The 56,159-nt window shown below is 71.2% G+C and carries 57 protein-coding genes and 4 tRNA genes (1 of these 61 cut by a window edge); 45 read left to right on the plus strand and 16 right to left on the minus strand.

Annotated elements, in window-relative coordinates:
* Positions 1–12 precede the first annotated feature (12 nt).
* Positions 13–1,056: a glucose 1-dehydrogenase gene (locus KJS59_RS12895; protein ID WP_213453094.1), complete on the minus strand. Its 1,044-nt coding sequence runs from the start codon at positions 1,054–1,056 to the stop codon at positions 13–15.
* Positions 1,057–1,148: 92 nt separating this feature from the next.
* Here KJS59_RS12895 and KJS59_RS12900 point away from each other — a divergent pair, with 92 nt between their 5' ends.
* From KJS59_RS12900 to htpX, 10 genes are all read left to right on the plus strand, one after another.
* Positions 1,149–2,060: a bifunctional helix-turn-helix transcriptional regulator/GNAT family N-acetyltransferase gene (locus KJS59_RS12900; protein WP_213453095.1), complete on the plus strand. Its 912-nt coding sequence runs from the start codon at positions 1,149–1,151 to the stop codon at positions 2,058–2,060.
* A gap of 88 nt (positions 2,061–2,148) precedes the next feature.
* Positions 2,149–2,733: an NADH-quinone oxidoreductase subunit C gene (locus KJS59_RS12905; RefSeq protein ID WP_213453096.1), complete on the plus strand. Its 585-nt coding sequence runs from the start codon at positions 2,149–2,151 to the stop codon at positions 2,731–2,733.
* Entirely contained in the window at positions 2,717–3,679 is a 963-nt protein-coding gene (gene nuoH / locus KJS59_RS12910; RefSeq protein WP_213453097.1) for an NADH-quinone oxidoreductase subunit NuoH, read from the plus strand. Before KJS59_RS12905 ends, nuoH begins: the two co-directional genes overlap by 17 nt.
* 70 nt (positions 3,680–3,749) lie before the next feature.
* Complete coding sequence (locus KJS59_RS12915) at positions 3,750–4,268, plus strand: NuoI/complex I 23 kDa subunit family protein (RefSeq protein ID WP_213453098.1); 519 nt, start codon at positions 3,750–3,752, stop codon at positions 4,266–4,268.
* Positions 4,265–4,771: an NADH-quinone oxidoreductase subunit J family protein gene (locus KJS59_RS12920; RefSeq protein WP_213453099.1), complete on the plus strand. Its 507-nt coding sequence runs from the start codon at positions 4,265–4,267 to the stop codon at positions 4,769–4,771. The genes KJS59_RS12915 and KJS59_RS12920 overlap by 4 nt, the downstream gene beginning before the upstream one ends.
* Positions 4,772–5,140: an NADH-quinone oxidoreductase subunit NuoK gene (nuoK, locus tag KJS59_RS12925; RefSeq protein WP_213453100.1), complete on the plus strand. Its 369-nt coding sequence runs from the start codon at positions 4,772–4,774 to the stop codon at positions 5,138–5,140.
* A gap of 1 nt (position 5,141) precedes the next feature.
* The gene (locus tag KJS59_RS12930; RefSeq protein WP_213453101.1) at positions 5,142–6,965 is read left to right on the plus strand and encodes an NADH-quinone oxidoreductase subunit 5 family protein; all 1,824 of its coding nucleotides are present in this window, start codon (positions 5,142–5,144) and stop codon (positions 6,963–6,965) included.
* A 174-nt stretch (positions 6,966–7,139) separates the two neighbouring features.
* Positions 7,140–8,627 carry a complex I subunit 4 family protein gene (locus KJS59_RS12935; protein ID WP_283775775.1) on the plus strand — a complete coding sequence of 496 codons (1,488 nt, stop codon included), beginning with the start codon at positions 7,140–7,142 and terminating at the stop codon, positions 8,625–8,627.
* Positions 8,624–10,153, plus strand: a complete 1,530-nt coding sequence (locus KJS59_RS12940; protein WP_213453102.1) for an NADH-quinone oxidoreductase subunit N — start codon at positions 8,624–8,626, stop codon at positions 10,151–10,153. Before KJS59_RS12935 ends, KJS59_RS12940 begins: the two co-directional genes overlap by 4 nt.
* 104 nt (positions 10,154–10,257) lie before the next feature.
* On the plus strand, positions 10,258–11,133 hold the full coding sequence (gene htpX, locus KJS59_RS12945) for a zinc metalloprotease HtpX (RefSeq protein ID WP_213453103.1): 876 nt from the start codon (positions 10,258–10,260) through the stop codon (positions 11,131–11,133).
* Between the two features lie 58 nt (positions 11,134–11,191).
* Here htpX and KJS59_RS12950 read toward each other — a convergent pair whose 3' ends face one another.
* A complete protein-coding gene (locus KJS59_RS12950) occupies positions 11,192–11,686 on the minus strand; it encodes a YajQ family cyclic di-GMP-binding protein (RefSeq protein ID WP_213453104.1) in 495 nt (164 codons plus the stop codon).
* Positions 11,687–11,815: 129 nt separating this feature from the next.
* Here KJS59_RS12950 and KJS59_RS12955 point away from each other — a divergent pair.
* Positions 11,816–11,899, plus strand: a tRNA-Tyr gene (locus tag KJS59_RS12955).
* 63 nt (positions 11,900–11,962) lie between these two features.
* On the opposite strand, the gene KJS59_RS12960 is transcribed toward KJS59_RS12955, so the two are convergent.
* The 14 genes from KJS59_RS12960 to KJS59_RS13025 all read right to left on the minus strand — a co-directional run bounded on the left by KJS59_RS12960 (position 11,963) and on the right by KJS59_RS13025 (position 22,346).
* On the minus strand, positions 11,963–13,408 hold the full coding sequence (locus tag KJS59_RS12960) for a tyrosine-type recombinase/integrase (protein WP_213453105.1): 1,446 nt from the start codon (positions 13,406–13,408) through the stop codon (positions 11,963–11,965).
* Complete coding sequence (locus KJS59_RS12965; RefSeq protein ID WP_213453106.1) at positions 13,405–13,608, minus strand: helix-turn-helix transcriptional regulator; 204 nt, start codon at positions 13,606–13,608, stop codon at positions 13,405–13,407. Before KJS59_RS12965 ends, KJS59_RS12960 begins: the two co-directional genes overlap by 4 nt.
* Positions 13,605–13,802: a hypothetical protein gene (locus KJS59_RS12970; RefSeq protein WP_213453179.1), complete on the minus strand. Its 198-nt coding sequence runs from the start codon at positions 13,800–13,802 to the stop codon at positions 13,605–13,607. The genes KJS59_RS12965 and KJS59_RS12970 overlap by 4 nt, the downstream gene beginning before the upstream one ends.
* 352 nt (positions 13,803–14,154) lie before the next feature.
* Positions 14,155–15,738 carry a YfjI family protein gene (locus KJS59_RS12975; protein WP_213453107.1) on the minus strand — a complete coding sequence of 528 codons (1,584 nt, stop codon included), beginning with the start codon at positions 15,736–15,738 and terminating at the stop codon, positions 14,155–14,157.
* A complete protein-coding gene (locus KJS59_RS12980; protein WP_213453108.1) occupies positions 15,735–16,637 on the minus strand; it encodes a bifunctional DNA primase/polymerase in 903 nt (300 codons plus the stop codon). The genes KJS59_RS12975 and KJS59_RS12980 overlap by 4 nt, the downstream gene beginning before the upstream one ends.
* A gap of 15 nt (positions 16,638–16,652) precedes the next feature.
* On the minus strand, positions 16,653–16,901 hold the full coding sequence (locus KJS59_RS12985) for a hypothetical protein (protein ID WP_376771162.1): 249 nt from the start codon (positions 16,899–16,901) through the stop codon (positions 16,653–16,655).
* Positions 16,902–16,954: 53 nt separating this feature from the next.
* Positions 16,955–17,254 carry a hypothetical protein gene (locus KJS59_RS12990; RefSeq protein WP_213453110.1) on the minus strand — a complete coding sequence of 100 codons (300 nt, stop codon included), beginning with the start codon at positions 17,252–17,254 and terminating at the stop codon, positions 16,955–16,957.
* On the minus strand, positions 17,251–17,526 hold the full coding sequence (locus KJS59_RS12995) for a hypothetical protein (RefSeq protein WP_249714084.1): 276 nt from the start codon (positions 17,524–17,526) through the stop codon (positions 17,251–17,253). Before KJS59_RS12995 ends, KJS59_RS12990 begins: the two co-directional genes overlap by 4 nt.
* A 136-nt stretch (positions 17,527–17,662) precedes the next feature.
* The gene (locus KJS59_RS13000) at positions 17,663–19,831 is read right to left on the minus strand and encodes a cell division protein FtsK (protein ID WP_213453111.1); all 2,169 of its coding nucleotides are present in this window, start codon (positions 19,829–19,831) and stop codon (positions 17,663–17,665) included.
* A 95-nt stretch (positions 19,832–19,926) separates the two neighbouring features.
* A complete protein-coding gene (locus KJS59_RS13005; RefSeq protein ID WP_213453112.1) occupies positions 19,927–20,133 on the minus strand; it encodes a hypothetical protein in 207 nt (68 codons plus the stop codon).
* Positions 20,134–20,271: 138 nt separating this feature from the next.
* On the minus strand, positions 20,272–21,054 hold the full coding sequence (locus KJS59_RS13010) for a hypothetical protein (protein ID WP_213453113.1): 783 nt from the start codon (positions 21,052–21,054) through the stop codon (positions 20,272–20,274).
* 16 nt (positions 21,055–21,070) lie between these two features.
* Positions 21,071–21,733 (minus strand): NUDIX domain-containing protein, encoded by a 663-nt coding sequence (locus KJS59_RS13015; RefSeq protein ID WP_213453114.1) that lies wholly within the window; start codon positions 21,731–21,733, stop codon positions 21,071–21,073.
* Positions 21,730–22,098: an RRQRL motif-containing zinc-binding protein gene (locus KJS59_RS13020; protein WP_213453115.1), complete on the minus strand. Its 369-nt coding sequence runs from the start codon at positions 22,096–22,098 to the stop codon at positions 21,730–21,732. The genes KJS59_RS13015 and KJS59_RS13020 overlap by 4 nt, the downstream gene beginning before the upstream one ends.
* Entirely contained in the window at positions 22,098–22,346 is a 249-nt protein-coding gene (locus KJS59_RS13025) for a DUF6284 family protein (protein ID WP_213453116.1), read from the minus strand. Before KJS59_RS13025 ends, KJS59_RS13020 begins: the two co-directional genes overlap by 1 nt.
* A 410-nt stretch (positions 22,347–22,756) precedes the next feature.
* Here KJS59_RS13025 and KJS59_RS13030 point away from each other — a divergent pair, with 410 nt between their 5' ends.
* From KJS59_RS13030 to rplB, 34 genes are all read left to right on the plus strand, one after another.
* Entirely contained in the window at positions 22,757–23,623 is an 867-nt protein-coding gene (locus KJS59_RS13030) for a GntR family transcriptional regulator (RefSeq protein WP_213453117.1), read from the plus strand.
* The gene (locus tag KJS59_RS13035) at positions 23,620–24,315 is read left to right on the plus strand and encodes an HAD family hydrolase (protein WP_213453118.1); all 696 of its coding nucleotides are present in this window, start codon (positions 23,620–23,622) and stop codon (positions 24,313–24,315) included. Before KJS59_RS13030 ends, KJS59_RS13035 begins: the two co-directional genes overlap by 4 nt.
* A 337-nt stretch (positions 24,316–24,652) precedes the next feature.
* Positions 24,653–25,174, plus strand: coding sequence for a hypothetical protein (locus tag KJS59_RS13040; protein WP_213453119.1), 522 nt, complete (start codon positions 24,653–24,655; stop codon positions 25,172–25,174).
* Positions 25,175–26,052: 878 nt separating this feature from the next.
* The gene (locus tag KJS59_RS13045) at positions 26,053–26,559 is read left to right on the plus strand and encodes a DUF892 family protein (RefSeq protein WP_213453120.1); all 507 of its coding nucleotides are present in this window, start codon (positions 26,053–26,055) and stop codon (positions 26,557–26,559) included.
* A gap of 153 nt (positions 26,560–26,712) precedes the next feature.
* Positions 26,713–27,312 (plus strand): DUF4232 domain-containing protein, encoded by a 600-nt coding sequence (locus KJS59_RS13050; RefSeq protein WP_213453121.1) that lies wholly within the window; start codon positions 26,713–26,715, stop codon positions 27,310–27,312.
* A gap of 503 nt (positions 27,313–27,815) precedes the next feature.
* Entirely contained in the window at positions 27,816–30,341 is a 2,526-nt protein-coding gene (locus KJS59_RS13055; protein ID WP_213453122.1) for a putative bifunctional diguanylate cyclase/phosphodiesterase, read from the plus strand.
* 96 nt (positions 30,342–30,437) lie between these two features.
* Positions 30,438–30,510 (plus strand) — tRNA-Thr (locus tag KJS59_RS13060).
* A gap of 22 nt (positions 30,511–30,532) precedes the next feature.
* A tRNA-Met gene (locus KJS59_RS13065) sits at positions 30,533–30,608 on the plus strand.
* 90 nt (positions 30,609–30,698) lie between these two features.
* Positions 30,699–30,866: a 50S ribosomal protein L33 gene (rpmG, locus tag KJS59_RS13070; RefSeq protein WP_213453123.1), complete on the plus strand. Its 168-nt coding sequence runs from the start codon at positions 30,699–30,701 to the stop codon at positions 30,864–30,866.
* A 113-nt stretch (positions 30,867–30,979) separates the two neighbouring features.
* A complete protein-coding gene (locus KJS59_RS13075) occupies positions 30,980–31,426 on the plus strand; it encodes a MaoC family dehydratase N-terminal domain-containing protein (RefSeq protein WP_213453124.1) in 447 nt (148 codons plus the stop codon).
* A 1-nt stretch (position 31,427) separates the two neighbouring features.
* Positions 31,428–31,847 carry a MaoC family dehydratase gene (locus KJS59_RS13080; protein WP_213453125.1) on the plus strand — a complete coding sequence of 140 codons (420 nt, stop codon included), beginning with the start codon at positions 31,428–31,430 and terminating at the stop codon, positions 31,845–31,847.
* A gap of 74 nt (positions 31,848–31,921) precedes the next feature.
* Positions 31,922–31,994 (plus strand) — tRNA-Trp (locus KJS59_RS13085).
* A 146-nt stretch (positions 31,995–32,140) separates the two neighbouring features.
* Positions 32,141–32,536, plus strand: coding sequence for a preprotein translocase subunit SecE (secE, locus tag KJS59_RS13090; protein WP_213453126.1), 396 nt, complete (start codon positions 32,141–32,143; stop codon positions 32,534–32,536).
* A 47-nt stretch (positions 32,537–32,583) separates the two neighbouring features.
* The gene (gene nusG / locus KJS59_RS13095; RefSeq protein WP_213453127.1) at positions 32,584–33,315 is read left to right on the plus strand and encodes a transcription termination/antitermination protein NusG; all 732 of its coding nucleotides are present in this window, start codon (positions 32,584–32,586) and stop codon (positions 33,313–33,315) included.
* 132 nt (positions 33,316–33,447) lie between these two features.
* Positions 33,448–33,879, plus strand: coding sequence for a 50S ribosomal protein L11 (gene rplK / locus KJS59_RS13100; RefSeq protein WP_213453128.1), 432 nt, complete (start codon positions 33,448–33,450; stop codon positions 33,877–33,879).
* A gap of 67 nt (positions 33,880–33,946) precedes the next feature.
* Positions 33,947–34,663 (plus strand): 50S ribosomal protein L1, encoded by a 717-nt coding sequence (rplA, locus tag KJS59_RS13105; RefSeq protein ID WP_213453129.1) that lies wholly within the window; start codon positions 33,947–33,949, stop codon positions 34,661–34,663.
* 76 nt (positions 34,664–34,739) lie between these two features.
* Positions 34,740–35,456: an ATP-binding cassette domain-containing protein gene (locus KJS59_RS13110; RefSeq protein ID WP_249714085.1), complete on the plus strand. Its 717-nt coding sequence runs from the start codon at positions 34,740–34,742 to the stop codon at positions 35,454–35,456.
* Positions 35,453–36,127, plus strand: a complete 675-nt coding sequence (locus tag KJS59_RS13115; RefSeq protein ID WP_213453130.1) for a hypothetical protein — start codon at positions 35,453–35,455, stop codon at positions 36,125–36,127. Before KJS59_RS13110 ends, KJS59_RS13115 begins: the two co-directional genes overlap by 4 nt.
* Positions 36,128–36,402: 275 nt before the next feature.
* Positions 36,403–36,948 (plus strand): 50S ribosomal protein L10, encoded by a 546-nt coding sequence (rplJ, locus tag KJS59_RS13120; RefSeq protein WP_213453131.1) that lies wholly within the window; start codon positions 36,403–36,405, stop codon positions 36,946–36,948.
* Positions 36,949–36,996: 48 nt separating this feature from the next.
* Positions 36,997–37,386 carry a 50S ribosomal protein L7/L12 gene (gene rplL / locus KJS59_RS13125; RefSeq protein WP_213453132.1) on the plus strand — a complete coding sequence of 130 codons (390 nt, stop codon included), beginning with the start codon at positions 36,997–36,999 and terminating at the stop codon, positions 37,384–37,386.
* A 578-nt stretch (positions 37,387–37,964) separates the two neighbouring features.
* Positions 37,965–41,405, plus strand: a complete 3,441-nt coding sequence (gene rpoB, locus KJS59_RS13130; RefSeq protein ID WP_213453133.1) for a DNA-directed RNA polymerase subunit beta — start codon at positions 37,965–37,967, stop codon at positions 41,403–41,405.
* 85 nt (positions 41,406–41,490) lie between these two features.
* Positions 41,491–45,378 (plus strand): DNA-directed RNA polymerase subunit beta', encoded by a 3,888-nt coding sequence (locus KJS59_RS13135; RefSeq protein WP_213453134.1) that lies wholly within the window; start codon positions 41,491–41,493, stop codon positions 45,376–45,378.
* A gap of 563 nt (positions 45,379–45,941) precedes the next feature.
* Positions 45,942–47,024, plus strand: a complete 1,083-nt coding sequence (locus tag KJS59_RS13140) for an MFS transporter (protein ID WP_213453135.1) — start codon at positions 45,942–45,944, stop codon at positions 47,022–47,024.
* Between the two features lie 7 nt (positions 47,025–47,031).
* Positions 47,032–47,397, plus strand: a complete 366-nt coding sequence (locus KJS59_RS13145; protein WP_213453136.1) for a hypothetical protein — start codon at positions 47,032–47,034, stop codon at positions 47,395–47,397.
* A 1,229-nt stretch (positions 47,398–48,626) separates the two neighbouring features.
* A complete protein-coding gene (locus KJS59_RS13150; RefSeq protein WP_213453137.1) occupies positions 48,627–48,986 on the plus strand; it encodes a hypothetical protein in 360 nt (119 codons plus the stop codon).
* 409 nt (positions 48,987–49,395) lie between these two features.
* On the plus strand, positions 49,396–49,770 hold the full coding sequence (gene rpsL, locus KJS59_RS13155; protein ID WP_213453138.1) for a 30S ribosomal protein S12: 375 nt from the start codon (positions 49,396–49,398) through the stop codon (positions 49,768–49,770).
* Position 49,771: 1 nt separating this feature from the next.
* Positions 49,772–50,242, plus strand: a complete 471-nt coding sequence (gene rpsG / locus KJS59_RS13160; RefSeq protein WP_213453139.1) for a 30S ribosomal protein S7 — start codon at positions 49,772–49,774, stop codon at positions 50,240–50,242.
* Between the two features lie 36 nt (positions 50,243–50,278).
* Positions 50,279–52,372, plus strand: coding sequence for an elongation factor G (fusA, locus tag KJS59_RS13165; protein ID WP_213453140.1), 2,094 nt, complete (start codon positions 50,279–50,281; stop codon positions 52,370–52,372).
* A gap of 99 nt (positions 52,373–52,471) precedes the next feature.
* Positions 52,472–53,665 (plus strand): elongation factor Tu, encoded by a 1,194-nt coding sequence (gene tuf / locus KJS59_RS13170; RefSeq protein WP_213453141.1) that lies wholly within the window; start codon positions 52,472–52,474, stop codon positions 53,663–53,665.
* Positions 53,666–53,978: 313 nt separating this feature from the next.
* Positions 53,979–54,287, plus strand: a complete 309-nt coding sequence (rpsJ, locus tag KJS59_RS13175; protein WP_007073037.1) for a 30S ribosomal protein S10 — start codon at positions 53,979–53,981, stop codon at positions 54,285–54,287.
* A gap of 13 nt (positions 54,288–54,300) precedes the next feature.
* The gene (gene rplC, locus KJS59_RS13180; protein WP_213453142.1) at positions 54,301–54,954 is read left to right on the plus strand and encodes a 50S ribosomal protein L3; all 654 of its coding nucleotides are present in this window, start codon (positions 54,301–54,303) and stop codon (positions 54,952–54,954) included.
* Complete coding sequence (rplD, locus tag KJS59_RS13185; RefSeq protein WP_213453143.1) at positions 54,951–55,598, plus strand: 50S ribosomal protein L4; 648 nt, start codon at positions 54,951–54,953, stop codon at positions 55,596–55,598. Before rplC ends, rplD begins: the two co-directional genes overlap by 4 nt.
* Complete coding sequence (gene rplW / locus KJS59_RS13190; protein ID WP_213453144.1) at positions 55,595–55,897, plus strand: 50S ribosomal protein L23; 303 nt, start codon at positions 55,595–55,597, stop codon at positions 55,895–55,897. Before rplD ends, rplW begins: the two co-directional genes overlap by 4 nt.
* Before the next feature lie 12 nt (positions 55,898–55,909).
* Positions 55,910–56,159: the beginning of a 50S ribosomal protein L2 gene (gene rplB / locus KJS59_RS13195; RefSeq protein ID WP_213453145.1), read on the plus strand. The gene runs 590 nt beyond the window's last position; only the first 250 of its 840 coding nucleotides appear in the window; its start codon is at positions 55,910–55,912; its stop codon lies off the right edge, out of view.

The following is a 56,159-nucleotide window of genomic DNA, read 5'->3' on the forward strand; positions in this document are numbered from 1 at the left end:
GCGGGCCGCCGGTCAGCCGAACTCGAGGACGGCCTTCACGTCGTTGCCGGGGGAGGTGTAGGCGTCGGGGTACCGGTCGAGGGGGACCCGGCGGGTGATCAGGTCATCGAGCCAGCGGATGTCCGCCTGGAGCAGGGCGTCGGCCGCCTGCCGCCAGTGCCGGCGGTTCGCGTTGACCGTGCCGAAGATGACGTTGTTCTCCAGCACCAGTTGGCGGTTCAGGTGGCCGGCGTCCAGGGCGATCCGGCGCCCGCCGGAGGAGACGCCGGTCAGGCAGGCGATGCCGTTCGGGCCGATCTTCTCCATCACGTCCAGCACGACGGTGGGCGCGCCGGTGCACTCCAGCGCCACGTCCGGCTCGAGGTCCAGGTCGGGGACGCCGCGGTGGTGGTAGACGGCGCCGAGGCGGGCGGCCAGGGCGGGCTTCGGGCCCGCGGTGGCCCGGTCGAGGACGTGGACCTCCAGGCCGCGCTGCACGCCGAGCAGGGCGGCGAGCAGGCCGATCGGTCCGGCGCCGGTGACCAGGGCGGTCCGCGGGGTCCAGCGGGCGCGTTCGCCGATGCGTTCGATGTGCTCCCACGCCTTGGCGACGACGCTGGTGGGTTCCAGGAGCACGCCCACGGCGTCCAGGGTGGGGGCCAGGCGGATCGCGTGGTCGGGTTGGACCCGCCAGCGGTCGCGGGCGAAGCCGTGGCGGGCCTTGATGCCGTGTTCGGTGAAGCGGCCGTTGCGGCACATGTCCCACTCGCCGGCGGCGCAGTTGGGGCACGGCACGGGGTCCGGGTGGCGGACGATGCCGGCGACCAGGTCGCCGGGGGCGAACGTGCGGGTGGGGTCCTCGAGCACCCGGCCCAGCGACTCGTGGCCCAGGATCAGTCGCTTCGCGCCGGGTGGCGCCTCGCCGTACTCGCCGGCGATGACCTCGCGGTCCGTGCCGCAGATGCCGACGGCGATCGCCTCGACGAGCACCGGGCCCTCGTCGGGGTCCGGCTCGGGGGCGTTGGTATCGAGGTACAGGGAGTTCTCCTGGCCGGGGATCACGCTGACGGCCCGCATGCGCCCTAGTGTCCCCAGGCGCCCTTGACTTAACCCGCAATCGTCCATAATCCTTGCCTCAGTCAACTAATCCTTTGAGATGGGCAAAGAGCATGGGTGATCGGGTCGCCGCCGTCCGGGCGTTCAACCGCTTCTACACCCGCACCATCGGCGTGCTCGGCGAGGGCGTGCAGAAGACGCGGTACTCGCTGACCGAGGCGCGGGTCTTCTTCGAACTCGCGCACACCGACGCCGTCGAGGTGGTGGACCTGCGCCGGGCGCTGGACCTGGACGCCGGCTACCTCAGCCGCATCCTCGCCCGGTTCGAGCGGGACGGGTACGTGGTCCGGGAGAAGTCCCCGACCGACGCGCGCAAGCAGGTCATCCGGCTGACCGCGGCCGGGCGCCGGGTGTTCGCGATGCTGGACGAGCGGTCCAACGCGGACATGCGGACCCTGCTGGACCGGCTGGGCGAGGCGGAGCAGCGGCGGCTGCTCGGGGCGATGGCCAGCATCCGGGAACTGCTGGGCGACGCCGAGCCGCACCCGGCGTACGTCCTGCGCCCGCCGCTGCCCGGCGACCTGGGCTGGGTGGTGCAGCGGCACGGCGCGATCTACGCCCGCGAGTACGACTGGGACGAGGGCTTCGAGGCGATGGTCGCCCGGATCGTGGCCGACTACGTGGCCGGCCGCGACCCGCACCGCGAGGCCGCCTGGATCGCCGAGGTGGACGGGCGCCCCGCCGGGTCGGTCTTCTGCGTCCGCAAGGACGACGAGACCGCCCAGCTGCGGCTGCTGCTGGTCGAGCCGGAGGCGCGGGGGATGGGCATCGGCGGCCGGCTGGTCGACGAGTGCGTCCGGTACGCGCGCCGCGCCGGGTACCGGCGGATGATCCTGTGGACGAACGCCGCCCTGGCCGACGCGCGCCGCCTCTACCAGCGGGCCGGCTTCCGCCTCACCGAGCAGGAGAAGGGCCGCGACTTCGGCCACGACCAGGTCTTCCAGTACTGGGAGCGCGAGCTGTAAGCCGCGCCGGGCGCCGGGATGTCGACGGCGGGCAATCCCGTTCGCGGTGGCGCTCGTGGATGGCATGCCGCCGCCATAGGATCTGGCCATGACGCCTGAGGAGGTCGGCGCCCGGCTCGTGGCCGCGCTGCCCGACGCCGCCGCCGGCGTGTCCGGCGGTGGCGCCTACGCCCGCGCCACCGTGGACGTCCCGCCGGCCGCATGGGCCACCGCCGCGGCCACCGCCCGCGACGACACCGACCTGCGCTGCGACTTCTTCGACTGGTTGTCCGCCGTGGACGAACTGGCCGAGGGCTTCACGATGGTCGCCCACGTGTGGTCCACCGCCCTCCGGCACGGGGTGCTGCTGCGCACCCGCGTCCCGCGGGAGGGTGCCCAGGTGCCCACGCTCGTCCCCGTCTACCCGGGCGCCGCCTGGCACGAGCGGGAGACGCACGAGATGTTCGGCATCGGCTTCGCCGGCCACGCCGACCTCAAACCGCTGCTGCTGCCGCCCGAGTTCGAGGGGCACCCGCTGCGCAAGGAATTCGTGCTCGCCGCCCGGGTCGCCAAGGCGTGGCCCGGCGCCAAGGAACCCGGCGAGTCCCACGAGTCCACCGGCCGCCGCCAGCCGATGCGCCCGCCCGGCGTGCCGGACCCGAACCAGTGGGGGCCGAATGCCGGACTGGCTTGAGACCCTGATCCGGGTGCTGGCGGTCGTCGCCGCCTTCCTCACCCTGCCGCTGCTGGTCGGCCAGGCCGAACACAAGGTCATGGCGCACATGCAGGGCCGCCTCGGGCCGATGTACGCGGGCGCCTTCCACGGCTGGGCCCAACTCGTCGCGGACGGGGTCAAGTTCGTCCAGAAGGAGGACATCACCCCCCGCGACGCGGACCGCCCGGTGTTCCGCCTCGCCCCGGTGATCGCCCTGCTGCCGTACCTGCTGGCCCTGCTGGTGATCCCGCTCGGCCCCGGCGACCTGGTCGGCCAGCCGCTGGACGTGGGGCTGTTCTTCGTCCTCGCCGTGGTGGGCATCGGCGTCGTCGCGGTCCTGATGTCGGCCTGGGCGTCCGCCAACAAGTACAGCCTGCTCGGCGGGCTGCGCGGCGCGGCCCAGCTGCTGGGGTACGAGCTACCGCTCGTGCTGGCCGCGGCGAGCGTCGCCATGGCGGCCGGCACCCTCTCCCTGACCGGCATCGTGGAGGCGTGGCGCCCCTGGTGGCTGCTCTGGCAGGCCCCCGCCGCGGTGGTGTTCTTCGTCGCCGGGCTCGCCGAGATCCGCCGGCCCCCGTTCGACATGCCGATCGCCGACTCCGAGCTCGTCTTCGGCTACCTGACCGAGTACACCGGGCTGCGCTTCGCGTTCTTCCTGCTCGCCGAGTACGTGGGCATCGTGGTGATCGCCGCACTGACCACGGTGCTGTTCCTCGGCGGCTGGAAAGGACCGTTCGGCGACGCGCACCTCGGCTGGCTGTGGACCCTGCTCAAGGTGTTCGCGGTGTCCTTCGTGGTCATCTGGCTGCGGGTCGCGTACCCGCGCCTGCGCGAGGACCAGCTCCAGCGCCTGTGCTGGCTGGTCCTGGTCCCCCTGGCCCTGGCGCAGTTGGTGCTGACGGCGGCCGTCCGCGTCGCCTTCTGACCCGCGCGCCCGCCGTGTGGCAGCAGCCGGCGCATTCGGGTGCTCGCGCCGGGGAGCGGGAAGGGGCAGGATGTGCGGCATGGGCGTTCCGGGTGAGGGACTGGCGAAGGGGCTGGCGGTCACCCTCAAGACGATGACCCGCCGGTCGCACACCCAGCAGTATCCGGACGTGCAGCCGGAGTTGCCGCCGCGCTCCCGGGGCGTGATCGCCCTGCTGGAGGAGAACTGCACGGTCTGCATGCTGTGCGCGCGGGAGTGCCCGGACTGGTGCATCTACATCGACTCGCACAAGGAGGAGGTCGTGGTGCCGGGGGCGGCGCGGGCGCGGCAGCGCAACGTGCTGGACCGGTTCGACATCGACTTCTCGCTGTGCATGTACTGCGGGATCTGCGTCGAGGTGTGCCCGTTCGACGCCCTGTACTGGTCGCCCGAGTTCGAGTACGCCGAGCACGACATCCGGGACCTGCTGCACGGCCGGCAGCGGCTGGGCGAGTGGATGGCGACGGTGCCGCCGCCGCCGGCGCACGACCCGCGGGGCGAGCCGGCCAAGGAGGAGACGGCGGCCCGCAAGAGGGCGGGCTCGGCATGACGGTGGCGGACGCGCTGCTGCTGGGGCTGGGCGCGGTCGCCGTCGGGGCGGGCGCGCTGGTGGTGACGACCGCGCACCTGGTCCGCGCCGGGCTGTACCTGGTGGTGTGCCTGGGCGCGGTGGCCGGGCTGTACCTGGTGCTGACCGCCGAACTGGTCGCCTGGGTGCAGGTGCTGATCTACGTCGGCGCGGTGGTGGTGCTGCTGCTGTTCGCGGTGATGCTGACCCGCGCCCCGATCGGCGCCTCGGCGGATCTGGACCGCCCCGGCCTGCCCGCCCTGCTGGTGGGCGGCGGCGCGAGCCTGGGCCTGGCCGCGCTGCTGGTGGACGCGTACCGCTGGTCCAGCGTGCCGGCGCCGGCCCCGGGCACCGCCGAGGTGCTCGGCGCCCAGTTGTTCCGCTCCTGGGTGCTGCCGTTCGAGGTGCTCTCCGTGCTGCTGCTGGCGGCCCTGGTCGGCGCGATCATCGTGTCCCGGCCGGACATCGGCGGGGGTGGCCGCTAGATGCACCCGGTGATCCCCTACGTGACCGCGGCCTTCCTGTTCGGGCTGGGCGGGTACGGCGTGCTGCGCCGCCGGAACGCGATCCTGCTGCTGATGGCCGTGGAGTTGATGCTCAACGCGGTGAACCTGGTGCTGGTCACCGCGGACAGCACGGTCCGGGCGGCGCTGCCGCCGGCCGCCGAGGCGTACACGGGGCAGGTCTTCGTCCTGTTCGTCATCGTGCTGGCCGCCGCCGAGGTCGGCGTCGGCCTGGCGATCATCCTCCAGCTGTACCGGGTGCGGGCCACCGTCGCCGTCGACGAGGTGCCGCTGGAGCGCGACGTGCCGCCGGGGCGGCCGGCGGAGCCCGACCGGGCCGAGGTGGTGTGACGTGGACGCGGGTTGGGGGTTGGCGCTGCCCGCGGTGCCGTTCGCCTGCGCGCTGGCGGCGTTCTTCGTCAACCGCCGGGTGGCCGCCGCGCTGGGCATCGCCGGCGCCGCCGTCTCGCTGGCCCTGGCGATCGCGCTGGCCGCCACGGTCGACACCACCGCCGAACGCTCGTGGCAGTGGGTCGACCTGGGCGGGCTGAACGTCACCCTGGGCACCCGGCTGGAGCCGACCACGACGCTGGTCGCGGTGGCGGTCGGCGTGGTCGCGCTGGCCGTGCAGGTGTACTCGGTCCCCTACCTGGCCGGCGACGACCGCTACCCGCCGTACGCGGCGCAGGTGAGCCTGTTCACGGCGGCGATGCTGCTGGTCGTGGTCGCCGGCGACCTGATCCTGCTGCTGGTCGGCTGGGAGGTCATGGGCATCTGCTCGTACCTGCTGATCGGGCACGACCGGCGGCTGCCGGCGGCGCCGGCCGCCGCGGTGAAGGCGTTCCTGGTGACCCGGGTCGGCGACGTCGGCTTCCTGCTGGGCATCGCGCTGCTGGGCACGGCCGCGGGCAGTTTCCGGATCTCGGACGTGCTGGCGGCGGCGGCGACCGGGCCGGGCAACGGGCCCGCCGGCATCGGCGGGGGCACCCTGACCGCCGCCGCCGTGCTGCTGCTCGCCGGGGTGGCCGGCAAGAGCGCCCAGTTCCCGCTGCACACCTGGCTGCCGGACGCGATGGCCGGCCCGACGCCCATCTCCGCGCTGATCCACGCGGCCACCATGGTCGCCGCCGGCGTGTACGTGGTCGCCCGGCTGTTCCCCGTGTTCCAGGGCGGCGACGCGCTGCCCGTCCTGGGGGTCATGGCGGCGGTCACCATGCTGCTGGGCGCCCTGGCCGCGACCGCGCAGGACGACATCAAGCGGGTGCTCGCCTGGTCCACGGTCAGCCAGCTCGGGTACATGACCGGCGCCCTGGCGGTGGGCGCGCCCGGGGTGGCCCTGTTCCACCTGCTGACCCACGCCGCGTTCAAGGCGCTGCTGTTCCTCGCCGCCGGGTCGGTGATCCACGCGGTGGGCACCAACTCGATGGCGGCGATGGGTGGGCTGCGCCACCGGATGCCGGTCACCTTCTGGTGCCTGACGATCGGGCTGGGCGCCCTGGTCGGGCTGCCGCCGCTGGCCGGGTTCTGGAGCAAGGACGCGATCCTCGCCGCGGCCGGCGAGTCCGGGTGGCTGCTGTTCTCGGTCGGCCTGCTGACCGTGGCGGGCACCGCCTGGTACGCGGTCCGCCTGTGGCTCCTGGTGTTCTTCGGCCGTCCCCGCACCGAGGTGCACCCGCACGAGCCGCCGGCCGCCATGGGCGTGCCCGTGCTGGTGCTCGCGGTGCCCAGCGCGGGGCTCGGCCTGGCCGTGTTCATCCCGGCCTTCCGGGAGCGGTTCGGCATCGGTGCGGTCCACATCGACGCCGCCGTGCTGCCGCCGCTCGCCGCGCTCGCGGTCGGCGCGCTCACCGTCTGGGCGCTCTGGCGCCGAGCGCCGCGCACCGACCCCGCGTTCTCCCTGGGTCCGCTGCGGGCCGCCTTCGCCAATGCCTTCTGGGTGGACGCGGTGCAGCACGCCCTCGTGGTGCGGCCGGTCCGGGCGCTCGCCGGCGCCGTCCGGGCCGCGGACGAGTCCGTTGTGGACGGTGCGGTGGAGGCCACCGGCAGGGGAGCCCGGGCCCTGGGCGGCTCCCTCGCCACGGCCCACCGCTCGGGCCTGCCCCGCGCCGCGACCGCCGTGCTGGCCGGCGCCGTGCTGGCAGCGCTGGCCGCCACAGTCCTGGGGATTGCCCTGTGAGCGCGAGGAGCGCCCGGAGCGCGCTGGGCCGCAGGACTGGCGGTTGCGGAGGAAGCACCGCAGTCGCGAGCGAAAGGCTGGCTCTGTGAGCGCGAGGAGCGCCCGGAGCGCGCTGGGCCGCAGGACTGGCGGTTGCGGAGGAAGCACCGCAGTCGCGAACGAAAGGCTGGCTCTGTGAGCGCGCTTTTGGTGGTGGTGCTTGCCCTGCCGGCGGCGGGGGCGATGGTCGCGGCTCTCCTGCCCGGCGAGCGGGCCGGCCGGGTCGCCGGGACGGTCGCCGCCGCGCTGGCGTTTGTCGCCAGCCTGCTGCTGTGGTTCGACAGGTCGGCCGGGGGCACCGGGGTCATCCGCCCCTGGCACGAGGTGGACGTCGCCTGGGCACCCGCCCTGGACCTGCGTTTCCATCTGGGTGTCGACGGCATCTCGTACCCGCTGGTCGTGTTGACGACGCTGCTGACGCTGCTGTGCTGCGCGTACACGGTGGGCCACGTGCCGGCGGGTGGTCGGGGCAGCGCGCTGGTGGCGCTGCTGCTCGTCGTCGAGGTCGGCATGCTCGGTACGTTCCTCGCCCTGGACCTGGTCCTGTTCTTCGTGTTCTTCGAGGTCGTGCTGCTGCCGATGTACGCGGTGATCGCGGGCTGGGGTGGCGCGGGGCGACGCGCGGCGGCCCGCAAGTTCGCGCTGTACACGCTGTTCGGCTCGGTGCTGCTGCTGGTCGGCGTGTTCACGGTGGTGGCCTCGGCCGGCACGGCGGACATCGTGGCGCTCACCGGCGGCGCGGCGCTCCCACGCGGCACGCAGCACGCCGCGTTCGCGCTGTTCGCGGTGGCGTTCGCGGTCAAGAGCCCGCTCTGGCCGCTGCACACCTGGCTGCCGGCGGCGCACACCCAGGCGCCGACCGTCGGCAGCGTGATCCTCGCCGGGGTGCTGCTCAAGATGGGTACGTACGGGCTGATCCGGGTGGCGGTCGGCGTCGCCCCGGAGGGGGCCCGCTGGGCGGCTCCGGTGCTCGGCACGCTCGCCGTCGCGGCGATCATCGTGGGCGCCCTGGTCTGCCTGGCCCAGTCCGAGATCAAGCGGCTCATCGCGTACTCGAGCGTCGGGCACATGGGCTTCGTGCTGCTCGGCGTGGCGACCCTGACCGCCACCGGCATCCAGGCGGCGCTGATCGGCAACGTGGCGCACGGCATCCTCACCGGCCTGCTGTTCTTCCTGGCCGGCGCGGTCAAGGACCGGTTCGGCACCGGCGACCTGGCGGCGCTGGGCGGGCTGCGGGAGCGGATGCCCGGCCTGTCCGGCCTGCTCGGGTACGCGGCGATCGGCTCGCTGGGCCTGCCCGGCCTGGCCGGCTTCTGGGGGGAGGCGTTCGCGGTGATCGCCGCCGTGCGGCGGGGCGGGCCGCTGTGGCTGACCCTCGGCGTGATCGCGGCCGTGGGTGGGGCGCTGACCGCCGCGTACTTCCTGCGGCTGCTGCGCCGGGTCACGCACGGCCCCGCGTCCCCGGTGGTGGCCGGCGCCGTCTGCGGCCCGATCGCCCGCCTGGAGGTCGCCGCCTGGTCGCCCCTGGTGGTCCTGGCGCTTGCCGTGGGGCTGGTACCGGCGCTGGTGCTGGGGATGGCCAGCGAGCCCGTCCGGGCGGTCGCGGAGTGGGTGGCCCGATGATCGATCACGTCGCCCTGCTCCCGGCGTACCTGGCCGGCGCCACGGCGGTGCTCGTCCTGCTGGTGGAGTTGCTGCTGGCCCGCCCGGGCGCGGTTCTGCTCTCGGGCGTGCTGGGTGCGGCGGCCACCGCCGTCGCGGCGGCGCTGGCCGCACGCGGTCCCGCTCGGGGCACCTTCTGCGGCGCGGGCGGCTGCTCGTACGTCCTCGACGACCGGGCGGCCCTGGTCGCGGCCCTGTTCGCGCTGCTGGCGCTCGGCGTGCTCGGGCTCTCCGCCGGTCACCTGCGCGCCGGGGCGGTACCGCCGGGCGAGTACTGCTTCCTGCTCGCCTGCTCGATGACGGGCGGCGTCGCGCTGGCCGGCGCGCGGGACCTGATCCTGCTGATCGTGGCGCTGGAGACGCTGACCCTGCCGCTGTACATCCTGGTGGGGCTGCGCCGCCGCACGGCGGCCGGTGCCATGGCTCCCAGTGCCGACGCCGCCGTCACGTTCTTCGTGGTCAGCGTCGTGGCGACCAGCGTGACCCTGCTCGGTGCGGCCCTGCTCTACGCCGGCACCGGGGCGGTCCGGTTCGCTCCGCTCGCCGCCACCCTCGCCGACGGCCCGCCCGCCCCGCTGCTCCCGCTGACCCGGGTCGGCGTGGTGCTGGTGCTGGCGGGGCTGGCGTTCAAGGTCGCGGCGGTGCCGTTCCACGCCTGGGCGCCCGCCACCTACGACGGTGCCCCGCTGCCCGTCGCCGCGTACCTGTCCACCGCCTCCAAGGTGGGCGGCGTGGTCGCCATCCTGGCCGTGGTGACCGGCGCGTTCCGCCCCGCGCTGGACGTGGCCGGCCCGGTGCTCGCCGCCCTCGCGGTCCTGACCATGACCGTCGGCAACCTGGTGGCCCTGCGCCAGCGCCGGATGGTGCGGCTGCTCGCCTGGTCCTCGGTCGCCCAGGCCGGCTACATCCTCGCCCCGTTCGGCGCCTTCGCCGCCGCGGCGGGCCGCACCGGTGACGCCCTCGCCGCGGCGGTCGCGGCGGCCATCGCGTACACCGTCTTCTACGTGGTGATGGAGTTGGGCGCGTTCGCGGCGGTGACCGCGCTGCGCCCGCCGGACGCCGACGGCGGCGACCTGGCCGACTACCGCGCCGCCGCCCGCAGGTCCCCGTGGGTCGGTGCCGCGCTGGTGCTGGCCCTGGTCGGTCTCGCCGGCCTGCCGCCGGGGCTGGCCGGGCTGTTCGCCAAGGTGGCGGTGGTCCGCGCCCTGCTCGCCGGCGGCGCCGGCTGGCTGGCCGTGATCGTGGCCCTGAACGCGGTGATCGGCCTGGCGTACTACGTCCGCGTGGCCGCTCTCCTCTACGCGCCCGCCGACCCGCGCCCCGCCGCCCTGCCCGCCACCGCCCCGAGCCCCGCCGAGCCGCACGCCGTCGAGCCGCCGTCCACCCGGCCGGCCTGGCCGGTCGCCGCGGCGGTCGGCACCACCGCCCTTCTGGCCGTGCTTGTCGGCTTTGCCCCGCAAATCGTGCTCGCGTTTGCCGGGCGCTAGCGCATTTACAGCAAACTCTCAGCCTTTGGTCGGATGAGCATGGGGTAACACCACGTTGACACGGTTACGGGAATCGACTGATTTTCCCCGCCGAAGGAGTCGACGTGCACAGCCATCGAAACGGTCTCAAGACGGCGGCCCTGTTGGGGCTGCTCACCGCGCTCATCCTCGCGGTCGGTTACTGGTTCGGCGGCAGCTCCGGACTGGTCATCGCCGTGATCCTCTCGCTGGTCATGAACGCGACCAGCTACTTCTGGTCCGACAAGCTCGCCCTGCGGTCGATGGCCGCCCAGCCGGTCAGCGAGGCGCAGTTCCCCGAGCTGCACCGGATGGTCCGAGAACTGGCGACCCAGGCCGGGCAGCCCATGCCCCGGCTCTACGTCAGCCCCACCATGCAACCGAACGCGTTTGCCACCGGCCGCAACCCGCAGCACGCCGCGGTCGCCGTGACCCAGGGCATCGTCCAGGTCCTCGACTACCGCGAACTGCGCGCCGTCATCGGCCACGAACTGTCCCACGTCTACAACCGGGACATCCTCATCTCCAGCGTGGCCGCCGCCCTCGCCGGCATCATCACCATGCTGGCGAACCTGGCGTGGTTCATCCCGCTCGGCAGCAACGACGAGGACGGCCCCAACATGGGCGCCATCCTGCTCATGCTGATCCTTGGCCCGCTGGCCGCCACCATCATCCAGCTGGCCATCAGCCGCAGCCGCGAGTACCAGGCCGACCAGTCCGGCGCCCAGCTCACCAACGACCCGCTGGCGCTGGCCAGCGCGCTGCGGAAGATCAGCGCCGGCACCCGCATGCACCCGCTGCCCGCCGACGGCACCCTCGCCAGCAGCGCCCACCTGATGATCGCCAACCCGCTGCGCCCCAGCGGCATCGCCGCCCTCTTCTCCACCCACCCCCCGATGGAGCAGCGCATCGCGCGGCTGGAGCGGATGGCGATGAACGCCGGGCCGATCCAGTACCGCTGAACCCCTGCACACCAAGGGCCGCGCCGGTTCACCCGGCGCGGCCCCCACCGTCCCCGGCTCAGCGGTAGTTCGTGAACTGGAGGGCCACCCCGAAGTCCTCCTGCTTCAGCAGCGCTATCACCGCCTGCAGGTCGTCCTTCTTCTTCCCGGTGACCCGAAGTTGGTCGCCCTGGATCTGCGCCTGGACGCCCTTGGGCCCCTCGTCGCGGATCTTCTTGCTGATCGCCTTCGCCTTCTCCGAGTCGATCCCCTGGATGACCGTCGCGTCGACCTTGTAGCCCTTCCCGGACTGCTGCGGCTCCCCGGCATCCAGCGACTTCAGCGAAATCTGCCGCTTGACCAGCTTCTCCTTGAACACGTCCAGGGCCGCTCGCACCCGGTCCTCAGTCTCCGCCCGCACCGTCACCCCGGTCTCGCCCGACCAGGCGATCTCCGCCCCGGTCCCCCGGAAGTCGAACCGCGTCGACAGCTCCTTCTCGGTCTGCCGCAGGGCGTTGTCCACCTCCTGCCGGTCCACCTTGCTGACGATGTCGAACGAAGGATTGGCGGCCATGCTCGAACTCCCGGCGCTTCGTGTGTGGTCTGTGGTCCCTAACAACATGCCGACGGTACCCGGTTGCACCCGGACCCCCTCATGCCGCTATCCTTGCTTCCGCTGCTGCGTACGCGCGGCGGTATCCCAGGCGGGTTGCCCGAGCGGCCAATGGGAGCGGACTGTAAATCCGTCGCGAAAGCTACAGAGGTTCGAATCCTCTACCCGCCACCAGGTGCACAAAGAGGCCCCTGACCAGCGAGAACGCCGGTCAGGGGCCTCTTTCGTGAGTCTCGCTCAGTCCCGCTCTGGCTCGTTCGATCTCGCCGGTCGCGTCGTATTCGCGTCGGCGTTTTCCGCACCTCCTAGCGCGGCCTCGATCCGGCGGCGGGCGGCTTCCTCCTGGCCGTAGACGCACTTCGCGTAGACCCGCATGAGGACGTTCACGCTGTGCCCGGCCCACTCGGCGACCTGGGTAGCCGGTACTCCGGCGTTGAGCCAGAGCGACACGGCCGCGTGGCGCAGGTCGTAGGGACGGCGGGCCAGCGGCGAGCGCTGCTGAGCCGCCGTGAGCACCTTTGTCCGTGCGTCCCGCCATGCCTTCCCGTAGGTGTTGTTCGGGATGGGCTGGCCGGCGGTGGGCACGTATCGCCCACCGGGGCCGCGCCGGGTCACGAACAGCTTGCCGTTCGATCCGGGCGGGTACTCCTTGACGTGGTGGTCGAGCAGCCGCACGAGCGGCGGCGGCACCGGAACGTCCCTCGTGGCCGCCTTGGCGCGGTGCTTCAACTCTCGATCTTCGGTGGTGTCGTCTCCGTCGCCCCAATCGCGGCCGACGGCCACCGTCGAGCCGGTGAGGTGCAGTACGCCCCACCCCCCACGTCGAGCGGGCCGCTCGTACTCGTCTTCCCGCAGGTGAAGCACCTCTTCGGGGCGCAGAGCGGCGTAGTACATGCAACCGAAGAACGCTTCCAACTCGGGCACGGAGCGCCCCACCTCGGCGAGCAGCGCTCGCGCCTGATCGGGATTAACCACCGCCCCCCGGTCGACCTCATCGGCCGTCTTCGGCGCGGTCCAGCTCACCAGAGACATCGGGTGCGCGTCGAGTAGCCGCAGCTCAACGGCGTACTTCAACGCCCCGGAGAAGACGGCCCGCTTGCGGGCGATCGTGCTGGCCGACGCGGCGGCACCGTCCATCCGCAGGGCAAGCGTGTCGAGCGCCTTCCGCACCAACGCGGCGTCGGCGAGCGCGGCCAGGTCGACGGTGTTGGCCATGAGCCAGCGCACGGCGGCGGCGTGGTCGGGAGGTGGCTCCCCAGCGTCGCGGCGGGCCTTGTTGAACACCCACCCGTAGAGCGCGGCACGTAGCGCCTTGTCGCTGGGCACGCCCCGGTCGGTCGCGAGCAGTGCCGGGGTGACGGTCGCCAACGTCTCGGCGATCCCCTTGCGGTGCTTTGCCGACGCGCGGGGCCACTTCATGTCGACGTAGGCAACGGCGTGCTCGTACCACGACCGGGTGTTGAGCGCTCGCGCCATCGGCTCGGGCAGGCCGCTGACCTCATCGAACGCAACGCCTTCCCGCTGCGCAACGATCAGCTTGGCACGGAAGCTTTCGGCGAGCGCCCGCGTCGCGTAGGTCTTCCGGAACGGCTTCTTCGCGACGAACCAGCGAACGGAGTAGCTGGCCTTTTTCTGGCTGCGGTTTGGGAGGATGCTCCACACCCGTACGTCGTAGCTGCTCATGCTGCCTCTTCATGGTCGTCGATCCAGTTGTCCAGGTCACGGCGGCGGACGTACAGGCTGCCGTTGGGGTACTTGATGGTTCGGGGGGCGCGGCCGGTGGCCTTCCAGCGGAAGAATGTCGACCGGGGCACGCGGAGTTCGTCCAGGACTTCGGCGAGGGTGAGCAGGTTCCCGGTCGGGGTGCGGCGGGCGGCGGTCATGGGCGGGTGTCCTCCCTCGGGGCGGCGTCGAGGTAGATGCGCTGGAACATCGGGGATCGGCGGTCGGGGGAGGGCCGGGAGACGGAGCGGATGTGCAGCACTTGGGCGATGGCGGCGAGCGCTGCGGCTGTTTCAGCGGGTGTGCCGTGCAGCCTGATTCGCATCGTGGGTGCCTTCCGGTGGGTGCTGGTCACTTGTGGAGGGTGGGGTAGGCGGTGCGGCAGAACGGCTTAGAGCGGCCCTCTGAGAGCCACGGAGACGCAAGATCCGGGCAGGGTTGGGGTAAGGCATAGGGCCGAACTGTCTGTGCGGCTCTCAGCGGGCCGTTTCTGGGTGTCGGCTGGCGGTCGGTGGTCCGGACGCGGTCGGGAAGGGGCCGGGAGGCGGTGACACGGTGACAGTCGGGTGGTCGGACGGGTGTTCGTGCTGGTCAGCCGGGGTTTTGTGTTGTCACCGGGTGGTGGTGACAGGTGGTGACAGCGGTGACAGCCGTCCGGGGGTGTCACCGCTGTCACCGGCCTGTCACCGGGGGGTGGTGACAGCGGTTCAGGTGGTGTGAGCTGCGGAAACGTGGCCGGCGGGCGGAGTTGTCACCGTGTCACCGCTGTCACCGCCCTCGGCGGTGAGGTCGGCGGCGCGGGGGTGGACTTCGTACCCGCCGGTCTCGGTGGCCCTGACCCAGCCGTGGGCGGTGAGGACGTCCAGCACGTTCGCCACGTCGGCGGCGCGGGGCAGTTGCCGGTGACAGCGGCGGTGCAGTTCCCGGCGGGTGAAGGCGCTCATGCCCTTGGCGGTGACGATGGCCAGGACACGGCGCGCGGTTTCGGTGGCGGCGTCGGCGGTGATGGTGGCCATGGCGGCGCGGTAGTGGGCGGCGAAGAACTCCGCCAGCCTCACGGCGTCGGCCATCCGGTCGGCGTCGATCGGGCGACGCCACGCGTCGGCGGGGTGGTGGGCGACGTGCAACAGGCCGGCCAGCCGCAGCGTGGCACCGGACAGCTTGTTGCCCCATTCCCGCATGTCGTGCAGGCTCCCGCCGGGCCGTAGCTCGGCTTCCACCTGCTCGGCGGCGGCCCGCCGCACCGTGCCGGCTTCCTCGGTGAGCACGACCACCGCCGGGTCTTCCCACTCGGCGAACGTGGCGGCCAGGTCGTGTATCCGGTGCCGGTAGCCGGCGGCCACCTGCTCGGGCACCGGCAGCGTGTCGACGGCCCGGTAGCCGGCCATCGACACCGGGAGCGCGAACAGGAACCGTGCCGGCAGGCCACGGCCGGCGAGCCCGGCGTTTCCGCCGAACTGGCGCAGCACGACCGGTTGCGCCATCACGCACACGGTCAGCGCAGGCTTGTCGATGGAGGCACCTTCACGGGTGGTCCGTTCGTTGCTCATCGGCTGCCCCGCGTGGCCTTTCAGGTAGGGGTCAAGGTTCGGGGCACCGGAGTAGCGGCCGGCGAGGGTGTCGAAGATCCCGCCTTCATCCGAGATGATCGCCATGCGTCCACCGTTGGCGGCCATGAGGCTGATGAGCGCTTCCGGGGTGGCGTCGTCCGTGATGAGTTTCGGCAGGCCGGGCACGGTGATGGCCTCGGCGGCGATGGCGGCGGCCACCGCCTCGGCCGCTGCATCGTCGCGCTTGCCGGGGTCGGTGGCCTTCGCCGCTTGGGCTTTGGCCTGCTCGGCTTGCCGGTCGGCGATGTCCCGTAGGGCGGCGGCTTCGGCGATCCTCGGCCGCATGGCGTCGGCGAGCGTCGACTGTGCCGCGAACAGGGGCGCGGTCATGGCTCGGTGGACTGGGCTCTTGCGTTCGCCGGGGCCGGCGATGACGGCGGCGAACACGTTCACCGGCTCCCGCCACCCGGCTACCGGCTCGACTTCCAGCCGGCCGCCCGCGCACGCCGAGAGGCTGGCCACGGCGAGGGTGCCGGCCATGGCCGGGTCGGTCTGGGTGAACCGGGCCACGCCGGTCACCATGTCGCCGAGCCAGCGGGGGAACACGTCGACCGGGAACGGCGGCGGCGCGGCGGTGGGGCCGGTCAAGGGCACTGGAACATCCCACAGCGGGCCGCCCGGGGTTTCCTCTCCGGTGGCTGCCTGGTGGTCGGTGACCAGGTGCAGACGGGCGGCGCTCATGCGGCCACCTGCCTCGGTCGACGGGCACCAGCAGCGAGGCCGGATCGGACGGTGCGGAATGCCTCGGTGGTGCGCAGCCCGGCGTCAACGCCTGCCTGTTCCAGCAGGGCTTGGGCGTCGTCCTCGGTGAGCGCGCCACCGGCCACCAACTGGCCGAGCGCCACAGCGGCGATGTAGAGCGTGCGGTTGCGCTCGCCCGAGGCGGCGGTGACCACCCGTGCCACCTCGCGGTCGATGGCGGCCCGCACGTACGCCCCGCTGCGGTTGGCGGGCAGGTCGACCACCACCCGCTGCTGCGGTGGCAGCGGCGCGGGGGTGAGCGGCCCGGCCAGCCACCGGGGCAGCGGGGCCGGGTCGGTGTCCAGGTCGACCACGTACGGCCGTCCGGCAACGGTTGAGCCGGCGGCGACGACGTAGCCGCCGTGAGCGCGGGTGTCGACCATCGGCCCAAGCGTCCCGGCCGTGTTGCGCAGGTCGGGGCCGGTGGCCGGGTGCTGGTAGTAGAGGTGAGTGCCACCCCGCCCGGTGCTCACGGTGTAGGTCGGCTCGATGCCGGCCCCGTGCCGGCCGGCCAGGTCGGTGAGGGTGTCCAGCCCGGTCGGGCCGTTGGTGTCGTCCTTGGGGACGTCCAGGTCGACCACCACCAGCAGCGACGGGCCGCACGCGATGCCGATGCCGTAGGGCCGGGCCGACCATGCCCGGCGGATGCGGTCGGGATCGGTGGTGGCGCGGGCTTCCCACCCGAGGTGCCGGCCAGCGGCCCGGCAGCGGGGGTCGCGGCCGGTGCACTGGTCAGTGGGGTGGTCGGGGAACGCGGGTCGCTTGTCGTCGGGTCGGAGCGGGAAGACGTGCCAGCCGTGTTCGGCGTGGGTGAGTGCGATGGTGAGCAGGTCAGACACGGTGTTGTCTCCTGTTCAGGCGGTGCGACGGGCGCGGGCGGCGGCCAGGTCGATCAGCGCGCCTCCGGCATCAGTGGTGTCGGCGGCCGGGCGGGGCCGGTCGGCGGTGGTGGCGACGTTGAGCCGCAGGTACAGCCGGTGCCGGCCGGTGTCGGCACCGGTCAGCGGCCGGCGGGTGCCGCGTTGGGTGAGGTGACCGACAGCGGCCAGAGCAGCGGCAGCGGCGTCCAGCTCGGCCGGCGTGCCGGTCAGCCAGATCTCCAAGCCGGACAGACGCGGGTCACGGGGCGATGCCCCGTCGCGTCGCGCGGCGGGCATCAGGCGGCCCGCCCGGGTCGGGGCCGGGCGGCGATGGCGGCGCGGGTGACGGTGTGCCGCAGGTCGCCGAGCAGTCCGACCAACTGCCGGCGGGCGGCCAGCTCGGTCGGGGCCAGGGCGACCCTGACGCGCACCTCGGCGTGCTCCCGGCCGGCGGCGGTGCGGACACGAACGAGGACGGCGCGGGCGCGGCCGGCGATGTCGACCACGATTTCCTCGGATCGGTGTTCGCCGAGGTTGCAGCGGTGGTCCCGGCCGCACCAGTCGGTGTGACCGGCGCGGCCGGTGCGGCGGTTCATCGGGGGGTTCCCTTGTCGTGGAGTTCGCGGAGGTAGTTGATGGCGACGCGGCCGGTTCGGAGGTGTTCTCCGTGGCCGTCGCAGCGGCGGCAGGTGCGGCCGGCGCGCAGGATCAGGGAGCGGCGGCTGCCGGTGCCGTTGCAGCGGCGGCACCGCCGGAACGGCCTGATCATGCACGCGGTGAGGTAACCGAGTGTGACGATGGTGAGGATCAGGATGATCATGCCGGCAGCGCTGCCGGCTTGGGTTGCGGTCGCGGCGAGGGTGGGCACGGTGGGGCCTCCCGAGGCGTTTTCCGGGCTAAAGGCGAGGTTGGGGCGACCCGCGACCGGCCAATGTCTGTCCTGACCAGGCCGGTCGCGGGTCGGGTCGCGTGGACGCGACCGGTCGCGGGCGGGCCGCGACCGGCTACGCGGCCTTGCGGCGGGCGATCGCGGCGTCGATGGCGTCGGCCTTGGCTCCCTTGAGTGCCCTGCCGGAGCGCTTGACATCAACGCTGGGTACACCGAACGCGCGGACCTGAGCGGAGATCGATTCGGCGGTCACGTCCGCGTACGCCTCGGGCAGCCGGGCGGCGAGGCGGGCCGCGATCTCTTCCCACTGCGCGCCGGTCTCGCCGCGCTCGATCACGCTGCGAACGTCGGCGAGCACGTCCCGCGAGACGCGGGCGATGTCCTCCCCGGCCGCCATCCCGGTCAGGGTGCCGGCCTGCTCGCGCAGCTTCCGCGCGGCCAAGAGGATCTTCTCCGCGTCGTCGGCGTCGGCGAGGTACGTCCGCACGGTCGGGGTGGCATCCGATGCGCCGCGCAGGATGCCGACGCCCTTGTAGCTGGGCAGCAGCGTGGACGAGTCGTAGCCCTCGGAGTTCGCGCCGGCCCCCAACACGAGGTCGGACACGTTCCACGAGCCGGTGCGCAGGGAGAACCGCACCTGGTGGTTGTCGCGGAAGCTGATGAACTGGGTGGCGACCTGCCCGCCGCCCACGCCCGAGGGGCGTTGGGTGGCGTCAACGAACATCACCCCGGCCGCCGGGGCGACCTTGACCAGGTAGACCAGCAGGGACGCGATTTCCTTGCTGATCTCGCCGAGGTCGAAATACTCCTGGAACTCGTCCAGGAACACGGCCCGCACCGGCATCCCGTACTTCGGGTCACGGGCGATCTCGCGGGTCAGCTTGCCTTCCGGGCAGACATCCACGGGCAGCTTCGACAGCCGCTCGTAGCGGTCCTGCACGTCGGCCTTGATCTCCCGCAACGCTTCCAACACGATCTCGGCCGGGTCGCCGTCGCGGGTCATCGCCAGCCCGAACGCGTACCGGTCGGCGACCAGGGAGAACTTGCGCCAGTCCGGCTTGCCGCCGCCGTCCAGGACGGTCAGCTTCACGTACGGGTCCAGAGCGGCGTACAACGCGAGGGAGCGGGCGGCGAACGTCTTGCCCTGCCGGGGCTGCGCACCGATCAGGATGCTGTTCCACATCAGGTCAACGGCGACCTTGTTGCCGCGCTCGTCCAGCCCGAACGGGGCCGGCTGCCAAATGTCGGTCGGCTTGCAGCGCAGCAGCGGCGTGCGGCCCGCCCCCACCGCGAGCGGGTCACGGTCGGCGACCCACAGCGTGTGCCGGCGGTGCGAGCTGGGATCGCGGGTGATGAACACCTGCGACACCGCCACGTCCAGACCCGAGGCGATCGAACCGCGGGCTTTCACCGCGTCGTCGAACGTCTTGCCGTACGGCAGGTCAATCGACACCTGCGACCCGGTGCCGGAGACGTCGCGGGCCATCGTGGAGCCGAACTCCACCCGCTGGTGGGGCTTGTCCGGGTGGCCGAGGCCGGCGGCGTAGTAGGCGCGCAGGATGATGTCCGGGTTGACCCGCCGGAACCGCCCCGCCACCGTCGCCGGAGTGATGATCGGCCGGTCATCCGGCCGCCCGACGTGCGCCAGGTACGCCACCGCCGTGCCGGCGCCGGCCGCGAGCGCCCACCACGGGGCGGTCGCCCACGCGATCGGAGCACCGACCGCCAGGGTTACGGCCTCGGCGGTCAGGACCAGGCCGCGCCACGCGCGGGTGGCCTTCACCTCGCGGTGAAGCTTGTGCCACATCGCCGGGTCGTTCGCGTCGGCGGCGGCCTGCCGCAACCCGGTCTGCTCGGCCACCCACCACCACCGCAACTGGCGGCCGGTCAGCCGGAACGCCCCGACCGTCGCCCAGAACGCGCCCTGCGTCGCGTACCAGGGGGCGCGTACCGCGTGGAAACCGGCGCGGTAGGCGGCCAGCTCGGCGGCCTGCCGCGCGCTGTGCTTGATGTTCTGCCACCCCGACCAGCCGGACGGGATGATCGACCGCCGCCCGTTCGGCGCGGCCGGCGGCGGGTCGACCAGCATCCCGCCCGTCTGCGCCGTCTCATCCAGCGGCATATCGAAGTGGGTGCCACCGGCCGGCGGACGCGGCCGGGGTGCCCGGCGGGCGCGGGCATCGTCCAGATCCACCACCTCGGCATCCGGGCCGGCGGTGGAGTCGGTCAGGTCACGCTCGGCGGCGTGCCAGTCGAAACGGTCATCGTCTCGGGGGGACGTCATGATGGGGGTTCCTCCAACGGTCGGGAGATCGGCAGGGGGCCGGCGGCGCGGCGCAGGTTGGTCGCCAGGGGCCGCGCCGCCGGGCATGGGCAGGGTCAGAAGCGGATGTGAATCGGGCCGGTCACGGTGTCGGCCTGGATGCCGACGCGGGCGTTGCCGGTGACGGTGTTCTCGACCCGGGCCGGCTTGTCGTCGGCCGGCGGGGTGTCCTTGGCGGGCTTGCTGGTGTCGCGGCGGCCGGTGATCTGGCCGGCTTGCACGACGACCCGGTCGTTGCCGGATGCGCGGTTGGTGCGGCCCACAGTGGGGCTCCCTTCGGGTTGTGGGTGGGGTGGGTGGTCGGGGGATGATGGGTGCTCCCCCGGTGGGTCCTTGCGGCTGATCGGAGGGCCGGCGGCACGGCGCAGGTTGCGAGCCGGTAGCCGTGCCGCCGGGCGGGGCTAGGCGGCGGCGGGAAGCTCGGCCAGGGTGTCGGCGGTGCGGCGGGCGGCGGTCTTTGCGGCGGCGGCGCGGACCTCGTTCACCCGGTCGCGGCCCCACCGCTCGGACATGTCGAACTGGCGGCCGAGGGCGGCACCGGACATCGGGGTGCCGGCCGTGACGCTGTGCCGGTACGCCTTTCGGGCGGCGGTGCGGCGGGAACGGTCGTCCACCTCCGGCACCGGGGTCGGGTCGGGGGTGCTTGCCGGTTCGATCACCGGGACCGGCGTGGTTTCCGGCACGGTCGGGCTTGCCGGTTCGATCACCTCGGGGGCCGGCACGGGCACCGTTTCGGTTGCCGTGGTGGCGTGGGCGCGGATGCCGGTTGCCAGGAGAGCGCCGGTCGCCATGACCATCAGCCCGTCCACGGCCAGGGGGCCGATCATCGCGGTCAGCGCGTCCTCGCCGTAGAAGGTGAGCAGCCCGGAAAGGTGCTTGTACGAGACGATCGCGGCGACCGTGGCCACCGGCACCAGACCACCGAAGCGCAGCGCCGACCAGCGGCGGCCGGACGGCCAGGCGACCCGGGCCAGGATCTCCACGGCGACGAACAGGGCCACCGGCCAGAAGATCGCGCCGACCACCGCGCCGGGCTGCGGCGTCCAGTCCGCCGGGACCGGCGGCGCACCCTCGGCCGGGGTCGGGGGGACGTAGGAGTGGGCGACGTTCGCGGCGATCGACACCGCGCCGCCGAGGATCGCGCCGAAGTAGGCCCATCCACGGCCAGAGATACGGGAACTCATCAGGGGTGACCTCCGGTCAGTCGTTGAGAACGTCGGCGAGCAGATCGCGGTGGGCGGGGAAGACGGTGCCGCTGTAGACCTCGGCCAGGTGGCGGGTCACGCACGCGTAGTCGACAGCCGGCACCCACACGGCGCGGCGGGCGTCGTCGCGGCCCTCCACGGGGGGCAGGACGTTCCACCCGTCACCGAGGTTGATGCGGACCGGGGTGGTGACCATCCACGCCTCATCCGAGGCGCGGGGGTCGGGCACGTAGCGGGCCGGCAGCGTCTCGTCGGCGCAGGAAAACTGTTCGAACAAGCCGGTTTCCTCGGCCAGTTCCCGGAACGCGGCGTCGGTCGGGTCCTCGCCCGGGTCGACGTAGCCGCCGGGCAGTGCCCACCCGTGCCCGTCGCTGCGCTCGACCAGCAGTAGCCACCGCCCGTGGTCGGTGGTGGCGGTGACGATCGCGTCGGCGCACTGCTGCTCGCCCCAGTGGCCGAGTTCGTTGCGGCCGTAGCGGATGCCGGTCGGCGCGTACGGGTTGACCGGGCGGCCGTCGACCAGCGGGAACGGGATCGCGGCGGCGGCCCGCCGGGGGGTCCAGTCGATGGCGGCGGGGTTCATGGTCGGGTCAGCCCACGACGCCCCGGCGGCGATGCCGGCCAGGACGCTCGGGTCGGTGTAGGTGCGGGGGGTCATGCGGCAACCTCCGTTGCGCAGGTCAGGCACTCGCCGAGCGAGCGCGGGATGTAGTAGCCGCGCACCTGCCGGCAGGTCCGGCACGTCCGGCGGGCGGTCAGCGCCTTGCCGATGGCGGCGCGCTGGGCGGGGGTGGCGGTGCGCTTCGGCCGGGCCAGATCAACCCGGTACAGGTAGGCGGCCCGGGTGCCGCCGACACCGCGCCAGAGCACCTGAGCGGCGACCGGCTGACCACCGGGGCGCAGCCCGGCGGCGGTCAGTTGGCGGCGGGTGGCGTAGCCGGGCGGGGCACCCCGCCACCAGTAGGTGGGGATGCCGAACGTTGTCCCGTCCGGATCGTGGAAGGCGGCCCGGATGCGGGACATCAGGCCGCGCGGCGCGGGCCGGCGGTGCCGGTGGCCAGGTCGGCGGCGGCGCGGGTGACCCGGGACTCAGCTCGGCGCAACCGCCGCCAGTCCAGCACGGTCGGGCCGCCGTGGTCCTCGGCGTAGATCAGGGTGATCTCGGCGTCGAGCACGTCCAGCTCGGCCGCGATCAGTGGCCACTCCGACTCGATCGCGGCCAGGTCGGCGGCGGTCGGCTCGGCGATGACGGGAACGAGGTGCTTCCTCACGGGAAACCTCCGGGGAAAGTCGATGAAGTGGGGGAAGCCCCGGGGGTGCGACCAGACCGGCCGCACCCCGGGACGAACAGGAAGAAGAGGCAGAAGCCCAAACCGCGCGCCAAGACCCGGCCCGCTCGCCCCGCTCGCCCGGGATCTACCGGGGTTGACCACCGTGTGGCTCAAGGCGGGGATGCCGCAGACGGATCTACGCGGCGCTTCTGCTGTGAAGTTCTCAACTAACGACCACACGACCGGCCCGTGGGCGCGCAGCGCAATGCGCCACCTTCCCCGGCTTCCGCCCGGCTTGTCGTTCCTGGCTAGCCAGGTCCAACGAGATGACCGTAGGGCGGCCTGGCTAGTCAGGTCAAGAGATTGCGGCAAACTTTCCTTACTTGGCTAGTCAGCGCTACCGTGGGCGGGTGAGTGAGAACCTTGACTTCCTCGGCCAGCTAGATCCCGACGACCCGAAACAGGCGTCGCAACAGATTGCGAACAAGCTGCGCGCGGCCATCCTCACGCGCCGGCTCGCCCCGGGCGACAAGCTGCCGTCGCAGCCCGAGCTAGCGACCCGTTACGGAGTGGCGCGGGAGACAGTCAAACGAGCCTTGGAGCTGCTAAGGGCCGAGCGACTGATCGTGTCCCGGCAGGGCAGTGGTGCCTTCGTCCGGGCGCAGACGCAGCGAGCCGTTGAGCTGCGACCGCACATCGAAGCGGCGTTCGAGCGGCCCCACGTCACGATCGACTTCGCCGGATTCTCGGGCGAGACGCTGCGAGACGCGCTCGCCGAAGCGCTCGACAAGGTGCGCGTCGGCCGGCTCGCGCCAGAGACGATCGCCGTGCGAGTCCTGATCTCCGACATGACGGTGCCGATGGCGCTGCCGTCGAGGGCCGAGACGCAGGCCGATGACCTGGCGGTACGTGAGCGTGCGGAGCGGATCACCCGGCGGGCGGCAGACGGCGTCATCGATCAGGTCACCGAGCTGGGCGACCTCGGCCTAATCCGGTCGACCACGGTTGAGGTGCGGATGCACCGGGCGTCCCCGCTGTTCAAGCTCTACATCCTGAACGGCGAAGAGGTCTTCTACGGCTTCTATCCGGTTGTAGAGCGCACCGTCTCGATCAAGGGCGAGCCCATGGCGATCTACGACCTGATGGGTAAGGATGTGCCGCTGTTCCACTACGCCGTGACCGACGACGACGCCTCTCATGGCACGCAGTTCGTAGAGGCGTCCCGCCAGTGGTTCGACTCGATGTGGTCGACCATCGCCTACCGGTACGACGGATGAACGCCGACCTCGGCCGACTGCTGGGCGAGGTCGGCGCGGTGCTGCTCGACTTCGACGGACCGGTGTGCCGCATCTTCGCTGGCTATCCCGCGCCACAGGTCGCGGCCGAACTGGTCGACGTGCTGCGGCGGCACGGTGTCGACGTACCACCCGACCTGGCTAGCGAGCCGGACCCGCTTGAAGTGCTGCGCCGTACCGGCGCGGCCGGTGACCACCGCATCATGCGGGCGGTAGAGGATGCGCTCTGCGCGGCCGAGCGCCGGGCCGTCGAGACCGCCGAGCCAACGCCGTACGGCCGGGAGGTCATCGTGGCGGCACGGCAAGCCGGGATGCCGGTGGCGGCGGTCAGCAACAACTCGGCCGGTGCGGTGACCGCCTACCTCGCAGCGCACCGGCTCGCCGGGTACGTCACTCCGGTAGTCGGCCGCGCGTACGCCGAGCCGGGCCGCATGAAGCCCAACCCGGAACCGATCCTGCAAGCCGTGCGTGCCATCGGCATGCCGGCGGGCCGGTGTGTGCTGGTCGGCGACTCGCTCTCGGACATTGAGGGAGCGCGCGCCGCCGGGGTCGCGGTGGTCGGCTACGCGAATCGGCCGGCAAAGGTCGACGCGTTCCGGCTTGCCGGGGCGGGCGCGGTGGTTACCAGCATGGGCGAGATAGCCGCCGTTTTGATCGAACGGGCTGGAGGCTGAAATCGGGGCCGGCGTCGTGTCTGCGTCGTCACGCTCGGGCTGAACGGCGTTTGTGCTGGTCAGCGGCCTGTCCGTGGCGCTCTGTAAATCCGTCGCGAAAGCTACAGAGGTTCGAATCCTCTACCCGCCACCAGGGAGCGGCAAGCCCTTGACCTGCGGAAACGCTGGTCAAGGGCCTTTGTTGTCTGCTGCCGTTGTTGACTGCCATTGCGCCTGATCGACTGCCATCGGGCACGTAGCGGGCATGCGAGTGGACTGACGTCAACTGGCACGGGGTGGCGGGGCGCGTGGGGCCGGTGCAATCCGGCCCGCCATCTCGCCGAGGAGGCTTCTGTTGGTGGACATAGCCGAGACACTGTTGCGTCTGGCCAAGTCGGATGACTACCAGGAGCGGGCGCGTGCCGGCACTGGGTTGAGCCGGTTCGCTGGATCAGAGGCCATTGACCAGGTGCTGGTGGGGCTCCTGCTGGATGACGACGACACCTCTCCCGTTCAGGAAACTGTGGAAGCCTTGATCAAGCGCGGCGACAGCGCAGCGCTCCGTCCGTTCGCCGCAGCCTGGCATGTAGCTCACTCAGCGGAGGACAACACTCACTTGACAGAGATCGGTGACTACCTCTATAGCGCCACCAGCTACGGCCTCTGGCTTGACTCGACCGATCCTCAGCGCACCGGCCTCCAAACGGTGCTTACGACGCTGCTCGATGACCAAGACCAGGCGGTTCGCAAGGGTGCCGACGGCCTGCTTGCCACGCTCCCCGGTGTTAGCCAGGCCGTGCCGCAGCGAATCTGCGGAACCGGACGCAGGCTGGGCGGGTCTCCTTGTCGGGCAGTCGGGGCAGAGCCCGAGGTCTTCTAGGTTCTGGGCATCCCTCAGCGTGACCGGGCCCGGCCGACCGGAGGCCGCCAGTAGGCCGTGGTGCACCATGCGGTGCGTGGTGATCCTGTCGCGATCTGAGCCCGGGCCGTGGGTCCTGTGGCGGGTGGGGCGGCGGCGGCTGGCCTGGCGGCCTCGCGTTGTCGTGCCGGATGGCGACGGCGGCGAGCCGATATTCGACACCGTCGTCTTCGTCCTAGCGATCCTGTGGGACCTGCTCAAGTGGGCGCGGCGCTGGTGGCGACCGCCGTCGTGTGGCCCTGGCGGGCGTCGACGGGGCGGTGGCCGGTGGTCGCGTACCCCACGGGCGACGATCCCGATGCGGTTCTCCACTGTGTCTGGGTGACGGGCCGTGCGGCGGCGAACGCTCAGGCGCAGCGCTGGGTCGAGGAGACCAGGCTGCACGGCCGCCCGCTGGTAGGCCCCTCCTGACCGGTCGAGTCCATACTTCGGTTGCCTTACTTCGGGCAGGGCGGCTGAGTCGTGGACGGCAAGGGCAGCGGTGCGTTCGGACCGCCGCGCGTCGCGATGGACTTCGCCGGGTTCGTAGCCCTCGTCTCCACGCGCTCGTAGGGAACACCGACCCTTACCGCGGCGCCGCCTCTCGGCACCGGCGCCGGCCGCAGATCTTGGTACCGATCTGCCGAAAGATCGGCGTGTCGATACCAAGATCTCGTCAAATGTGCCGCCGACCGGGCGGCGGCTGCCCGGAGCAAAACAGACATTCAGCCACCGCGCGAGCGGTGCCGCGCCAGGCTCGTCGGAACCACGCAACGGACGAGAGCTTGCCCGCGGCCAGGGTTTTGCTCACACCCACGGGGGTACCGGCCGCAGACCGGCCTTTGAACGGAGGGGTAGGCGTGCCCATTGATACCTTTGACGAACTGGTCAAGTATGAGATGGGCCTGGTGCGTGATATCGAGTCATCCGGCCTGCGCCTGCTCGACTTCGCATTCCATCGGGTCAATCGCGACGACCTGGCGCAGATGATAGGAGCGCTGAAGGAGGAGGGTGAGCGGCACCGGGACCAGATAGCCGCCTGCATGGAGGCCGCCGGCGCGGTGCCCACCGCCAGCGTGTCCGAGGCGGCCGAAGGCGTGTACGAGAGGTTCCAGAGTTTCGTCGCCCTGAAGCCCTCCGCCGACATGGTGAGCCAATTCGCGGCCGACACGGTGGTCCGGTTTCTCCGGCTCAGCATCGTCGCGCACAGCACCCTTCTCGATCGGGTCGTCCTGCTCGGGGATACCGGGTGCGTACGTACCGTGCAGTCGAATCTCCTGCAGAAACTGGTGAGTGTCGCCAGGTTCGAACAGGTCAGCCACGAATTGGGTGCGCAGTTTGTTGCGCAGGCCGCTGGGCGAGCGTAGTTAACCAACGGTGAAGCCGTGCCCGAGGATGACGACCCGGTGCTGGCCAGGCCGGCTCCTCGGGGTCGAGGTGGAGGCGGAACGGGTAGCGCCACCCCGGCGCCGAATCGTCGGTCGGCTCCTCGTTGGTGGCGGCATGGCATGATCCAGACGATGCGACCGCCTCTCCGTGCCGCCCTCGCGGCGATCGCCGCAGCCGCGGGTCTCGTGCTGGCGGGGTGTGCCGAGCCCGGCACGGTGCCGACCGGAACGGGGCTTGTCCCGCCCACGGTCACGCCGCCGGCGGTCACGGCGCCCACGCCGGCGACCGCCCCGCCCGACCCGGTCGCACCACAGACCTGCACGACCGACCGGCCCATGGTGACCCACGGGCCGGTGGAGGCCGGCCTGGGGCACCGGGGGATGCTGCTACGTCTGCTCAACTGCGGCACCAAGCCGTACCGGGTGCGGGGCTACCCGTCCGTGGCGATCCTGGACGGCCGGCAGACCCTGATGCCGGTCGAGGTGCGGCACGGCAGCTCCTACTTCGGGCGCGACCTCGGTCCGGCCGATCTCACGCTCAAGCCCGGTGGGTCCGCGGTGGCGGTCCTCGCGTGGTCCGCCACCGTGACCGCGGGGGATCCCGCCGAGGGTGCATATTTGCGGGTGGCTCCGACGGATCGGGACGAAACAACCACCTACCCGGTACGATTCGACCTCGGCACAACGGGCGCCGTGGATGTGACCGCATGGAGTTATCGCCTGCCGACCTGACGCCGGATTGCATGCTGTCGATCTAGGACAAAACGCGCGCCATTTAACGTGGGGCGCCGAAACCGCTACTATGTGCGGGCCGGTAGTGGCGCCCGCCAGGCGTCGGGGCCGGAATGCGAGCTTTCGTCCCTAGTCCCGGCCGGCGTTCAAACGGGTCCGTCCCTGGCCGTTCGGCTGAGATTATCGATGCCACGGCTCGGGTTCGCCCGTACAGGGGTGTACCGAGCGGGATTGCTGTGGCAACATCAATCCAACCCCTATACCTGTATGTACTCACGGACAGGAGCAAGCAGATGCGTGCGAGCAGGCTTGGTCGATGGGTGGCCCGGGCTCTCGTCGTGGCCGCCGTCGGCAGCGGTGTGATGCTGGCTGGGGTGAGCGCGGCCTCCGCCAGTGCGGCGAGGTCCACTCCGGGTGTCGCCACGGCCTTCAACGAGTGGAACTGACCCTCGACTTTCGGAATCCGTCGAACCCTGGCGGTCTGAGCCGTTGAGGGGAGAGACGTGCCCGCGCCGAAGAGACCAATCCATCGGCCGCAGGAACTCTCCTGGCTGATCACGGCGCCGCTGGCTTTGCTGGCCGGCGCCGTGACAGCGGCCATCGCGGTCAAGCATGCGGACCCGGTCGGTCGCTGGCCGCTGGCCGCCGTGTTCCTGGTCGTCCTGACGCTGGCGCACTCGAACACGCTGCGGCTCGAGGTACGGCGGCATTCCTTCACCGCCAGCCTGGTCGACGTCCCGTTCCTGCTGGCGCTGTTCTACCTGCCGCCGGTGACGCTGCTGGTGATCCGTCTGCTGGCGTCGATCCTTTCGCAGATCCACCGCAAGGTCTCGCTGGTCAAGATCTGCTTCAACACGGCGAACGTGGCCGCGTACACCGCGCTGGCCAGCGCCGTCGTCTACTGGCACGGCCCGATGCACGCCGACGAGCCGTCCACCTGGCTGACCCTCGCCGTGGCGGTCAGTGTCGGCTTCGTGGTGACGGCGGTCACCGTGGTCGGCGTCATCGCCCTGGTGCAGGGGACGATCTCCCCGAGCGAACTCACCCAGATCGTCGTTCCGGCGATCCTGGTCGGCGTCGTGAACACCACGGTCGCGCTGGTCATCCTGATCGTGCTGGCGGAAAGCGCGTGGTCGGTCATCCCGCTGACCGTCCTGGTCACCTTCTTCGTGGTGGTCTACCGCTCGTACTCCAAGTTCCTGCGGCAGCACCGCACGCTCACCGAGATCTACGACCTGACCCGCGCCATCGCCGACACCCCGCACGACGGCACGCTCGTCGACGTGCTGCTCGGCCGGGTCCGGCAACTGCTCCAGGCCGAGTACGCGACGCTCTGGCTGCCCGCGATCGGCCGGTACCCGGAGGTGCTGCTCTCCTCCCGGCAGGACGACCGCGGCCTGGTCGACGTGACCGGCACGCCGGACGTGCTGCGCCGCCGGGTGCTCGAGACGGGCCAGACCGTCGCGGTCGGCCTGAAGATGGGCGAGGAGGGCCTGCGCGCCGAACTGCGCGCCGCCGAGGTCAAGGACGCCATCGCGGTACCGTTGAAGGCCGGCTCCGCCGTGATCGGCAGCCTGGAGGTGGCCGGCCGGCTCGGCGACGCCATGCACTTCACCCCGGCCGACGCCCGGCTGCTGGAGACGATCGCCGCGCACGCCGCCGTGGCGGTGGAGAACTCCCGGCTGGTGGACCGGCTGCGCTTCGACGCCTACCACGACAGCCTCACCGGCCTGGCCAACCGCCGCCGGGTGCTCGCCGCGCTGGAGGAGTCGGTGGCGGTCCGGGCGCCCGGCGAGGTCGTGGCGGTGCTCCAGTTCGACGTGGACGGCATGCAGGACGTCAACGACTCGCTCGGCTACTCGGCCGGTGACAAGCTGCTGACCGAGGTCGCAGGCCGGCTCAAGGGCCTGGCCGCCCCCGCGGCGCTGGTCGGTCGGGTCGGCGGCGACGAGTTCGTGGTCACGCTGCGGACGGAGGGCGCCGAGGAGGCGCTGGAGGTCGGCCGGCGGCTGCGGGAGCAGTTACGCGAGCCGATGACCTTCGACTCGCTCTCGATCGACGTGGACACCGCGGTGGGGGTGACGATCCACCCGGACCACGGCTCCGAGCCGGCGACCCTGTTGCAGCGGGTCGACCTGGCGACCCAGGCCGCGAAGGCACAGGCGTCCCGGGTGCAGCTGTTCAACCCGGCGCTGGAGTCGCGCTCGGTGCGCCGGCTGAGCCTGGCCGCGGACCTGCGCCGGGCGCTGGACGGCGGTGAGATCGAGGTGCACTTCCAGCCGAAGGTGTCGCTGTGCGACCGCAGCCTGGTCGGGGTGGAGTGCCTGGCCCGCTGGGAGCACCCGACCTACGGGTCGGTGGCGCCGGAGGACTTCGTCGCCGTGGCCGAGCACACCGGCCAGCTCGGCGAGCTGACCGAGGCGGTGCTCAAGGCGGGGCTGCGCCGCTGCCGCAGCTGGGGTGACGCCGGCCGGCCGCTGTCGGTCGCGGTGAACCTGTCCGGCCGCACGCTGACCGATGCCGACTTCCCGGACCGGGTGGCCGCCCTGCTGGCCGAGTACGGGGTGCCGGCGCAGCAGCTCACCTTCGAGATCACCGAGAGCGGCGTGGTGGGCGACGCGGAGCGGCCGATCCCGACGCTGCACCGGCTGCACGAGATCGGCGTCCGGCTCTCCGTGGACGACTTCGGCACCGGGTACTCGTCGCTGTCGTTCCTGCGCCGCCTCCCGGTCGACGAGGTCAAGATCGACCAGACGTTCGTCCAGGGCATGACGACGGACGAGGGGGACCTGGCGATCGTGCGCGCGGTGGTGGGGCTGGCCCGGCACTTCGGCCTGACCGTGGTGGCCGAGGGCGTGGAGAGCGAGCTGAGCCTGGAGTTGCTCGGGGAGATCGGCTGCGACGTGGGGCAGGGCTTCCTGTTCAGCCGCCCGCTGCCGTTCGAGCGGCTGGAGGCGTGGTTCGGCGTGCAGACGGAGGCCGAGCCGACCCCGGCGGGCCTGGTCAGGCGGCTGCGCGCCGTGCCCTGACCGGGACGGTGCATCCGGGGCCAGGATCCGATTTCCCGTACCCGAGGGGGCCGTGTACTCTTACCTCTGCGCGCCGCTCTGCGTAGTGCGCAGCGCGCCCCCTTAGCTCAGTCGGCAGAGCGTCTCCATGGTAAGGAGAAGGTCTACGGTTCGATTCCGTAAGGGGGCTCTGGACCAGCACGGCGGTCCACGGCGGTGTAGCTCAGATGGCAGAGCAAGCGGCTCATAATCGCTGTGTCGCCGGTTCAAGTCCGGCCACCGCTACCAGACTCGGCGCCACTTTGCACGCTCACGCGAACAGTGGCTACGCTGGTAAGTCGACGTTCCACCCAACCTGATCGAGAAAGGCACTCCGCCGTGGCCAAGGCGAGCGACGTACGTCCGAAGATCACGATGGCGTGTGTGGAGTGCAAGGAGCGCAACTACATCACGCGTAAGAACCGCCGCAACGACCCGGACCGCATCGAGCTGAAGAAGTTCTGCCCCCGCTGCGGCAAGCACACCGCGCACCGCGAGACCCGCTGAGGCTTCGCGTCGCCACGCAGGGCGGTCGACCCACCGGGTCGCCGCCCTTCTGGCTTTTCCGCCGGCGTGAGGGCCGCTTCGGCGCCCGGCGGGGCGGCCGGTAGGTTCGCGGCATGGCCTTGGACCCGTCACTCGTCGGCCGCAGTTACCCGCCGACCGAGCCCTACCCCGTGGGGCGCGAGAAGATCCGTGAGTTCGCCACCGCGGTGGGGCTGACCGACCCGGAGCACCACGATCCGGCGGCGGCCCGGGCGCGCGGGTACGCGGACGTGATCGCCCCGCCCACCTTCCCGGTGGTGCTGACGCTCGCCACGGACCGGCTCTCGGTCGGGGACCCGGAACTGGGCCTGGACTACAGCCGGGTGGTCCACGGGGACCAGCGGTTCGCGTACACCCGGCCGATCGTGGCCGGCGACGAACTCGTGGCGGTGCACACCGTGGAGGAGATCGTCTCCCGGGGCGGGCACGACTTCCTGACCATGCGCACCGACGTGACCGACGCCGCCGGCGAGCCGGTCGTCAGTCTGTGGTCCAAGCTGGTGGTCCGGGGGGAGGGCTGAGATGCGCGCGGGCAACAGGCTGGCGCCGCAGACGTTCCGGGTGACCAGGGCCGACCTGGTCCGGTACGCGGGGGCGTCGGGGGACTTCAACCCGATCCACTGGAGCGAGCGGGTGGCCATGAAGGTGGGCCTGCCGGGCGTCATCGCGCACGGCATGTACACCATGGCGCTGGCCGTGCGCGCGGTCACCGCCTGGGCCGGCGCGCCGGACGCGGTGGTCGAGTTTTCGGCGCGCTTCACCCGGCCGGTCCCGGTGCCGGACGACGACGAGGGCACCGAGGTCGAGGTGTCTGCCGTGGTCAAACAGGTCGATGGGGCGGGGCTGGTCCGGCTGGACCTGACCGCCACGTGCCGCGGCGAGAAGGTGCTGGCGCAGGCGCGGGCGACTATTCGTCCGACCGGATTGGGAATCCGGGCCTAGTACCCGTACACTTAGCCGCCGTGGGGTGATTGCCCCCCGCTCCGGCCTGCCTGAGCGGGGTGATTTCACCTCAGAGGGGTGTGGCGCAATTGGCAGCGCAGCGGTCTCCAAAACCGCAGGTTGCAGGTTCGAGTCCTGTCGCCCCTGCGCCGTAGGCCAGACGGCCCCGGGCGGCGCTGGGTTCCCGCCCAGCGCCCGGTCGCCATCGCGGTGGCGAGCGCACCCGGCGACATACCACCCCCGCGACCAGCCATCCCGGCCAGACAGCACGATCCGGGAGGAAAGAGGGCGACATGGCCGACCGCAAGCGGCGCGGCAGTGACCCCGCCGACGAGAACTTCGACGACGAGGTGCTCGACGACGCTGTCGATGAAGATGTCGAGGACGACGAGCCGGTTTCCCGCGGCGGCACGGCGACCAAGTCCCGCGCCAAGGAGCTGGCCGAGCCCGCCGACGAGAAGGCCCGCACGAAGAAGGACACGACCCGGGTCGGCCTGTTCGGGCGGATCGGGCGGTTCTTCCGCGAGGTGGTCGCCGAGCTGCGTAAGGTCATTTGGCCGAGCCGCAAGGACCTGCTGACCTATGCGTCGGTGGTCATCGTCTTCATCGCGGTCATGATGACGCTGGTTGCGGTGCTGGACCTCGTGTTCGCCAAGGGCGTGCTGTTCGTCTTCGGCAACCCGAAGTGATCCGGCGGGCCTCGAACCCGCCGAGAGTGTGATGGAAGTGAGCGAGCGTGCCTGAGTACGACGAGACCGTGGCCGAGCAGTCGTCGGTGGCGACGGCGGCCGACGACGAGTCGGCAGCGGCCGCCGAGCAGACCGCCGAGGCCACCCGGCCGGCCGAGCCCGCGGCGCCCGCCGCCGAGGACGAGGAGTTCGACCCGGTCACCGAGCTGCGGCAGAAGCTGCGCTACGCGCCAGGCGACTGGTTCGTGGTGCACTCGTACGCCGGCTACGAGAACAAGGTCAAGACCAACCTGGAGAGCCGGATCACCAGCCTCGACATGGAGGACTTCATCTACCAGGTCGAGGTGCCGACCCGGGAAGAGGTCGAGGTCAAGAACGGCAAGCGGCTTCAGGTCCAGAACAAGGTCTTCCCGGGCTACATCCTCGTGCGCATGGAGCTGACCCCCGAGTCGTACTCCTGCGTGCGCAACACCCCGGGCGTGACCGGCTTCGTGGGCGCCACCGACCGGGCCGACCGCCCGGCACCGCTGAGCCTCGACGAGGTGCTCAAGTGGCTGGCCCCGGCCGCCGAGGCCGAGACCAAGAAGGCCAAGCCCGAGGTCAAGGTGCTCGACTTCGAGGTCGGCGACTCGGTCACCGTCACCGACGGGGCGTTCGCGTCGCTGCCGGCCACGATCTCGGAGATCAACGCCGATCAGCAGAAGCTCAAGGTGCTGGTCTCGATCTTCGGTCGGGAGACGCCCGTCGAGCTGAACTTCAACCAGGTCGCCAAGATCTGAACCGGCGCTGAGCCCGAGGCTGGCGGGGCACCCGCCCGCCGCCTCAGGTACCCTTGACCGTCGGCCCGCGGCCGCGCTTGACCGTGCGCGCCCGCCGGCAACCCTCGATTCATCGATCGCCCAGGAAGAGACATGCCTCCGAAGAAGAAGCTGGTGAAGACGTTCACGCTCCAGCTGCCGGCGGGCCAGGCCACCCCGGCGCCGCCGGTCGGCCCCGCGCTCGGCCAGCACGGCGTGAACATCATGGAGTTCTGCAAGTCGTACAACAGCCAGACCGAGTCGCAGCGCGGTGACATCGTGCCGGCCGAGATCAGCGTGTACGAGGACCGGACCTTCACCTTCGTGCTGAAGACGCCGCCCGCCGCCCGGCTGCTGATCAAGGCCGCCGGCGTGCAGAAGGGCTCCGGCGTCCCGCACACCGAGAAGGTCGGCTCGGTCACCCGCGCCCAGTTGCGTGAGATCGCCGAGAAGAAGATGGCCGACCTGAACGCCAACGACCTGGATCACGCGGAGAAGATCATCGCCGGCACCGCCCGGTCGATGGGCATCGCCGTCAAGGACTGACCCGCCCGGGTCTTCGTGGGAGGGCGCCGGCCCGGCGCCCGCCAGATACCACAGGAGAGAAGCAACCATGCCGCACAGCAAGGCTTACCGGAAGGCGGCGGAGGCGATCGACCGCAGCCGCCTGTACCCGCCCGCGGAGGCGATCAAGCTCGCCAAGGAGGGTTCGGCGGTCAAGTTCGACGCCACGGTCGAGGTCGCGATGCGCCTCGGCGTCGACCCCCGCAAGGCGGACCAGATGGTCCGCGGCACCGTCAACCTCCCGCACGGCACCGGCAAGACCGCCCGAGTGATCGTCTTCGCGACCGGCACCAAGGCCGACGAGGCGCGCGCCGTCGGCGCGGACGAGGTGGGCTCGGACGACCTGGTCGCCCGCATCCAGGAGGGCTGGCTGGACTTCGACGCGGCGATCGCCACGCCGGACCAGATGGCCAAGATCGGTCGGATCGCGCGGATCCTGGGCCCGCGCGGCCTGATGCCGAACCCGAAGACCGGCACGGTGACCATGGACGTCACCAAGGCGGTCGCGGACATCAAGGGCGGCAAGATCACCTTCCGGGTGGACAAGCACTCGAACCTGCACCTGATCATCGGCAAGGCGTCGTTCAGCGCCAACCAGCTGATCGACAACTACGCCGCGGTGCTGGACGAGGTGCTGCGCGCCAAGCCGTCCGCGGCCAAGGGCAAGTACCTGAAGAAGATCACCGTCACCACGACCATGGGCCCCGGCGTGCCGGTCGACCCGAACCTGGTGAAGAACCTCCAGGAGGTCACCGCGGAGGCGTGACCCCCACGCTGGGAAAGGGCGCTCCGGCTGGTGGCCGGGGCGCCCTTTTCGCGTCCGATGTGGCACGCTCGGGCGCGTGCTGCGATTGGATGACGTCTGGCTGCGGTACGGCCGGGGCGGCGGCTGGGTGCTGCGCGGTGTCACGGCGGCACTGGCCCCCGGCGAGGTGGCCGTGGTGCTGGGGCTCAACGGCGTCGGCAAGTCCACCCTGCTCCAGGTGGTCGCCGGGGTGCTGCGGCCCAGCCGCGGCGCCGTGCGCGAGCGACCCGCGGTCGTCGGGTGGGTACCCGAGCGGTTCCCGGCGGACCAGCCGTTCACCGTGGACCAGTACCTGGGTCACATCGCCGCGGCCCGCGGCGAACCCCGCTCCGCCGCAGCACAGTGGACCGAGCGGCTCGGCATCGCCGGGTATCGGGGGGTGCGGCTGCCGGACCTGTCCAAGGGCACCGCCCAGAAGGTGGGCCTCGCCCAGGCCCTGATCCGCCGCCCCGGCCTGCTCATCCTCGACGAGCCGTGGGAGGGGCTGGACGCGGCCACCCGCGACATCGTCCCGGAGCTGGTCGCGGAGGTGGCCGGCGCGGGCGGGGCGGTGCTGATCAGCGACCATCGCGGCGAGACGGCCCGGCTGCCCGGCGCCGCCCAGTGGAGCGTCCAGGATGGTCACCTGACCGTCGGGGGGTCCGCCGAGGCACCCTGGGTCATCGAGATCTCCGTGGGCGCCGGGGATGCCGTCGAGGCCGCCGCCCGCCTGCGCGCCGAGGGGCACACCGTCCTGCGGGTGGGGCCCCGATGAGCGCGCTGGTCCGGATGCGGGTGGCCGGCTTCGCCCGTACCGGGCGGTCGCTGGCGCCGCTGCTGGCCGGCCTGGTGGTCATCGGCATCCTGTACGGCGGCGGCCAGGCCCGGCCGGCGGAGGCGTACGGCGTCTCGGCGGTGGTGCTGTTCCCGGTGCTCGCCTGGCAGACCAAGCTGCTGTTGGACACCGAGCCGGACGTCCAGCGCCACCTGGCCCGGGTCATCGACCGGCGGGAGTGGCTGGCGGGCCTGGCGGCGGCCGCCCTGGCCGGCCTGGTGCCGGTCGCGCTCGCCCTGGTGCTGCCCTGGCTGATCGGCGGCGTCAAGCTGGGTCAGGGCGACTCGCTGCCCGGGGCCCTGGCCGTCGGGCTGTGGACGCACGGCCTCGCCCTGCCAGCGGCGGTGGCCCTCGGGGCCCTGGCCAGCCGCGCGGTGACCCGCAGCGCCGGCTACGGGGTGGCGGTCCTGGTCAGCGGCATGACCTGGGCGCTGGTCCTCGGCCTGAAATCGTCGCCGGCCCCGTGGCTGGCACCGCCCGTCATGCCGGTCGCCCGCGCGGTCACGGGTGCGGTTCAGGGCGGTCAGGTGGCGGTCCTCTCGGTGTGGGGAGCCGGGTGGGCGGTGGCCGGGCTCGCCTGCTACGCCTACCTTCGCCGAACCCGTCCCTGAGCCACCTTTGAAGCGGCCCATCCGGGAGGGGGCGTTTTGGAGCGGGGCGGGCGGCACGCTACGCTTACCCGGTTGTTCCACCCAGAGACCGCTGGTCACCGTGCGTAAGCACGGTCGAAGGTGTCCCGTGTCGAGCGGGCGGCCCGCGCAGGGGAGAACGGTAGCGATCCGGCACGTCCGCGTGCCTGTCCCGCCCCGTGCGCCCCGCGCCGGGGCGTTTCTCGTTCTGCCGGGCCTTCGAGCGGCCAGCGACACCAGATCGAGGAAGGAGGGACATGGCGGACAAGCCGGTCCGGGCCGACAAGGCTACCGCGGTCGCGGAGCTGACGGAGCGGTTCCGTAACTCGCCGGCCACCGTGCTGACCGAGTACCGCGGGCTGACGGTCACTCAGATCACGCAGTTGCGCCGTTCGCTCGGCCAGTCGACCACGTACGCGGTCGCGAAGAACACCCTCGCGAAGCGCGCGGCGACGGACGCGGGGATCAACGGCCTCGACGAGCTGTTCACCGGTCCTACCGCGCTGGCGTTCGTCTCGGGCGACCCGGTCGAGGCGGCCAAGGGTCTGCGCGAATTCGCGAAGGCCCACCCGCTGCTCGTCATCAAGGGCGGCGTGTTCGAGGGCCGGGCGATCTCGGCGGCCGAGGTCACGAAGTTGGCCGACCTGGAGTCGCGCGAGGTGCTGCTGGCGAAGCTGGCGGGCGCCATGAAGGCGAACCTGAGCAAGGCGGCGGCACTGTTCCAGGCCCCGCTGTCGAAGACCGCGAGGCTGCTCGCGGCGCTCGAGGAGAAGCAGCAGGAGGGCGCGCCGGCCGCCGAGTGAGGCCGGGCGCCACCAGGACATCCAGTCATACGGAAGGAAGCGCCGGACATGGCGAAGATCAGCAACACGGACCTGCTCGAGGCGTTCAAGGAGATGACGCTGATCGAGCTCTCCGAGTTCGTCAAGCAGTTCGAGGAGACCTTCGACGTCACCGCCGCCGCCCCGGTCGCGGTGGCCGCGGCCGGCCCGGCCGGCGGCGCGCCGGCCGCCGAGGCGGAGCCGGAGCAGGACGAGTTCGACGTCGTCCTGGAGGGCGACGGCGGCAAGAAGATCCAGGTCATCAAGGTCGTGCGCGAGCTGACCGGCCTGGGCCTGAAGGAGGCCAAGGACGCCGTGGAGAGCGCCCCGAAGGCCATCCTGGAGAAGGTCAACAAGGAGACCGCCGACAAGGCCAAGGCCAAGCTCGAGGCGGAGGGCGCCAAGGTCACCCTCAAGTGACCTAGCCGACCCGGCACAGTGCGAGGGCGAACACCCGTTCGGGTGTTCGCCCTCGCCGTACGTACGGGGTCGGGCGCGGACGGTACGGGATCGGCGGCCGGGAATCCCTAATGTCCGTTATAGCGGGGTATTCGGTGCCCAATGCCCGGCGCACCCTGTCGACCCGCCCCACAACTCTTGACGCGGACCGTAGCGGCAGGCACGCTGGCATCAGCAAAGACCTTCCGCGCAGGTACCGGAGGCCATCCGGCGCCTCGGACAGCTCAGTTGCCACCTGGAGATCGGCCCGGTCATCATCGGGATCCGGCGTCGCGGGAACGCCAGCGATTCGGACGATGAGCACGTGGGTAATCTCCCGCCGAGGGCGGGCCAGGGCACCCGAACGGGTGCTTCCCGGCGCGCTCCACCGGTTCCTGCGGTGGCGGCTGGACAGCGGTTAGCCTCTCGGCTACACTGCTAGTTTGCGCTGCCTCTGACTTTTTCCCTGCCCGGCTTCATCCATGTGGGTGAGCAGGTCAGGGCCCGTCAGGGTGCACGCGACACGGCCATTGCAGCACCGGTCCTCGGAAGGACGCATCTTGGCAGCTTCCCGCCCTGCGAAGACCAGTCGTACCTCGAGCGCTTTCGCTCCCCGCCGGATCTCCTTCGGCAGGATCACCGAACACCTTGAGGTTCCCAACCTCCTTGCCATCCAGACCGAGTCGTTCGACTGGCTCGTCGGTAACGAAGCCTGGCAGGCCCGTACCGCCGGCGAGGAGCACGCTCGTTCCGGTCTGGCGGAGATCCTCGACGAGATCAGCCCCATCGAGGACTTCTCCGGCACCATGTCCCTGTCCTTCTCCGCTCCGCGCTTCGACGAGGTCAAGGCCTCGATCGAGGAGTGCAAGGAGAAGGATCTGACCTACTGCGCCCCGCTGTTCGTGACGGCGGAGTTCACCAACAACACCACCGGCGAGATCAAGAGCCAGACGGTGTTCATGGGTGACTTCCCGATGATGACGCCCAAGGGCACCTTCATCATCAACGGCACCGAGCGCGTCGTGGTCAGCCAGCTCGTCCGGTCCCCGGGTGTGTACTTCGACAAGCAGCCCGACAAGACCTCGGACCGGGACCTGTCCAGCGTCAAGGTCATCCCGAGCCGGGGTGCCTGGCTGGAGTTCGACATCGACAAGCGCGACACGGTCGGTGTGCGGATCGACCGCAAGCGCCGGCAGGCGGTCACCGTCCTGCTCAAGGCGATCGGCTGGACCACGGAGCAGATCCGCGAGCGGTTCGGCTGGTCCGAGCTGATGATGACCACCCTGGAGAAGGACCACATCGGCGGCCAGGACGAGGCGCTGCTGGACATCTACCGCAAGCTGCGTCCGGGTGAGCCGCCGACCAGGGAGAACGCGCAGACCCTGCTCGACAACCTGTTCTTCAACCCGAAGCGGTACGACGTCGCCAAGGTCGGCCGGTACAAGTTCAACAAGAAGCTGGAACTGGACGTCCCGATCAACACGGGTGTGCTGACCGAGGACGACATCGCGGCCACCGTCGCGTACCTGTGCAAGCTGCACACGGGCGAGGACGGCTACGAGGCCGACGACATCGACCACTTCGGCAACCGGCGCCTGCGCACCGTGGGCGAGCTCATCCAGAACCAGGTCCGGGTGGGCCTGTCCCGGATGGAGCGGGTGGTCCGCGAGCGGATGACGACCCAGGACGTCGAGGCGATCACGCCGCAGACCCTGATCAACATCCGCCCGGTGGTCGCCGCGATCAAGGAGTTCTTCGGCACCTCCCAGCTGTCCCAGTTCATGGACCAGACCAACCCGCTGGCGGGCCTGACCCACCGGCGCCGGCTGAGCGCGCTCGGCCCGGGCGGTCTGTCCCGGGAGCGGGCCGGCTTCGAGGTCCGCGACGTGCACCCGTCCCACTACGGCCGGATGTGCCCGATCGAGACGCCGGAAGGCCCGAACATCGGCCTGATCGGCGCGCTGTCCACGTTCGGCCGGGTCAACCCGTTCGGCTTCATCGAGACGCCGTACCGGAAGGTGGTCGACGGCCGGGTCACCGACCAGATCGACTACCTGACCGCGGACGAGGAGGACCGGTTCGTCAAGGCGCAGGCGAACGCGCCGCTGCGGGCGGACGGCACCTTCGCCGAGGACCGCGTCCTGGTCCGCCGTAAGGGCGGCGAGACCGAGGACGTGTCGCCGGGGGCCGTCGACTACATGGACGTGTCGCCGCGGCAGATGGTCTCGGTCGCGACCGCGATGATCCCGTTCCTGGAGCACGACGACGCCAACCGGGCGCTGATGGGCGCGAACATGCAGCGTCAGGCGGTGCCGCTGGTCAAGGCGGAGGCGCCGCTGGTCGGTACCGGCATGGAGTACCGGGCCGCGGTCGACGCCGGCGACGTGGTGGTGGCCGAGGTCGGCGGTGTGGTCGAGGACCTGTGCGCGGACTACATCACGGTCCACCAGGACGACGGCCACCGCCGCACGTACCTGCTGCACAAGTTCCGCCGCTCGAACGCGGGCTCCTGCGTCAACCAGAAGCCGGTGGTCTTCGAGGGCGACCGGGTGGAGGCCGGCCAGGTCATCGCGGACGGTCCGTGCACCGACGACGGCGAGATGGCGCTCGGGCGCAACCTGCTCGTGGCCTTCATGACGTGGGAGGGGCACAACTACGAGGACGCGATCATCCTGAGCCAGCGGCTGGTCCAGGAGGACGTGCTGACCTCCATCCACATCGAGGAGCACGAGGTCGACGCCCGGGACACCAAGCTGGGCCCGGAGGAGATCACCCGCGACATCCCGAACGTCAGCGAGGAGATGCTGGCGGACCTGGACGAGCGAGGCATCATCCGGATCGGCGCCGAGGTGGTCCCCGGCGACATCCTGGTCGGCAAGGTCACCCCGAAGGGCGAGACCGAGCTGACCCCGGAGGAGCGGCTGCTGCGCGCGATCTTCGGCGAGAAGGCCCGCGAGGTGCGGGACACGTCGCTGAAGGTTCCGCACGGCGAGAGCGGCACGGTCATCGGGGTCCGCACGTTCTCCCGCGAGGACGGCGACGAGCTGTCCCCGGGCGTGAACGAGCTGGTCCGGGTGTACGTGGCCCAGAAGCGGAAGATCCAGGACGGCGACAAGCTGGCCGGCCGGCACGGTAACAAGGGCGTCATCTCCAAGATCCTTCCGGTCGAGGACATGCCGTTCCTCGAGGACGGCACCCCGGTCGACATCGTGCTCAACCCGCTCGGCGTGCCGAGCCGGATGAACATCGGGCAGGTCCTGGAGACCCACCTCGGCTGGGTGGCCAAGACCGGCTGGCAGATCGATGGCGACGACGCCGAGTGGAAGCGGGCGCTCCAGTCCATCTCCGCCGACTCCTCGGAGCCAGACACCAACGTGGCGACGCCGGTCTTCGACGGCGCCAAGGAGGGGGAGATCCGCGGGCTGCTCGCGTCCAGCCTGCCGAACCGCGACGGCAACCAGCTGATCGGCGGCAGCGGCAAGGCGCGGCTGTTCGACGGTCGCTCCGGCGAGCCGTTGCCGGACCCGATCGCGGTCGGCTACATCTACATCCTCAAGCTGAACCACCTGGTCGACGACAAGATCCACGCGCGGTCGACCGGCCCGTACTCGATGATCACGCAGCAGCCGTTGGGTGGTAAGGCGCAGTTCGGTGGACAGCGGTTCGGCGAGATGGAGTGCTGGGCCATGCAGGCGTACGGCGCCGCCTACGCCCTGCAGGAGCTGCTGACGATCAAGTCGGACGACGTTCTCGGTCGGGTGAAGGTCTACGAGGCCATCGTCAAGGGCGAGAACATCCCCGAGCCGGGCATCCCGGAGTCGTTCAAGGTGCTGCTCAAGGAGCTGCAGTCGCTGTGCCTCAACGTCGAGGTGCTCTCCAGTGACGGCGTGGCCCTGGAGATGCGCGAGACCGACGACGAGGTGTTCCGGGCCGCCGAGGAGCTGGGTATCGACCTGTCCCGGCGCCCGAACGAGGGTGTGAGCAGCGTCGACGAAGTGTGACCCGGTCGGTGGGCGCGGCCCGGCCGCGCCCACCGCCACCGCCCGAAACCATCAACTGAGCCAACTCGATGTGAGGGATAACTAAGTGCTCGACGTCAACTTCTTCGACGAGCTCCGCATCGGCCTGGCGACCGCCGACGACATCCGCCAGTGGTCGCATGGCGAGGTCAAGAAGCCCGAGACGATCAACTACCGCACCCTCAAGCCCGAGAAGGACGGCCTCTTCTGCGAGAAGATCTTCGGCCCGACCCGGGACTGGGAGTGCTACTGCGGCAAGTACAAGCGGGTCCGGTTCAAGGGCATCATCTGTGAGCGCTGCGGCGTCGAGGTGACCCGGGCGAAGGTCCGCCGCGAGCGCATGGGCCACATCGAGCTGGCGGCGCCGGTCACCCACATCTGGTACTTCAAGGGCGTGCCGAGCCGGCTGGGCTACCTGCTGGACCTGGCGCCCAAGGATCTCGAGAAGATCATCTACTTCGCCTCGTACGTGGTCACCGGCGTCGACGCCGAGGCGCGGCACCGCGACCTGTCCACGATCGAGAACGAGATCCTGGCCGAGAAGCGGCAGTCCGAGAACAGCCGGGACGCGGAGATCGAGAAGCGCGCCGCCAAGCTGGAGCAGGACCTGGCCGAGCTGGAGGCCGAGGGCGCCAAGGCCGACGTCCGCCGGAAGGTCAAGGAGGCCGGCGAGCGGGAGATGCGCCAGATCCGCGACCGGGCGCAGCGGGAGATCGACCGCCTGGACGAGGTGCTGGACACGTTCCGCAAGCTGGAGCCGAAGCAGCTGGTCACCGACGAGCTGCTGTACCGCGAGCTGCGCGACCGGTTCGGGGAGTACTTCACCGGCGCCATGGGCGCGGAGGCGATCAAGGCGCTGCTGGAGCGGATCGACCTGGACGCCGAGGCCGAGTCGCTGCGGGAGACCATCCGCACCGGCAAGGGCCAGCGGAAGATCCGGGCGCTCAAGCGGCTCAAGGTGGTCGCCGCGTTCCTGAACACCCGCAACTCGCCGCTCGGCATGGTGCTGGACTGCGTCCCGGTGATCCCGCCGGACCTGCGCCCGATGGTGCAGCTGGACGGTGGCCGGTTCGCCACGAGCGACCTGAACGACCTGTACCGTCGGGTGATCAACCGCAACAACCGGCTCAAGCGCCTGATCGACCTGGGCGCTCCCGAGATCATCGTCAACAACGAGAAGCGGATGCTGCAGGAGGCCGTCGACGCGCTGTTCGACAACGGCCGCCGCGGCCGCCCGGTCACCGGGCCGGGCAACCGCCCGCTGAAGTCGCTGTCCGACATGCTCAAGGGCAAGCAGGGCCGGTTCCGGCAGAACCTGCTGGGCAAGCGCGTCGACTACTCCGGCCGCTCGGTCATCGTGGTCGGCCCGCAGCTCAAGCTGCACCAGTGTGGCCTGCCCAAGCAGATGGCGCTGGAGCTGTTCAAGCCGTTCGTGATGAAGCGCCTGGTCGACCTGAACCACGCGCAGAACATCAAGTCGGCCAAGCGGATGGTCGAGCGCCAGCGGCCGGTCGTGTGGGACGTGCTGGAGGAGGTCATCGGGGAGCACCCGGTGCTGCTCAACCGCGCGCCCACCCTGCACCGGCTGGGCATCCAGGCGTTCGAGCCGCAGCTGGTCGAGGGCAAGGCGATCCAGATCCACCCGCTGGTCTGCACCGCGTTCAACGCGGACTTCGACGGCGACCAGATGGCGGTGCACGTGCCGCTGTCCGCCGAGGCGCAGGCCGAGGCGCGGATCCTGATGCTGTCCTCGAACAACATCCTCAAGCCGTCGGACGGCAAGCCGGTCACCATGCCCACCCAGGACATGGTCATCGGCCTGTACCACCTGACCCACCGCACGTCGGAGGGCAAGGGCGCCGGCGTGCAGTTCAGCTCGGACGCCGAGGCCCGGATGGCCTTCGACGCGGGTGAGCTGCACCTGCAGGCGCCGATCAAGGTTCGGCTGCGGAACGTGGTCGAGGTGGACAACGGCGTCGGTGCCGAGAAGTGGACCGCTCCGGAGGACTGGACGCCGGGCGAGCCGCTGGTCGTCGACACCACGCTGGGCCGGGTGCTGTTCAACGAGACGCTGCCCGTCGGGTACCGGTTCGTGAACTACGAGATCCGCAAGGGTCAGCTCTCGCAGATCGTCAACGACCTGGCCGAGCGCTTCCCGAAGGTGGCCCTGGCGGCCACGCTGGACGGCCTGAAGGAGGCTGGCTTCCACTGGGCCACCTGGTCCGGCGTCACCATCGGCATGGAGGACGTCATCGCTCCGCCGCGCAAGCGGGAGATCCTGGAGCGGTACGAGAAGGAAGCCGAGCGGATCGACAAGCAGTACCAGCGCGGCCTGATGACCGCCGAGGAGCGGCGCGGCGAGCTGATCGAGATCTGGACCAAGGCGACCAACGAGGTGGCCAAGGAGTTGGAGAGCGCGCTGCCGCAGGAGAACACCCTGTGGAAGATGATCAACTCGGGCGCCCGGGGCAACCTGCTCCAGCTGCGCCAGATCGCGGCGATCCGCGGCCTGGTGGCCAACCCCAAGGGTGAGATCATCCCGCGGCCGATCAAGGCCAGCTACCGCGAGGGCCTGTCCGTGCTGGAGTACTTCATCTCCACCCACGGTGCCCGCAAGGGTCTGGCCGACACCGCGCTGCGGACCGCCGACTCGGGTTACCTGACCCGTCGTCTGGTGGACGTCTCGCAGGACGTCATCATCCGCGAGGAGGACTGCGGCACCGAGCGGGCCATCCCGATGCAGGTGGCCACGGTCATGGACGGGAAGCACTTCGTCCACGAGCACGCCGAGACCAGCGTGCACGCTCGGACCCTGGCGGAGGATGTCAAGGGCGCGGACGGCTCGATCGTGGTGGAGCGGGGCGCCGACCTCAACTCCATCCTGGTCGACAAGCTGGTCGCGGCCGGCGTCGAGAACGTCCGGGTGCGCAGCGTGCTGACCTGCGAGTCCAAGCTGGGCGTCTGCGCGGCCTGCTACGGCCGTTCGCTGCCGACCGGCAAGACCGTGGACGTCGGCGAGGCGGTCGGCATCATCGCCGCCCAGTCGATCGGTGAGCCGGGTACCCAGCTCACGATGCGGACCTTCCACACCGGTGGCGTCGCGGGTGAGGACATCACCCAGGGCCTGCCGCGGGTCCAGGAGATCTTCGAGGCGCGGGTGCCCAAGGGCAAGGCGCCGATCGCGGACACTCCCGGACGGGTCCGGATCGAGGACGGCGAGCGGTCCCGGAAGATCATCGTTGTGCCGGACGACGGCTCCGACGAGATCGTGCACGACAAGATCGCCAAGCGGGTCCGGCTGCGGATCCAGGACGGCGGTCACGTCCAGGTCGGCGAGAAGTTGACCGAGGGCACGATCGACCCGCACGAGTTGCTGCGGGTGCTCGGGCCGCGGGCGGTGCAGGTCCACCTGACCCAGGAGGTCCAGGAGGTCTACCGCTCGCAGGGCGTGCTCATCCACGACAAGCACATCGAGATCATCATCCGCCAGATGCTCAAGCGGGTGACGGTCATCGACTCCGGCTCGACCGAGTTCCTGCCGGGCCTGCTCGTGGACCGGGCGCTGTTCGAGAGCGAGAACCGGCGGCTGGTGGCCGAGGGCGGCGAGCCCGCGGCGGGGCGTCCGGTGCTCATGGGTATCACCAAGGCGTCCCTGGCGACGGAATCGTGGCTGTCCGCGGCCTCGTTCCAGGAGACGACCCGGGTGCTCACCGACGCGGCGATCCACGCCCGCAGCGACTCGCTGATCGGGCTCAAGGAGAACGTCATCATCGGCAAGCTCATCCCGGCCGGTACGGGCATCGGCAAGTACCGCAACATCCGGGTCGAGCCGACCGAGGAGGCGAAGGCCAAGGTGTACTCGATGACCGGGTACCCGGAGACCGACTACGGCTTCGGGCCGGCCAGCGGGCAGGCCGTGCCGCTGGACGACTTCGACTTCGGGTCGTACCGGTAACCGTTGATCGACGAAAGGGTCCCGGCTCCGGCCGGGGCCCTTTCTTGTGTCTTCTGTCGAGAGAGAACTCTCGAGAGAAAGCGAGATCATCGGTGAGACGGCCACCACCTGCTCGTTCCACCTGCGCCAGCTCGCCCGGTACGGCTTCGTGGAGGAGGCCGGTGGGGGCCGGGGTCGCAGCCGGCCCTGGCGCCGCGTCCACGAGGGGTGGCGGGCGCCGGCCCAGCCGGAGAACCCCGAGTTCACCGCGGCCTCGCAGACCCTCGACCGGATCCTGCTGGACTGGCTCACCGCCCGGGCCCGCCGGTACATCGAGGACGTGGCCGGCTACCCGGCCGAATGGCAGGAGGTCGCGGTCGGCAACCAGAACCTGTACCACCTGACCGCCGCCGAGCTCGCGGAGTTCGCTGCCGAGCAGCGGGAACTGCACCGCAGGTACCGGGAGCGCTACGACGAGCGCCAGGACGACCCGGCCAAGCGCCCGCCCGGCACGCTCCCCGTGGAGATCCTGACGATGGCGTACCCGACCGAGCGGCAGCAACGGCGCCGCCGGCCTGACCTTCATGTTCTTCGCCGCGCCGGCGCTGCTCGCCCCGCTCGCCGGCCTGTTCGTCGACCGGGTCCGCCGCCGCCCCCTGCTCGCCGCCGCGAACCTCGCCGGCGCGGTGATGCTGCTGCCGCTCCTGCTCGTCCGGGGCGCCTCGGACGTCTGGATCATCTACGCGGTGATGCTGCTCTACGGCGCCCTCAACGTGCTCATCGCGCCCGCGCAGTCCGCCCTGCTGGTCGGGATGCTCCCGGCGGAGCTGCTCGTCTCGGCCAACTCGGAGCTGCGGACCGTCCAGGAGAGCCTCCGGCTGGTCGCGCCGGTCGGCGCCGCGGCCCTGTTCGCCGCCTTCGGCGGCCCGGCCGTCGTCGTCCTCGACGCCATCACGCTCGTCGGCGCCGCCGCGTTCACCCTCTCGCTGCGGTACCGGGAGCCGCGCCCGACCCCGGCGCCGATCCGCTTCGTGGCGGACCTGGCCGCCGGCGTCCGCCACGTGGCGGGCGACGCGCTGCTGCGCCGGATGGTCCTCGCCTGCGCGGTGCTCATGCTGGTGCTCGGCTTCGCCGAGTCGCTCGGCTTCGCCGTGATCGGCAGCGGCCTGCACAAGCCGCCGGAGTTCATCGGCGTCACCCAGTTCTTCCAGGGCGTCGGCGCGATCGCCGCCGGGCTGGTCACGGCCCGGGCGGTCCGCCGGCACGGCGAGGTGGTGGTCACCGCGGTCGCGTTCGGGCTGTTCGCCGTCGCCACCCTGCTCAACGCGCTGCCGGTGCTCGGCGCGGTGCTCGCCGGCAAGATCCTCTCCGGCGCCGGGTTCACCGCCGCCGTCATCGCGCTGCTCACCCTCCTCCAGCGCCGGTCGCCCGGCCCGCTCCAGGGTCGCGTGTACGCGGCGTTCGAGGTCGCCACGACGGTCCCGCAGACCGTGTCGATCGGCGTCGGCGCGTACCTGGTCACGGCGCTGGACTACCGGATGATCCTGGTCGCCCAGGCCGTGGTGACGCTGGTCGCCGCCTTGCTCGTACTCCGCGCCCGCACGGTACCGCCCGCGCCGCCCGTTGCGGCGGGGGTCCCGACCGAACGGGTGCCCGTGGAGGCATGATGAGGGGATGCAGACGATGCCGGCGCCGGCGGGGGCCGAACCCTCGGTCCGCCACCCGCTCGACCCGGACCCGATCCGCTCCACGAAGGCCGGCGCGGTCTTCGCCCTCGGCCTCGCCGCGCTGCTCACCGGCGCCTTCGTCGGCGGCCTCATCCCCGGCACGCTCGCCCTGCTGCTGGCCAGGGAGGCCCGCCACCAGGCGTACGCCGCCAAGGGGTACCTGACGGGCGCCCGCTGGATCCGGCGGGGCGAGATACTGGCGTGGATCGGCCTGGTGCTCGGCGTCGCGACGCTCACGGTCGCGGTCATCATCGGGCTGTTCACCTGGGCGGCGGCCCCGCCGGGGCAGGACTTCGCCCCGGGTACCAACTAGCCGGACGACAGCAGGGAGCAGGCGTGGCGGACGAGGAGCACGGACCCGCAGGCGCGTCGCCGGTGTCCGATCCGCCCGACGCCGCTCCCGGCGCGAAGGAGCCGGCGACGCCTCCCGCCGGCGAGCAGCCAGCGGCGGACCCCGCTGCGGAGGGCTCGGCGGGTTCCGGCGCGGAGGGCTCGGCGGGTTCTGACGCGGAGGGCTCGGCGGGTTCTGACGTGGAGGGCTCGGCGGCTCCGGTCACGGAAGGGCCGGCGGCGGGCGGGCCGGCGGCGGGCGGGCCGGCGGCGGGTGGGGCGGAGGACGGCGCCGAAGCTGCCGCGCACCCGGTGCCTCGGCCGCCCAGCCTGACCGGGCCGCCGCCGGGGCACCCGTTTGCCCCACCGGCCCCGGAGCCGGTCGACACGCCCGGATGGGCGCCACTGGGCGGCCCGGTCACACCGCCGAGCGGCCCGCCGGCCGCGCCGGGCAGTGCCGCGACGTCCTGGGGCCAGCCCGCCTCTGGCGGTCCGACGGCGTGGGGTCAGCCCACGGGTGGTGTGGCACCCGCCGGAGGGCGGCCCGAGCCGGGCGGTGGCGGGGCGGGGTTGGGGCAGCCGGGCCAGCCAGAGCCCGGTGCTCCGGTGGGGTGGGGTCAACCCGCGCCCGGCAGCGCGCCACCGGCCTGGGGCCAGCCTGGATTCGTTGCGCCTCCGCCGTGGAATTCCGCCGCCCCGCCGCCCATCGGCCCGCCCGGGCAGCACGCATGGCCCCAGCCCGGCCCGCCCGCTGGCCCGCCTGCTGGCTCGGCGGCTGGCCCGCCTGCTGGCTCGGCCGCTGGCTCGTTTGGTGCGCAGCCCGGTAGCGAGCCCGGCTCCAACGCCAGCTTTCAGCCCGGCTCCCAGCCAGGCAGCGACCTCGGAGCCCAGCCGGGCGCGCCGCCTGGCTCCCAGCCGAGCGGCCCGCCCGCGTGGAGCGCGTTGCCCGGTGGGCCGGCGGGCGCGCAGCCGGGCAGCCACGGTGGGCCGGCGGGCGCGCAGCCGGGCAGTCCGGCCGGGTGGGGGCCGCAGTCCGGTGGTCCCGGCTGGAGCCCGCACGTCGGCCCGCCGCCGGGTCAGTACCCCTGGGTGCCGCAGCAGGGCCAGCAGGTGGCCTGGGGGGCACCACAGCCGCCGGTTCCAGCGACGTGGGCGCCGACGCGGCCGCCGGCCCCTCGGGACGGGTGGCGGCCGCCGCAGCGGGTCGAGCGGGTGGACGGGACGCCGTTCGGGCTGGCGTACCTGGCGGTGCCGCGGGCGGTGTCCGGCATGGCGGTCGGCTCGCTGGTCTCGGGCATCGGCTCGGTCCTGGTCAGCGGCGTGGTCGGCTGCCTGGGGCTGGCCGGGGCGCAGGGCGGCTGGGGTGCCGCGGTCGCCGGTGCGTTCACCGTGCTGGCCTGCGCGCTCGGCGCCGCCGCCGGGGTGCTCGGCCTGGCCGGGCTGCGGCAGGCCCGGCGGGACCCGGCCGTGAGCGGGCGCGGGTTGGCGATCGCCGGCCTGAGTTGCGGGGGCACGGGAATAGCGCTGGCCCTGCTGCTGTTGTTCGCGGCGGTGCTGCTTCAGGCCGCTTAGGCTGTGTCCTGAGGTGCTGACCGGAGCGCGGCGAGGGTGGCGCGCCAACGCCGCCGGGCCCTGGGGGGATACCTGAGCGGGCACGCCGGACGACCCGGTACACTTGCGCATCGGGAGTGTTCTGCCACGGGTCGGGTCACACGGGTCGGGTAAATAGATCGGCTTCGGCTCCGTTTTGACCTGTGCCCGCTGGGTGGGTACTCTTTTCCCTCGTGCCCGGGCCCGCCCTGGGCAGTTCGTGCGTGCCCCGGCCGCCGTGCCAGAGGGCAACGCCACGACAATGACAAAACTTTCCGGTGCCGTGCGTAGCGCTGCGCCGGAGCCCGCGAGAGGGCGACACGCCCGACCGCGGGTGCCGGACAGACCCGGTGCCGAGACAGAAGAACAGGACAGGGAGCGGAGAGACCCGGTGCCCACGATCCAGCAGTTGGTCCGCAAGGGCCGCCAGGCGAAGTCGAGCAAGACCAAGACGCCGGCGCTGAAGGGGAGCCCTCAGCGGCGCGGCGTGTGCACCCGTGTGTACACGACCACCCCCAAGAAGCCGAACTCGGCGCTGCGGAAGGTCGCGCGCGTCAAGCTCAGCAGCCAGATCGAGGTGACCGCGTACATCCCCGGCGTCGGCCACAACCTGCAGGAGCACTCGATCGTGCTCGTCCGCGGCGGCCGGGTGAAGGACCTCCCGGGCGTCCGTTACAAGATCGTCCGCGGTTCGCTCGACACCCAGGGTGTCCGCAACCGCAAGCAGGCGCGCAGCCGCTACGGCGCGAAGAAGGAGAAGAGCTGACATGCCGCGTAAGGGCCCCGCTCCGCGTCACCCCGTCGTCGCGGACCCGGTGTACAACTCCCCGCTCGTCACGCAGTTGGTGAACAAGATTCTCCTCGCCGGCAAGCGGCAGCTCGCCGAGCGGATCGTGTACGACGCCCTGGAGGGCTGCCGGGAGAAGACCGGTACCGACCCGGTCGTCACCCTGAAGCGGGCGATGGACAACGTGAAGCCGACCCTCGAGGTCCGCAGCCGCCGTGTCGGTGGCGCGACCTACCAGGTGCCGGTCGAGGTGCGCCCGTCCCGGGCGACCACGTTGGGCCTGCGTTGGCTGGTCCAGTACAGCCGGGCGCGGCGCGAGAAGACGATGGTGGACCGGCTGATGAACGAGCTGCTCGACGCGAGCAACGGCCTCGGTGCCGCGGTGAAGCGGCGCGAGGACACGCACAAGATGGCCGAGTCCAACAAGGCATTCGCGCACTACCGCTGGTGATCCCAGCGGTCAACGACGAGAAGTAGGGATTTTCCAGTGGCCGCCGCAGACGCGCTCGCCAAGGTTCGCAACATCGGCATCATGGCGCACATCGATGCCGGCAAGACCACTACCACCGAACGGATCCTGTTCTACACCGGCATCACGTACAAGATCGGCGAGACCCACGAGGGTGCCGCCGTCATGGACTGGATGGAGCAGGAGCAGGAGCGCGGTATCACCATCACTTCCGCCGCCACTAAGTGCGAGTGGAAGGACCACACGATCCAGATCATCGACACGCCGGGCCACGTCGACTTCACGGTCGAGGTGGAGCGGTCGCTGCGGGTGCTGGACGGCGCGGTGGCGGTCTACGACGGTGTGGCCGGCGTGGAGCCGCAGACCGAGAACGTGTGGCGGCAGGCGGACAAGTACAACGTGCCCCGGATGTGTTTCGTCAACAAGATGGACCGCACCGGCGCCGACTTCTTCCGCTGCGTCCAGATGATGGTGGACCGGCTGAACGCCACCCCGCTGGTGCTCCAGATCCCGATCGGCAGCGAGGCCGACTTCGTCGGCGTCGTCGACCTGATCGGGATGCGCGCGCTGACCTGGCGCGGCGAGACCCAGAAGGGCGAGGACTACGCGGTGGAGGAGATCCCCGCGGACCTTGCCGACCAGGCGGCCGAGTGGCGCGAGAAGCTGCTCGAGACGCTGGCGGACGTGGACGACGCGGTCATGGAGAAGTACCTCGAGGGCGAGGAGCTCTCCGCCGAGGAACTGCGGGCCGGCATCCGCCGCGCCACGATCGCGGGCAGGGCGAACCCGGTGCTGACCGGGTCGGCGTTCAAGAACAAGGGCATCCAGCCCATGCTCGACGCCGTCGTCGAGTTCCTGCCGTCCCCGACGGACATCCCGGCGATCGAGGGCACCGCGACCGACGGCGAGACGCCGCTGCTGCGCAAGCCGTCGACCACCGAGCCGTTCTCCGGCCTGGCCTTCAAGATCCAGACCGACAAGCACCTCGGCAAGTTGACCTACCTGCGGGTCTACTCCGGCAAGGTCGACTCGGGCTCCCAGGTGGTCAACTCCACCAAGGACCGCAAGGAGCGGATCGGCAAGATCTACCAGATGCACGCGAACAAGCGCGAGGAGCGCGCGTTCGCGCAGGCCGGCGACATCGTCGCCGTGCAGGGTCTGAAGCAGACCACCACCGGCGACACGCTGTGCGACCCGGCGAACCCGGTCATCCTGGAGTCGATGACCTTCCCGGAGCCGGTCATCGAGGTGGCGATCGAGCCGAAGACCAAGGCCGACCAGGAGAAGCTCGGCACCGCGATCCAGCGGCTGGCCGAGGAGGACCCGACCTTCCGCGTCAAGAACGACGAGGAGACCGGGCAGACGGTCATCGCCGGCATGGGCGAGCTGCACCTGGACATTCTGGTGGACCGGATGCGCCGCGAGTTCAACGTCGAGGCGAACATCGGCAAGCCGCAGGTGGCGTACCGGGAGACGATCCGGCGCGCGGTCGCGAAGGTCGAGTACACCCACAAGAAGCAGACGGGTGGCTCCGGCCAGTACGCCCGCGTGATCATCTCGCTTGAGCCGCTGCCGCTGGACAGCGACTCGCTGTACGAGTTCCACAACGCCGTCACCGGCGGCCGCATCCCGCGGGAGTTCATCCCCTCCGTGGACGCGGGCGCGCAGGACGCCATGCAGTACGGCGTCCTGGCCGGCTACCCGCTGGTGGGCGTCAAGCTCACCCTGGAGGACGGCCAGTACCACGAGGTCGACTCGTCCGAGATGGCGTTCAAGATCGCTGGCTCGATGGCGCTGAAGGAGGCGGCCCGCAGGGCCGACCCGGCGCTGCTCGAGCCGATGATGTCCGTTGAGGTCACCACTCCCGAGGAGAACATGGGTGACGTCATCGGCGACCTCAACTCCCGCCGTGGCATCATCCAGGCGATGGAGGAGCGCGGGGGTGCCCGCGTCGTCCGTGCCCTGGTGCCACTGTCGGAGATGTTCGGCTACGTCGGCGACCTGCGGTCGAAGACCCAGGGCCGGGCGAGCTACAGCATGCAGTTCGACTCCTACGCCGAGGTTCCGGCCAACGTGGCGAAGGAGATCATCGCGAAGGCGACCGGAGAGTAGTCACTCCCCGGCTCCGCCGGAGCGTCGTACTGCGCAAGCCGGGCCTGGCGGCGCGGCCGCAAGAAAGACCACGAACTAGACGTCCACAGGAGGACACCAGTGGCGAAGGCGAAGTTCGAGCGGACTAAGCCGCACGTCAACATCGGCACCATCGGTCACATCGACCACGGTAAGACGACGCTGACCGCGGCCATCACGAAGGTTCTGCACGACCGGTACCCGGAAGTGAACCCGTACACGCCGTTCGACCAGATCGACAAGGCGCCGGAGGAGAAGTCCCGCGGCATCACGATCTCCATCTCGCACGTCGAGTACCAGACCGAGAACCGGCACTACGCGCACGTCGACTGCCCCGGTCACGCCGACTACATCAAGAACATGATCACCGGTGCGGCGCAGATGGACGGCGCCATCCTGGTGGTGGCGGCGACTGACGGCCCGATGCCGCAGACCCGCGAGCACGTGCTGCTGGCCCGCCAGGTCGGCGTCCCGTACATCGTCGTGGCGCTCAACAAGAGCGACATGGTCGACGACGAGGAGCTGCTCGAGCTGGTCGAGCTGGAGGTCCGCGAGCTGCTGTCGTCGCAGGAGTACCCGGGCGACGACCTGCCGGTGGTGCGGGTCTCCGCGCTGAAGGCACTCGAGGGCGACCAGGAGTGGGCCGACCGGCTCATGGAGCTGATGAACGCGGTCGACACCGCGATTCCGCAGCCGGAGCGCGAGGTCGACAAGCCGTTCCTGATGCCGATCGAGGACGTTTTCACGATCACCGGTCGCGGCACCGTGGTAACCGGCCGCGCCGAGCGTGGCGTGCTGAAGCCGAACGAGGAGGTGGAGATCGTCGGCATCAAGGAGAAGTCGATGCGGACGGTCGTCACCGGTATCGAGATGTTCCGCAAGCTGCTGGACGAGGCCCGGGCGGGCGAGAACGTCGGCCTGCTGCTGCGTGGCATCAAGCGCGAGGATGTCGAGCGCGGCATGGTGGTCGTCAAGCCGGGCACCACGACCCCGCACACGGAGTTCGAGGCGCAGGTCTACATCCTCTCCAAGGAGGAAGGCGGCCGGCACACCCCGTTCTTCCAGAACTACCGTCCGCAGTTCTACTTCCGGACCACGGACGTCACCGGCGTCGTCACGCTGCCCGAGGGCACCGAGATGGTCATGCCGGGCGACAACACCTCGATGTCCGTGAAGCTGATCCAGCCGATCGCGATGGAGCAGAACCTGCGCTTCGCGATCCGCGAGGGCGGCCGGACGGTCGGCGCGGGCCAGGTCACGAAGATTATCAAGTAAACGAGGTAACCCCCGATTTCATCGTGCCGTGCAGATGCGGCATAATGATTAGGTTGCGTTGCGGGTGATCGGGCCTGCTCTTGAGCGGGCCCGATCACCACGCGCGGTGCTGGGAGCCCCATTCGGGGGTCCCGCGCCCAGCTTCCGCGTTGCGGGCGTGGTGCCCGGCGGGTCAAGTCGGAGCCGGCGAGAGCCGGTGGAGTCTGGCCAGCCGCGCGACACGCCCGACCGCGGGGGTCGGACAAGGTCGGTGCGCCGGCGGATGGAAACAGCGCCGGCGAGGATCGCATCTACAGAAGGAACCGAAGCCACCATGGCGGGACAGAAGATCCGCATCCGGCTCAAGGCGTACGACCACGAGGTCGTTGACTCCTCGGCGCGGAAGATCGTCGAGACCGTGACCCGTACCGGAGCGCAGGTCGCGGGCCCGGTGCCGCTGCCGACGGAGATCAACCGCTTCTGCGTGATCCGTTCGCCGCACAAGTACAAGGACTCGCGCGAGCACTTCGAGATGCGCACGCACAAGCGTCTGATCGACATCATCGACCCGACCCCGAAGACGGTCGACTCGCTGATGCGCCTGGACCTCCCGGCCGGCGTCGACATCGAGATCAAGCTGTAGGGACTGCGAACTCATGGACAGGCAAGTGAAGGGCATCCTGGGCGCCAAGCTCGGCATGACCCAGGTCTGGGACAACGGCCGCGTCGTCCCGGTGACCGTGGTGCAGGCCGGGCCGTGCGTGGTCACCCAGGTTCGCACCGCGGACAAGGACGGCTACTCCGCCGTCCAGCTGGCGTACGGCGCCATCGACCCGCGCAAGGTCAACAAGCCGAAGTCCGGGCACTTCGCGAAGTCCGGTGCGGCGCCGCGGCGGCACATCGTCGAACTGCGCACCACCGACGCCAGCGAGTACGAGCTGGGCTCGGAGGTCACGGTCGACGCGTTCGCCGCCGGTGCCCCGGTCGACGTCACCGGCCGGACCAAGGGCAAGGGCTTCGCCGGCGTCATGAAGCGGCACGGGTTCCACGGCCTGCGCGCCAGCCACGGCGTGGAGCGCAAGCACCGCTCGCCCGGCTCCATCGGCGCCTGCGCGACCCCGGGTCGCGTGTTCAAGGGCGTGCGGATGGCGGGCCGGATGGGTGGCGTGCGCTACACCGTGCAGAACCTGACGGTCCAGGCCATCGACGCCGAGAACAACCTGCTGCTGGTCAAGGGCGCCATCCCCGGCCCCAAGGGCGCGCTGGTGCTGGTCCGCTCGGCCGCCAAGAAGGGTGGTGCGACCGCATGACCACCGTTGACGTGCTGAACGCCGAGGGCGCGAAGGCCGGCTCCGTCGAGCTGCCCGCCGACATCTTCGACGCGCAGGCGAACATCCCGCTGATGCACCAGGTCGTGGTGGCGCAGCTGGCCGCGGCGCGGCAGGGCACCCACAAGACCAAGACCCGCGGCGAGGTGTCCGGCGGCGGCCGGAAGCCGTACAAGCAGAAGGGCACCGGCCGGGCCCGCCAGGGCTCGACCCGGGCGCCGCAGTTCGCCGGCGGCGGTGTCGTGCACGGCCCCGTGCCGCGTGACTACAGCCAGCGCACGCCCAAGAAGATGAAGGCGGCCGCGCTGCGCGGCGCCCTGTCCGACCGGGCGCGTGACGGCAAGGTGCACGTGGTCGAGTCGTTCGTGACCGGCGAGAAGCCGTCCATCAAGGTGGCCCTCGGCGTGCTGCGCAAGCTGTCCGAGGCGCCGCGGGTGCTGGTGGTGCTCGCCGGCGACGACGAGCTGAACTGGCTCTCGCTGCGCAACGAGCCGTCGGTGCACCTGATCGAGGCGGGCCAGCTCAACACGTACGACGTGCTGGTGGCCCACGACGTGGTCTTCACCCGGGCGGCCCTGGACGAGTTCCTGGGCGTGCCGGCGGCGACCGGAGAGGAGGCGAAGTGACCACCATCGCGGATCCGCGCGACATCATCATCGCGCCGGTCGTCTCGGAGAAGAGCTACAGCGTCCTGGACCGGAACTGGTACACGTTCCTGGTTCACCCGGACGCCAACAAGACCGAGATCAAGATCGCGATCCAGCAGATCTTCAACGTCCGCGTGCTGACGGTGAACACCGCCAACCGCGAGGGCAAGCGCAAGCGCACCCGCACCGGGTGGGGACGGCGCAAGGCCACCAAGCGGGCGCTGGTGAAGCTGGCCGACGGCGACCGCATCGAGGCCTTCGGCGGCCCGGTCAGCTAGGGGTGTAGACAGATGCCTATCCGTAAGTACAAGCCGACGACCCCGGGCCGCCGCGGTTCCAGCGTCGCCGACTTCGCCGAGATCACCCGGTCCGCGCCGGAGAAGTCGCTGCTCGTTCCGCTGCCGAAGAAGGGCGGCCGGAACGCGCACGGCCGGATCACCGCCCGCCACCAGGGCGGCGGCCACAAGCGCCAGTACCGGCTGATCGACTTCAAGCGGGTCGACAAGGACGGCGTGCCGGCGAAGGTCGCGCACATCGAGT

The organism is Rhizomonospora bruguierae (assembly GCF_018397995.1).
Classification (GTDB): domain Bacteria; phylum Actinomycetota; class Actinomycetes; order Mycobacteriales; family Micromonosporaceae; genus Rhizomonospora; species Rhizomonospora bruguierae.

Coding starts and splice junctions, on each gene's coding strand:
- KJS59_RS12895 (WP_213453094.1), bottom strand. CDS start 1,056: ATGCGGGCCGTCAGCGTGATCCCCGGCCAGGAGAACTCCCTGTACCTC.
- KJS59_RS12900 (WP_213453095.1), top strand. CDS start 1,149: ATGGGTGATCGGGTCGCCGCCGTCCGGGCGTTCAACCGCTTCTACACC.
- KJS59_RS12905 (WP_213453096.1), top strand. CDS start 2,149: ATGACGCCTGAGGAGGTCGGCGCCCGGCTCGTGGCCGCGCTGCCCGAC.
- nuoH (WP_213453097.1), top strand. CDS start 2,717: ATGCCGGACTGGCTTGAGACCCTGATCCGGGTGCTGGCGGTCGTCGCC.
- KJS59_RS12915 (WP_213453098.1), top strand. CDS start 3,750: ATGTGCGGCATGGGCGTTCCGGGTGAGGGACTGGCGAAGGGGCTGGCG.
- KJS59_RS12920 (WP_213453099.1), top strand. CDS start 4,265: ATGACGGTGGCGGACGCGCTGCTGCTGGGGCTGGGCGCGGTCGCCGTC.
- nuoK (WP_213453100.1), top strand. CDS start 4,772: ATGCACCCGGTGATCCCCTACGTGACCGCGGCCTTCCTGTTCGGGCTG.
- KJS59_RS12940 (WP_213453102.1), top strand. CDS start 8,624: ATGATCGATCACGTCGCCCTGCTCCCGGCGTACCTGGCCGGCGCCACG.
- KJS59_RS12950 (WP_213453104.1), bottom strand. CDS start 11,686: ATGGCCGCCAATCCTTCGTTCGACATCGTCAGCAAGGTGGACCGGCAG.
- KJS59_RS12960 (WP_213453105.1), bottom strand. CDS start 13,408: ATGAGCAGCTACGACGTACGGGTGTGGAGCATCCTCCCAAACCGCAGC.
- KJS59_RS12965 (WP_213453106.1), bottom strand. CDS start 13,608: ATGACCGCCGCCCGCCGCACCCCGACCGGGAACCTGCTCACCCTCGCC.
- KJS59_RS12975 (WP_213453107.1), bottom strand. CDS start 15,738: ATGAGCGCCGCCCGTCTGCACCTGGTCACCGACCACCAGGCAGCCACC.
- KJS59_RS12990 (WP_213453110.1), bottom strand. CDS start 17,254: ATGAACCGCCGCACCGGCCGCGCCGGTCACACCGACTGGTGCGGCCGG.
- KJS59_RS13000 (WP_213453111.1), bottom strand. CDS start 19,831: ATGACGTCCCCCCGAGACGATGACCGTTTCGACTGGCACGCCGCCGAG.
- KJS59_RS13010 (WP_213453113.1), bottom strand. CDS start 21,054: ATGAGTTCCCGTATCTCTGGCCGTGGATGGGCCTACTTCGGCGCGATC.
- KJS59_RS13015 (WP_213453114.1), bottom strand. CDS start 21,733: ATGACCCCCCGCACCTACACCGACCCGAGCGTCCTGGCCGGCATCGCC.
- KJS59_RS13020 (WP_213453115.1), bottom strand. CDS start 22,098: ATGTCCCGCATCCGGGCCGCCTTCCACGATCCGGACGGGACAACGTTC.
- KJS59_RS13035 (WP_213453118.1), top strand. CDS start 23,620: ATGAACGCCGACCTCGGCCGACTGCTGGGCGAGGTCGGCGCGGTGCTG.
- KJS59_RS13050 (WP_213453121.1), top strand. CDS start 26,713: ATGCGACCGCCTCTCCGTGCCGCCCTCGCGGCGATCGCCGCAGCCGCG.
- KJS59_RS13075 (WP_213453124.1), top strand. CDS start 30,980: ATGGCCTTGGACCCGTCACTCGTCGGCCGCAGTTACCCGCCGACCGAG.
- KJS59_RS13080 (WP_213453125.1), top strand. CDS start 31,428: ATGCGCGCGGGCAACAGGCTGGCGCCGCAGACGTTCCGGGTGACCAGG.
- secE (WP_213453126.1), top strand. CDS start 32,141: ATGGCCGACCGCAAGCGGCGCGGCAGTGACCCCGCCGACGAGAACTTC.
- rplK (WP_213453128.1), top strand. CDS start 33,448: ATGCCTCCGAAGAAGAAGCTGGTGAAGACGTTCACGCTCCAGCTGCCG.
- rplA (WP_213453129.1), top strand. CDS start 33,947: ATGCCGCACAGCAAGGCTTACCGGAAGGCGGCGGAGGCGATCGACCGC.
- KJS59_RS13115 (WP_213453130.1), top strand. CDS start 35,453: ATGAGCGCGCTGGTCCGGATGCGGGTGGCCGGCTTCGCCCGTACCGGG.
- rplJ (WP_213453131.1), top strand. CDS start 36,403: ATGGCGGACAAGCCGGTCCGGGCCGACAAGGCTACCGCGGTCGCGGAG.
- rplL (WP_213453132.1), top strand. CDS start 36,997: ATGGCGAAGATCAGCAACACGGACCTGCTCGAGGCGTTCAAGGAGATG.
- KJS59_RS13140 (WP_213453135.1), top strand. CDS start 45,942: ATGTTCTTCGCCGCGCCGGCGCTGCTCGCCCCGCTCGCCGGCCTGTTC.
- KJS59_RS13145 (WP_213453136.1), top strand. CDS start 47,032: ATGCAGACGATGCCGGCGCCGGCGGGGGCCGAACCCTCGGTCCGCCAC.
- rpsG (WP_213453139.1), top strand. CDS start 49,772: ATGCCGCGTAAGGGCCCCGCTCCGCGTCACCCCGTCGTCGCGGACCCG.
- rpsJ (WP_007073037.1), top strand. CDS start 53,979: ATGGCGGGACAGAAGATCCGCATCCGGCTCAAGGCGTACGACCACGAG.
- rplC (WP_213453142.1), top strand. CDS start 54,301: ATGGACAGGCAAGTGAAGGGCATCCTGGGCGCCAAGCTCGGCATGACC.
- rplD (WP_213453143.1), top strand. CDS start 54,951: ATGACCACCGTTGACGTGCTGAACGCCGAGGGCGCGAAGGCCGGCTCC.